The following is a 54,789-nucleotide window of genomic DNA, read 5'->3' as shown; positions in this document are numbered from 1 at the left end:
CTTGCATAGTTCTGTGGAACCTTTCACATATGCCATTAGTCTGTGGAGAACGAGCTTTGGTTCGAGAATGATCAATATTTTCTACCCCTAAATATAGCTGGTAAGCGTGATTTTCAGGTCTGCCACAATACTCTGTACCACGATCCGTCAAAACACGTAGCAATGATACTTTCTGTTCATCAAAGAACGGTACTACCCTATCATTAAGAAGATCTGCAGCTGTGATAGCAGTCCTTTCTGTGTAAAGCTTAGCAAAAGCAACTCTGGAATAGGTATCAACAAAGGTTTGCTGGTAAATTCGTCCAATACCTTTGATATTACCAACATAATAACTGTCTTGGCTACCTAAGTATCCTGGATGCTCTGTTTCAATTTCTCCATGGGCCTCTTTTTCTTCCTTAGCCTTTTCTAGAGCTGTTATCTGTTCTTCTGTTAAAATGATACCATCCTGAGCTACTTTTGCTTCTAATGCCTTTAACCTCTTTTTAAAATTTTCAAGATCGTTTCTTTGCCACACTGATCTTATTCCACTTGCAGAGATGAGAATTCCTCTCTTTTTCAGTTCGTTTGCTGCTCTTTCTTGTCCGTATGCTGGAAACTCTATTGCTATTTCAACTACTGCTTTTTCTATATCCTCCGACACTCTATTTGCATACAATGGCTTGCTTTTGCTTATCTCGTGTAAAGCCTCTTCTCCTCCTGTTTCATACAGTTCTTTGAAGCGGTAAATGTATCCCTTGAATATCCCATTACTTTACACGCCTGTGATACATTTCCTAATTGCTTTGCAAGTTCTAGCAATCCCAACTTTGGTTTTAGTATTTTTTCTTGTGTTGTATTCATATCTGACACTCCTTTAAAACTTGTCTATATTTTTATCTTACTTTGTTTGCTTGTCAGATCAAGTCTAGACTATTACAGATGATATCAAACAGTTACAGGCAGAAAAGACCTCATAGTTCCCTCAATTTATCCCTCTGCTTATTCCTTTAACTACTGATGTTCCATTTAAGAATGTATCAGGCTTTTTAGATAACTCTACTTTCCTTGAAACTTTCTGACCTAAAACTTTAGAAGGCTTTTCTACTTTCTGCTGTAGTATCATAATTTCTTCCTTAGCTAAAACTTCTTCTAAGTTACTCTTTAAATGATCTAGAAACTTATCAGTTTGTTTAAATTCTGGACATGCTTCTTTTCAAATGAATATAGGGTTTCTGCTATTTCAGAAAATCTTCTATTTGTTATTTTTCCATTTATTATTTTTTCAATTATAGCTGATTGCACTGCCATGGGATCAAAGTTTAGATTTGTCACTGATATTCCTGACTTAATAGCAGTTTTATTTAACACTTTCTCAAATCTATGTGTAATATTTAGTGCATAACCTCTTGCTTCTAATAAAGGTATAGATTGATCTACTGCAGGTATATATTGTTTACCCGTAAACTTTCTTACAAGCACATCAAGTAACATTATCGTACCATTTATATCCATTTTTGCATCTACTTGTGAGATTGGACTTTTAGTTGTAGTACTTGATTTGGAATCTAATAACCCACCTATAGAGCTTTTTACCCAACCAAATAAATCATTTATCCATGAAGATGGTCGTCTTGTACCACTACTCATTGTGTACTCACTTCTACGGTTTCTAATGTGCTGCCTATGTCTATGAGGTTGATCAGATAACATGACTTCTGTAAACACATCATCGTACACTTGATCCTTATACTCTCTTTTTACAATATCCAAGTATCTTGCAGCACTTATTTCCTTCTCATGATCTTTTAATACTATCTCTTTATCAGTAAATTTTATTGATAACGTTTTCATTTTAGGTGTTTTATAGAATTTACTAAGTGTAATACTGCAAAAATCATCTTTAGTAATAGTCGAATCAAAAGCATTAGTTATTATTAGATCATGACCATTACTACGAACAAACGTATTGTTTCCTCCTTTTCTAGGCGTGATAAGCTCAGCATCTTTCTCCACATCTTGATCGGTTACCACAATAATTTCTTTATCTTTGTTAAAGATCAAAGGTAGTGGTTTTAATTCTAATTCAGAACTTATTTTCATAGGCGCACTATCTGAGATAATATGAAGATTTTCATACCAATCCAAACCGTCTTTAATCTTACTGTTAGCACTTCTAATAAAAAACTTTGTCCCATTTCTGTTTCTAACTTAACTAGCAAATCATTTCCATCTTGAAAAATTCTTGGCAGATTAATATGTATTTTCAAATCATCTTGTATTATTTTTACCACGTTACGTAAATCTAATGTATCTGTGGAACTTCCTTCATCAAAATTATAGATGTTTACTTCTGGTATAGAAGAAATACTATGTTCATATCTTTTCTCACCTGAAGCTATAGTAATTACGTATATATTCTCACCACCATTTCCAATTAAGTGACTGTTATGGATTGGGTGATTGTGAAGTGCCTCAAATTTCCCACGGCCAACAAGTATAGATTCACCACCTGATTGCACAGCGATAGTCATATTGAGTTTATTCGCTATAGCTGGGTAACTTTCTATAATTTCATCAATAGTTTTATTAGTATTCTGTATTGCATACAAGTTTCTTTCCTTACCTACTTTTATTTCAGCACTGTCTTTTAATTGATAGATTATATTGTTCATTATGTTATATGAGATAGCTATACTAAAGCTGCCATCTACAACTTTTGGAAAAAATTGAACTTTATACTATTGTGATCTTTAATATCAATACTCTGAATATCAGCAAGCAAGTAGTCGAATATAAACCTATGGTTATTTTCGAAATTAGCAAGTAATTTAACAGATGCACTACCTTTTTGAAATGGTACAATATAGTTAAAGTTACCTTTGAGTGCTAGATTATTTACTTCAGTGTAATTTCTAACTATTACTTGTATATCATAGACACAGTTATTATCTTTTATTTCCAAATAATCAAGTTGATCTTCCTTACCACCATTACCATCCAAGAATTTAGTTTCACATGCACTAAATATATGATCTGCCTTAGCTTTTCTACCAAGCACTCTTTCTACTGAATTAATTTGAAATCCAGAATAACCATATCTATTGTACATAATAGTGCCAATATTTGTATTTAAATACACATTCACACTTACAGCTTCTTGAGCAAATTCAGTCAGATCTAAGGTATCAATTCCATCCTCTCCGTACAAAGACCCTTCTATCAGATCTCCCTGCAAAACAAAGATATCATTCTTATTTCCTCCATAGTATCTCTTAGATCCATCATTCACTATAAATATGTTTGGGCTATCCTTAAATCCTTTTGCATAATCTTCACCTTCTCCTAAATTAATTAGAGTATATCCTTCTGTTTTGTTATCAGATAAACCAATTGCATTTTTACATAAATATGAGCCATAACTTGGAGCAGGATGATAATCTCCTTTTGGTAAACAAAATAATTTTCCACCACTTGGATCATCCGGTCTTTCTTTACTCCATTTTATATCATTTCTTTTTCTGTCAGGCAGTACTGTACTGTCTAAATCTATCTCAAATTTAGTTGTGCACTCTTCAGTATAATAATGTCTAATCCCAAGTGATGTTGTGTGCAGCACTTTACGACAAGAACCCACAACTGATCGATCAGTAGGGAATACATAGCTTTGAATAGCACGATTCTTCCTTAAATACTCAAATCCTTGCTTAACTAATTGGTTATAAAGTTGTTTTTCTTCCATTAACTTTTCTACATATTGTTCAGGTCGCATACCTATAAATGCACGCAATCCTTCAATAAATTTTTCTCCTCTAGTTAAGTGAATAATTTCATCAATTTTATCAACTCTCTTTACTGCCATATAAATATCAGTGTAAATAAATACTGCAGTGCCAACTCCTGCTCCAATAGGTCCAGTAATAGATGAAACTCCTTCTAATACTTCAAAACCTTCAGCAACTTCAATCCCAATCTCTGCAGCGTCAACTCCCAGGTAAATGCTATCTCCTACTACGCCAACCAATGCTCCTTCTGTACCATTTTTAAATGCTTTTACCTGATTTACTAAATCATAAATAATAAAGGCAGAAGTACCTCGAGCAAGAAAAGGTGATGCAACTCTTAAAGACCTACCAAGTAATACCTTTTCTTCTGAGAGCAAATTTAATCCTTTACGAGATGCAACTTCAGCAACTTTAGCAAACCCTTGACCACCTGCTATAAAACCAACATTAATTGCTACACCCTGATAATCTCTGTTTAAAAAGTCAGCTAAAATATTTTTAGCCATCATTCCATGCATAGTTATGCTAGAGATTTTCTTTACTCTATTTAAATGATTCATGACCTTCTGATTACTGGTAAGCTTATTAATCAAATCACGAAACCTACCTGTAATTTGAACTTTATCTGCTAGCTCAATTAGCTGAGAATGCTTTTCCTCTGGTAGATCTTTAATTGTAATAGTTTAGACTTGATCTGACAAGCAAACAAAGTAAGATAAAAATATAGACAAGTTTTAAAGGAGTGTCAGATATGAATACAACACAAGAAAAAATACTAAAACCAAAGTTGGGATTGCTAGAACTTGCAAAGCAATTAGGAAATGTATCACAGGCGTGTAAAGTAATGGGATATTCAAGGGATACATTTACCGCTTCAAAGAACTGTATGAAACAGGAGGAGAAGAGGCTTTACACGAGATAAGCAAAAGCAAGCCATTGTATGCAAATAGAGTGTCGGAGGATATAGAAAAAGCAGTAGTTGAAATAGCAATAGAGTTTCCAGCATACGGACAAGAAAGAGCAGCAAACGAACTGAAAAAGAGAGGAATTCTCATCTCTGCAAGTGGAATAAGATCAGTGTGGCAAAGAAACGATCTTGAAAATTTTAAAAAGAGGTTAAAGGCATTAGAAGCAAAAGTAGCTCAGGATGGTATCATTTTAACAGAAGAACAGATAACAGCTCTAGAAAAGGCTAAGGAAGAAAAAGAGGCCCATGGAGAAATTGAAACAGAGCATCCAGGATACTTAGGTAGCCAAGACAGTTATTATGTTGGTAATATCAAAGGTATTGGACGAATTTACCAGCAAACCTTTGTTGATACCTATTCCAGAGTTGCTTTTGCTAAGCTTTACACAGAAAGGACTGCTATCACAGCTGCAGATCTTCTTAATGATAGGGTAGTACCGTTCTTTGATGAACAGAAAGTATCATTGCTACGTGTTTTGACGGATCGTGGTACAGAGTATTGTGGCAGACCTGAAAATCACGCTTACCAGCTATATTTAGGGGTAGAAAATATTGATCATTCTCGAACCAAAGCTCGTTCTCCACAGACTAATGGCATATGTGAAAGGTTCCACAGAACTATGCAAGATGAATGTTACAATATTATCTTTAGAAAGAAAATTTACACCTCTTTGGCAGAACTTCAGTTAGACGTAGACCATTGGGTGCATTCTTACAATAGATCTAGACCGCATTCAGGTAAATATTGCTATGGTAAGACTCCTATGCAAACCTTTTTTGATAGTATGCATATTGCTTATCAGAAAAATATTGATAGCATTAAACAGGATGCTGATTTTGGTTTTGACTTTGTTAATTCTTCTGTCAGTTAATTCATGCTTGTCAGATTAAGTCTAGACTATTACACTTTAATATAATTAACGAACTTTTCACTATCTATTTTAATTTTACTAAAATCTCTTTTCTCATCTTTTTCTGTGTTAAATTTATCTACATCTTCCCAAGAAAACTCACATTCCCCGATCTTTACTTCTCTTTTTCTTCTTCCTGAACTTGTACTTGGTAAACATTCTTCAACTTTACCTTTTTGATATATTGCAGACGCCCTTTCTAGTAACTCTTTTGCTTCTTCATAATCACCTAAAGCTTGATAAGTGACACTCAAGTTTACTAATACTTTAGCTACTCCAAAATGGTTTTCTCCGTGATGTTTCCTTTCAATTTTTAAACCCCTCTCTATCAACCTTTTCGCTTTTTGATGATCACCTAAAGCTACATAATTGATACTTAGATTTACTAATGTTCGAGCTACTTTTAAATGCTCTTCTCCATAATGCTTCTCTAAAATAGGTAGCACCCTTTCTAGCAACTCCTTTTCTCTTTTAGGATTATTCAAGTTAAAATACCCATCATCCATCAATATCAATAAATCCTCAAGGTAATCCTCTTCTATTTTTTCTTTATCTTGAGGGTTCTTTTTTAACCAATTATCTATATTCGATAAAAATGCCTCTAAGTGCGGTAATAATTCTCGTTTCTTTAAATAGTCTTCTAATTTATCACCATTATAAGGAAAACTTGCTCTGAGTAGCTCGAAAGTCTCTTTCATAACTTCTTCGCTTTTACCCTCTTCTTCTAACGCTATTCTTGTTACTTCTTGAACTAATTTATGGGCACTCAACACACTTTGCCTTTGCTCACCATTCACCATAGAATATTTTATAAGCAAACGAACAGCTGACCTTAATTCCTCCTCACTACTCCCTGTCAAACCTAAAAACACTTCTCTACTAATCTTGTCAGGTGCAAGATAAGATATAATATTCAGAATCCTTAAAGCTAATTCGCCATATCCTTTGTCACCTGCTATTTCATCGGTTGTAATTTTCCAAGTGGTGAAAGTTGTTTTTGCGTAATCATTATCAATTCCCCTGAATAATACAGAATCAAGCAAATCTTTCGTCTTCTCTTCATACTCCTCTAGATAATCATCTATGCTAAATTCTCTTGTAACCCTTTGATCTTCAATATACGCTATCGCTTGCTGTATAGCTAAAGGAAAGTGTTGTAATTTCTCTACCAAAGCTTTTATCTTTTCATTTTGAGATTCATCTTCTATACTAAAGCCCTTTTTTACAAATTCTATCGCTTCTTCTGACTTTAATTCGTTTAGATTAATAACTTCTATCCCCCTTTCCCACTCTCGATTACGAGAAGTAATTAAAATATAAGGTCCATTACCACCCGGTAATGAATCATGAATTGGTAAAAACTTATTCAAATAATTACTTTTCTCGGCATCATCAAAAATAAACAAGCTTTTACTATTACTGAAAAATTCATAAACCTCTTCTATGAGAGCTTTTATATCCTTTTCTTTTCCATTCTCATCTTTTATATCAATTCTTAGTTTATTCTTCGCTAATCGAGTAAATGATTCAACAAGAGCTATCTCACTTTCAGCATTGATCCATATAACGTTGTCATAACAATCTTTACTATATTCTTGAACATATTGTCTAGCTAACTCAGTTTTTCCTATTCCTCCTAAACCGCTAATTGAGGTTATTTGTGATATTACTGTTACTTTTTCTGAACTACGTTGTATCTTATTATGTAGGTCAATTAACTCTTCCCTTCTTCCAGCAAACAAAATTACTGGCTTTTTCACATTAAACCAAATTGGCTCTCTTACTTGCTCTCTTGCTACAACTGCATCATATATCTTATCAAGCTTTTTATCTATTTTCTCGAAACTTTTTTTCACTTTCTTTCCTTCCTTCTACAATAGAATCTGCTATCTTGTGACGTTGCCTACTGGCTTCCTGATATTGACTCATTAATTCATCAAAGACTCCCTTAATCTCATTTTGATTACTTTCTATGTAACCTGATAACTCATTAAAATTCTTACCTATATAATCCTCTAATTCATTGAAGTTTTTTTCAGCTTCCTGTTCCATTTCTCCTTTGAATTTGCTTAGTAACCTCTCTTCGACTAACTTCGGATCTTGCTTATTAAGCTCATCCAATAATTCATCTTTCCATTTTCCCTCATCTAACTTTAAAATATACCTATACTCCTCCCTAGAAGGATTTTCTTCAATGTATTCTCTAGCGAATTTTTTTATTTTACTTTCCAATTCCCATTTAAAAAGAAGACGATAGCCATATTTGCTAGTATCACTCTTTCCATCTATTCTCCTATAGTATTTATCAGCACTACCATCACTCTTTATTGTTACTAATCCCGCTTTATCAAATAGTTCTGCAGTATTCCATGAATTCGAGTTTTTACTTTCTAAAGTATGTCCTAGCTTAATATGAGGAACACCAGTGTAGGTTTGTTTATATCTTTTTGATTCTCCAAAAATAATACCCTCAGTAATTGAGGAAGCATAAAGCTCTTTTTCAGTATTTTTTCTATAGTAATCAACCACTCTACTCACAGCATCTTCTGCTAATTTTGTCATTGCTCTCTGCCAACTTCCTTCTGCTGTTACTTGTATAAATTGGCTCTCAAAACTTTGAAAAATCTCAATACCAGATTTTACTAACTCTTCCCTGACTTTGATTGGATCCTTTTTAAATATATACAATTGATCTATCAGCTTTTTAAGCTCTGCTCTATTATAACTACTACCAATGCTGGATATTGTTGCTCGAAGAATGTTAATTCCAATAAGAGGAATTACTTTTGATTCCGCTTCTCCTTGTTCTGTTCCACCTTTTCCTATATATATTATCATATTAACAAAATTAGCCCATTTACCTTGCTTTCCTCTTTGATTTTCTAGTCTCTCATAGTACTCTGATAAAGAGCGTTCATAAATAAAAACAAAATCTTCAACAAACTTTCTTAGCTTTTCATGCACTTCCTTCTCCTGTGCAGAAAGTCTTTCTACTTGATCAGAAGATTTTTTTAAATGTTCTTCTAGAGTCCTAATAATCTCTCCCTTATTTTGTTGCTTAGCAATATCTAGTGGAGTTTTACCTTGATTATTTTTAATATTTGGGTCTATACCAGACACATTCAAAAGAAGTTCAACAATGTCTTGATGATTTTTGCTTACAGCAACATGTAGTGGTGTATTACCACCATCATTGAGATCAATATCATTAATATTTTGTACTTGAGTAAGTAACCCTTCAATTTCACTAATCTTATTTAGCTGAGGATTATCCGTTCTATGCTCACGTATCGCCAGAAACAATTTAGCAATGTTAGTATCATCAGGATTATATTGACGTCTTATTCTATTTTTAAATTGAAAAGATTTACTGTTTTGTTGCTTATTCAGCTGCTCTTTCAACCGATCAATGATTTCTGAATTAATCTCTTTTTTTAGATTACTTACTCGATGTTGTGTCCTCAGCATACACACCCCCTATATTACCTAAAGCTTTTATATAGTAATTAGATACATCAGAAAAACAAAGGATTTTTGAATATTATGGTATTTTGTTGAAGTTTTTGAGCTTCCTTGTAGAAGGGCTTTGTTCTAATTTCGTTTTTGCTGTAAATCATCTCAATTTTTCTTTATTCTCCCAAATTTGGGAGAAAAACCCTGGACCATCCTTTCAAGAATATAATCTTAAGGTGAAAAATTTGAAAGAATGTGGAATATTATAGAAAAAGCAGTCACTCTGTATATATATCACATAGTGTGGATAACAAAATATCGATATCCAGTATTAGTTGGAGATATTGGTCAGAAAACTAAAGAAGTTGTACAAGAAGTATGTGGAAGCAGAAATTATCAGAGGTAGAGTTGCGTCAACATGTATACGTTTCTGTACCCCATACTTCAGTATTAGTAAGTTAGTGCAGTTAATAAAAGGAAAAAGTTCCAGCAAAACTTTCCAGAGCTGAGAAAAAGATACTGAGTTATGGTTAGTAGGCTACTTTGTAATGATAAAAAATCATATTAAAAATCACTCTAAAAAAGAAGATAAATTTGGTAAGTTGAAAGTTAGCATTCTACGCCCTCTTTCAATCTTTGGATTTTAATCCATAGTGGTTGAATTGAGATGTCATTAAGTACAAATTAAATTCTTTTATTTACTCACTTTACTCATTTTGTATAATATTCGAGAGAGCGAGTTCGAAAAGTACGCTTACCCCCACCAATATAGGTTTCAACATACCATAAAGCCAGCCTATTTATTCTATCGGGGTTTTATACTAATTCTCTAGTGATATTTGTTATTATGACTCCAATACATGCTAATTTAATTATAAATTAATCATTAAATGCTAGAACAGCTATAATTAAATTTATTAGATAATACTTATGAGTGGAAAAAAACATGTCTTTAAGATGGTACCTGGACAGCAATTTTCATGCGGATCTAGTGGATATGAAGTGTATTCTAACATTAAAAATCCTCAATCTATGAAAAAAGTCAAGCTTATATCGCTAAGCGAAGAAGACGATACGCTAGAATTATCTATAAAATTCTGTAGCGATTTTCTTGATAGATTAGGAATGTATTGCGTAGAAGAAAAACAAAACAGATATATTCGAGATGGTCAACCTGGTTATTCTAAGAACAGTAATTCATTTGCATATGACAATGATAGATTAGTTAAACTATCATTAAATTGGGGCATAGGAGATAAAACTGGTTATCATAATTTTGTAGGTGAAGAATTGAAGTACAAATATTTAACATGGGAGAAATCAGGTCTTGGTGACGATAAATATTATTTTTCAGATAAGGAAGGAAACATAATCGATTCACCTGACAACAAGATATTACAATACAGTATGCCACACCATGATACAGCAAAGTTGATAGAAGATATAACATCGTCTAAGATACCAAAGAGTGTACTAATATCAAGTGAGTTCGCCAAAACTTTTTTTAAGAACTTAACAGGAAATCAGTTAGAGACTCTTGCCGATATTCTTAATAATGAGAAATTACAGATTTTAGCAAAGAGCTTAACAAATAAACAACTACAGGTTTTAGCAGAGAACTTAACAGATGGACAATTTCTAGCTTTAGTGGATCATTTAACCAATCATCAATTACAAGCCCTTACTCACACATTGGATTCAAAAAAGTTAGGAATAATAGTCCCCTTATTAAATGAGAATCAGGTTGAGAACTTAGTAAAAGACTTTAACTCAGATCAAGTAAAACAAATTTTCCCTCACCTTAAAATGGATCAGTTCGAGATAGCGGTCAAGACAATGAAGGATGACCAGTTTGTAGAACTAATAAAAAATGCAGATGAGAAAATAATAAACACTATTTTGGACGACGCGTTGAAAAATAAACTTCCAATCTTAGTAAAAACTTTAGAAGAAGATACATTACATAATTTAATTAATAAGCTAGACCACGAGAAACTTGAAATAGTAGCTCGAGATTTAACTGATCCTAATAAGATTCAGATGGTTGTTAAGTCTTTAGTTGACAAACCAGAAAAACTTCAAGCTTTTGCTCATAATATGTCTCGTGAGCAGTTTAAAGAACTTTTGGATAACGTAGATGCAGAAGAGCTTAAAGACATCATTCACAAATTGCCTCACGAGAAAGTCATATCTGTGATTGGCGATCTTAGCAGTAAAGATCAGTCTAAAGCTATTATTGATGCATTATAAAGAGAAGTTTAATGAACAAAGTGAAACAATAAAAGGAATTTATGAGAAGTTAAAAGAATTTGAACTTCCACCTGCGTACAATGAAGCACTGGAGAGTCCATGTTCAATAACTCGTATTCTTCAAGACGCTAATGCTGAATTTGCAGCAACAGAAGGGTATGCTCAGTATGAATTTGGATACTTGTAAACTAATATTTAGGAGTTTAAAAAAATTGCACTATATGTGCAGCTAATACTAATTTTATGGAGGTAATTCATATGCAAACAGATCAAAATTTACGAAATAATATGCCTGATTTTAAATTAGAAGATAAAACGCAAGAACTTGCTCAACTTCAAACTTTCAAACTAAAATCCGGAAAAGAAAATTTTTCCAAAAAACAATTAGAAGGACCTGTAGGAGGCTTACACGTTGAAAAGATTATAGATGATTTGAAAGAAGCAATTAATACCAATATTATTAATAATTTAAATACAATAATAAAAGATGAATATAAACAAATTAAAGCACTAAATAAGACAGTTGGTAATGAAAATTCTGGTTTAGTAAAATCTCTCAATGATTTAAGAACAGATCTTACTCTTCCACCAGCTTCTCCATCACTCGATATTACTGGTGAAGAGAACGGATTGCTTTAATAAAAAAGGTAACAGCTTGCTAGCAGGCTGTTACTCTTTTCGCATGCTATTTAGATGTAGCTGAGTTAATTTTATAGGAGTTAGCATGAATAATAGTAAACAAGAAAGCGAAAATAACTTTGAAGCAATAAACCAAATGAGCGATTTCAACTTTAAAAAAATAGACGATATAGAAGTTGCAGTTAAGCCCACAAACTTTGAGGACGTTAAAAACAAGATTGCATCGATTTATTACGTCAATCAAGTTATGGATAGTTAGTCTGCGATTTAAACGAGAAGTTTGTTTCGGGCTTGCGTGTCTCAATTATGGACAACATAGCACAACTTCGAGGAGAGTCTCTTGATATGAGTAAAGCATTGGCTAATGGTTTATCTCATTTGAATAAGTTAATTCAGCAGGATGGATTTATTGATAATAATAAAGAATATAGAACATGGGCAGAAGAACTTGATCACCTAAGGGGCGAAGTTGAAGGATTAAAAGCAGCAATAATTGACCATAATAACGTAGAATGGGAAGCACCAGCTCACTCTGATATATTGTGGTAGTTAGGAAAGTAACAGCTTGCTAGCAGGCTGTTGCTTTCTTTCACATACCATTTCAATACAACTGAATTAGGAAATCTATTTTAGGACTTTCGGCTTATAGTTCTCATCATGTTTTGCAAACACCGTATCTGCAAGAAAAGTACTATTATCAAACATTTTACCTTGCACAACAACACCACTTTTTTCTGAAAACATTGGTGGAAGTATTCCCTGATATTTCACCACAACGCTTTTGTTAAAATCTGTCATCTGAAAAACTACTTCACTTTCGCTCCGTATCACGCTCTTTTCAACAACCATTCCACCAACACGGATTGGCTTTTGATTATTTGGCAAGACTATGGCTTCACTTACTGTATAGAAAAATGAGATATTTTCTTTGAGCGTTGTTAAAATAAAAAAAACTGCACAACTTAAAAAGCAGAAAATTCCTGAAGTTATAAGTAATCGCTTATGTTTCTTCTTCATTATTATCTTTCAGGCTTTCTAGAATTTTTTTACTTTTAGTATAGCAAGAAACGGTAAAAATCAAATTTCCACCAATCAGTATGAAACTAATAAGGTAAGCAAAAATTACATATGTATTCATAATGCACTGCCAATAAATAACTCACCTGCATCAAAATAAATTAAGCTTCCATCCTTTTGCTGCAACACCAATTTACCACTTTTATCTATATCAGCAAAAATTCCTTCATACAATTTGTCAGCTAACTTTACACTGATTTGCTCATTCATTTTGAATGCTTTTTTTAACCACATTTCTCTTATAGCATAAAACTCATCAAATAGCCATTGCTTTCTTAGCTTATTAAAATTTATTATTAATTCCTTTGATAGATCCATGTTAGACACAGATTCACCGTAATTGCTAATGCACGTTGTGCCTGGAAGTGGCGCATGATTGACATTAATTCCAATTCCTATAATGAGCCAATTTGAATTGGATTTTTTTTCAAGCAATATTCCGCTTATTTTCTTGCCATCGATTAGAATGTCATTCGGCCATTTATGTTGAAGATTGAGATCGTTTATGAATTGATCTCTTGTCATCCCAGTGCTTTGACACTGGGATCCAGAAGAAAAAGTATGGATTCCAGTGTCACGCACTGGAATGACACCGCAGTGGGTTTGATTATTCAAGAAATTTAACGATAATAAAGTATTTCCAACAGCAAGAGCAGTCACAAAAGTCAATTCTGTCAATTTGCTGACATCCGTTTCTTGGTTAATTATCAAGCTCGCATAGAGATTACCCTCTGGAGAAATCCAGCTTTTTCCAGTGTGTCCCCTACCTTCTGTTTGTTTATCAGCAATAATGACAGTTTCATTTGATATCCCTTTCTCAATTAAACCCAATGCTTCTTTATTAGTACTTGGAACTTCTTTGTAATGATGAATATGAAAGCCCTCAAATGTTTCAGGGATCATTTTCTTAATTCTATCAAAAATTATCCAGAAAAACTGTTGCCACGGCTAGCAGAACTTGATAATACAGGTGATTGCATACTGCTATATGAAGCCCTATTTTCATTTACGTCATAGGACATTGCTTCGGGACCGCTTTCCACATCTTCAATTATTGAGGTTGATGATTCATCTTGGTAAGCTAGTGGTTGTGTAATTGAATAATCCCAATTAGTACCTCAGAAATATAACTATCTGTCATGCTAGCTTGTGTTTCTCTCCACTTCGATTTCACCTCACTTAAACTCATCGGTAATATCACATTCGGATTTGGAAGTGATTTGGATCTACGTAAATTATTCTGTCTTGTTTTTTGAAATTCCTCAAATGCAGCCTTAAATTTCAAGAGCGAATTCGAATCATCTAATATAGCTCTAAGCGCTAGGGAAAGTTGCTGTGAAGTCTGAGATTGTTGGGGCAAATATACTGGAAGTGACATATTTTCTTGATAATTTTTGATGGAATTACTACCATCTCCCAAATTGTTGTGTGCATCCACAACAATTGACGGCAATTCAGGAAACGATTTGAGTTGATCCATGCTATTTAGAGGCGAGGTGGGTTCTGGATATGGTGGCAACGATTCCTCTGTTTGGTTAGCTTGCTGATCAGCACCATTAACCATAACGTCAGGTTGCGGTGTTTCTGTTTCTTCCACTGGATCATCAACTGGTGGTTGTTGTGGAATAGGAATAACCGACTTTTCAGGCTCTTGCGAGAGCAACGGTGGCGTAGGAGTAGGTGCATCTTTTTCTTGTACTAGACTTTGTCCTTTTTCTTCATTTTTACTTCCTGGTTCGCTACTAACCTTATTAGATTTACCCTTACTGCGTATGGCGAAAATAGTAAATGCTGCTAATGTAATTACTGAAACTAATGCAGCAACTACAGAAATGGCAAAAATTGCCAGAGGAGCTATAGAAATTACAATACCAAATTTAATTGCTAAAGCAACATAAGGAAAATATAAAACAGCTACAGTGCTCGATCCTCCTAGCAAGAGAGCGGCAATTGAAAATTTCAAAACAGTTTTTCTTTTACTCATTTTTCACCACAAAATATTAATTAATCACTAATTATAAACACTAAATTGTTAATTTGTCAATGAATTAATCAATGAGTAAAGATCTTCTGCGTACAAGAAAAGAACGAGATTGATCAGTGAAGCCACTGAAGTGATAATGAATAGACTCTTAGAATAAGCAACCTTATTACCACTAGCTTTATCAAAATACATAACTTTCATGATATTTAAATAATAGTAGCATGATATCACACTCGCTATTACAAGAATCAAAGACAGGCTGATAAAGCCAGAATTTATTAAATTTTTGAATATAAAAAATTTAGCGATAAAACCTGCAAGTGGAGGTATTCCCGACATCGAGAGTAATAGTATAGAAAGATGGAATGCTAAAATTGGTTGCTTTTTTCCTATACCAGATAAATTTGCAATATCACAATCATCATCGTCAATTTGTACTAGATATGAGAATAGCCCTATGCTTGTGATGATATATATCACCAAATACATTAAGGCACTATCTGTTCCTGCTTGTGTAAAAATAGAAAGTGAAGCAAATATAAAACCAATGTGACCAATTGAACTGTAAGCAAACAGCCTTTTTAAGTTTTGCTGACGCAAGGCCCCAAAAGCTGAGATAAGCACAGACAATGCTGAAACGTATAAGAAAATAGGCTGAACATAACTTTTTACATTTACTAACTCTTCATTCATCAATCGAATTAAAAATGTTACAAGTGCAGCTTTTGGGGCCGTAGAAAAAAACGCAGTTACTATGGTAGGTGCACCTTGATAGACATCTGGAGCCCACATATGAAAAGGAGCAATAGCAAGCTTGAAACACAAACCAATAAGGATAAAAACTAACCCAAAAACTATTCCATAAGTTATCTGATGGTTTTGCAAGAATGAACCGAGCTCAGAGAAATTGACTTGTCCTGTATATCCATAAAGCAGCGACATTCCATACAGCATAATGCAGGAAGATAGTGCACTAAGTGTAAAATATTTCACTCCTGCTTCACATGAATAAGCTGAATCTTTATTAAAGCTCGCAAGAACATACAAAGATATACTCATCAACTCAAAAGCTAAATAAAAAGAAATCAGACTATTTGCTGAAACCAAAGTTATCATGCCAAATAGCGCAAAAAGAATCAGTATTGAAAATTCATATTTATAGTCATATTTTGATAAATTCAGCATCAAAAGTATTAAAATTCCTGTGCTGAGAATTAACCCTTGGGCTGACCTGATGTATAAATTGAGTTTTAACAACGAATTAAAGAGAAAAATTTCATTGTTTTCTGCCGAAATAATTAAAATAATCAAAGTTACCACTGTGCAGCCAAGTGCTAATAAGTTGATAGTTCGGCGGTTAAATATAATTCCAAGCAGTAGCAACACTAACGAGGAGATAATAGAGAACATTTCCGGCAATATCTGTATATAATTCATAGCGCATTATATTTGACTAACAAATTTGCCATACATGGCTTCAAATAATTCAGTGCAAGGGTTGGGTAAAATCCAAGCAAAATAACAAACACTGCAAGCAGAATTAAGACAGAAAGTTCTATGCTATCCAAACGGTTATTTAATAATTTAGAATAGCTAACCCCCCATATTATTTGCTTACATAAATTCAGCATATAAACTGCGCTTAAAATAGTGCCAAGTGCGATAAATCCTGTAAAAAACCCTATGCTCTTAAACATCCCAACCATAGCCAAAAACTCACCTGCGAACCCAGATGTTCCAGGTAGCCCTATTGAAGCCATTGAAAATAAAATGAACATAAAACCAAATTTTGGCATTGTGTTTACTATGCCAAAATATTTTGCAATCTCCAAAGTCCCAGTTCGAGTATATAGCATTCCAACACATAAAAATAAAGCAGCAGAAATAAGGCCATGACTAATCATTTGAAATATACTACCCAGTACTCCTTCCTCACAAAATGAAAAGAGGCCAGCGGTAACGATCCCCATATGTGCTATTGAAGAATAAGCTATTAACTTCTTTATATCATCTTGAGCAAACGCAACTAGCGAAGCATATATCACCGCAATAATGCTCAGCACAACAACGAAATTTGAAAAATACAAACTTGCCTGAGGAAGCATTGGAATAGAAAACCTTAAAAATCCATATCCCCCCATTTTAATAAGCAAGCCAGCTAAAATCACAGACCCAGAAGTTGGTGATTGCACATGTGCATCAGGAAGCCAAGTGTGAAATGGAAACATCGGTACTTTTATTGCAAAAGAAATAAAAAATGCAATCCACAGCAATGACTGCACTTCAAGATCAAGGCTTGGCACTAATGTAGCTAATTTTTGTATACTAAACGTTCCAAAAACACTATAGATGTATACCAACCCAAGTAGAAATAATAATGAGCCAGTTAATGTATAAAGAAATAACTTAAACGTCGCATATATCCTTTGCTTCCCTCCCCAAATGCCAATAATAAAGAACATTGGTATTAAGACAGCTTCAAAAAACACATAAAAGCTTATAGCATTCAGTGAAACGAAAAAACCGACTACAAAACTCTCAAGCAGTAGAAATAATGCCATATAGGCTTTTAGGGTCGTATAACTCATTTTGCAATTATAGAGCATACAAATAACAAATAAAAAGGTCGTAAGTAGAAGGAAAAGCAACGATATTCCATCCACCCCTATTCCAATATCTCTTACTGGATAGCTGACAAACTGAAAGTCCGTATTGTTATAATCAAATTCTATACAAGCTACAATGCTAAGCAAAAATGGAAGTACAGCAAAAAATAGGGCAAGGAATCTTAAGTGTATAGATTGATGATTAATCCTGATCGAGGATAAAATCAACGCTCCTATCAGTGGAAGCAAGAATATACTAAGTAACAACACCTTCTATTTAATTCCAATAATATATAAAGCACCGATTATTAAAGTAACAAACATAATAAATGCATAATCAAATATATAACCAGTTTGTAACTTTATAGAACTTTTTGAACATTCATTAACCAACCTTACAACACCATTTGGTCCAAATGAATCAATAGCCTTAACATCAAACTTCCATAGAAGCCTAGATATAAACCTTATCGGTGCAATTATAACAAACTCATACACCTCATCAAAGTACCATTTATTCTGCAAAAACTTAAGTAAAAATTTACTCTTAATTTGCCTAATTACTTGATATTGGTAAATTAGGTACGCAAGTGCTATTCCACTTAGGCTTGCTAAGGTTGGCAGTAGTTTTATAAAGAAATTATGAACTCCATGCTCATCAATCATCACTAAACTTGATTTCCAAAACGCATTACTAGTTATGTTCAAAATATTTGCTCCCCATATTCCAGAAAATACTGATCCAAAAGCGAGTATCAGTAATGGTATAAGCATAATCTTTGGTGCCTCATGTATATTAATTTTACTTTGTTTTTGGCTGTGGAACACAAGAAGCAATAACCTCCAAGAGTAAAACGCTGTGAAGAATGCAACAACTAAGCTTATTACAAAAGCAAAGCTATCCGTGCTATAAGCATGTTCAATTATCAAATCCTTTGAGTAAAAACCTGCAAATGGAAATATTCCAGAAAGCGCAAGAGATCCAATCCACATGAGAGTATAAGTGCAAGGGATTTTCTTCCAGCAATTTCCCATTTTCTGAATGTTTTGCTCATGATGCATTGCATGAATCACATTGCCAGCACCAAGAAATAGTAGAGCTTTAAAAAAAGCGTGTGTCATTAAATGAAAAATAGCAACATTGTAAGCAGAAAGCCCACATGCCATGAACATATAACCAAGTTGACTGCAGGTTGAATAAGCAATTATTTTTTTTATATCGTTCTGAGTAATCGCAACCGTAGCTGCAAAGAAAGCAGTAAGTGCCCCAACAATAACTATTAATTCTCGTGCCACATTTGATAGCTCAAATAATGGAGAACATTTTGCTACTAAAAATATACCTGCTGTTACCATCGTTGCTGCGTGAATGAGTGCAGAAACAGGGGTTGGCCCTTCCATTGCATCTGGCAACCAAACATGTAAACCAAGCTGTGCAGATTTACCCATACAGCCAATAAAAAGTAATATGCATATTATATGAGTTACTTTGAATTCACAGCAGAATGCTCTAATGTTCTGCGTGCCAAGAAGATCAGTTGTATCAAAAACTTCAGTAAAATTCAAAGAGTGAAATGTATAATAAATAAGAAAGATTCCAATCAATAGTGCAAAGTCTCCTACCCTATTCACAACAAATGCTTTAATTGCTGCATTATTTGCAGAATATTTTTGGAACCAAAATCCTATGAGTAAATAAGAACACAGGCCAACCCCTTCCCAGCCAAAAAAAAGCTGCACGAAATTATCGCTTACAACCAGCACAATCATGCAAAACGTAAATAGCGATAGGTAAGAAAAAAACCTCGACTTCCCTTTGTCATGCTCCATATAACCGATAGAATAGAGGTGGACTACTAGTGAAACGGTGGTAATGACAGTAAGCATTAAGGATGAGAGAGCATCCACACTAATTGCCCAATTTACTTTTAATACACTTAATGAAAATAGAGGAAATAAACTCAAGTGATAATTTTCAGAGAAGGTGAGAAAAACATACCAAGATAAAACTGCAGATATTCCAATCCCTGCCGTTGTAACTAACTGACTTTTTCTAAAAAATGCTCCAAACAATGAACCAAAAAGTGGCAGAAATACTATTAATTTCAGTATATCCATCATACTTTCATTCTTTCATTAAATTTGCTTGTTCAACGTCTATATTGCCACGGCTTCTATAATATACAACCAATATTGCAAGCCCAACTCCTGACTCTGCTGCCGCAACAGTCAACACAAACATCACAAAAATTTGCCCAGCTATATCATTCATAAAGGCAGAAAAAGCAACTAGATTGATATTAATTGCCAGCAATAATATTTCTATTGATAACAGTATATTGATTATGCTCTTACGGTTAATGAAAATACCACACACGCCAATAGTGAACAAAACAGCAGCAATTATCAAAAAGTGATTTAATCCTATTTCCATTCCACTCCTTTTCCAAATTTAGCCTTAATCAATTTTACAGATGAAGATTGTGTCAATTGCTTTAACACGTTCTGTTTTCTAACTCCTTTTTTCTTTTCCTGCAAAGTAAGAGCAATTGCACCAACAATTGCAACAAGCAGCAGAATACCAGAAAGATGAAAAGCGTACATGTAGTCAGTGTAGAGCAAATTACCGATAGCTTTCACGTTATTGTTATTATAGTTTATAACATTGCTTATATTCGGTTCTGAACTGCGAATTACAAAGCTGATGATTAGAAAAAACACAACACATAATATAGCACCAAGAGTGAAATGCTTTGCAAAACCCTGATGCAATCTTATGTAGTCAATATCGAGCATCATGACTACAAAGAGGAATAACACTGCAACTGCACCGATGTATACTATCAGCATCATCATAGCGATGAATTCAGCTCCAAGGAGAATAAAAAGAACTGCAGAATTAACGAAGGTGAAAATTAAAAATAATACTGCATGCACAGGATTCCTTACACTAATTACGCATACAGCAGATAAAATGCTAAGAATTGCAAAAAAATAAAAGAAAAAAGGCATTAACGTACTACTTTCAACGCTACTTACCTAATTAAAGCACTATTACAATAAAGTCAATATCATATTAAATATTTGAAACTCTACCCTTACTTAACCATTGAGGGGTAAGCACTTCTCTCAAGGCGGTCAATGTATCTATTTCTGGCTTTTTTTCCTTCTTTTTACTGACTTCTTCATAAATTTTTGCAATACCAAGTATTAATGCACTAATTACAGGGACTGCTATAAAGACTCCTCCAAGAACTGGATTACCTGTAGCACATAACATCACTCCAATTGCTATAAAACTGACAACAGCAACACCTAAAGCGCTATACATACCTGCATTATCATAAGGGTTTTGCAGTTCGTGAGAGGTTGTTTGTAATTGGCCACTATTCATATCTATTTTAGTGCCAGCTGAAGGAACAGCTAATCCTTCTGTTCCTTCACGCTTTAGTGGTTTACAGCCTCCTGGTGTAGGTTGGGTGCCTTGTAAATCATTCTCAGTATCGCCTGGAAAAGATTCCTTAGACTGCAAACTTACTTCTGCAAGTGCTGTTGTTTTAAGATTTTGATCTTGTGTTATGTTGATAGGAGGGCTTAGCTCTTTATATTGCTTTAATGATGGTTCCATGAGATCTTCAATGTTACCCAATATTTGTTAAAATTTCCATGGTTAATCTTTAGCAATTCTTTTACACAATGTATCAGCTTCCATTCATGAATAGATTTTCCTAGTTTACTAGGTTTATCCCAAATATCACCTACAATAACATTATTGACTCTAATAAGCAGACTTACATGGATATCATGATTAAAGTTATTTTTTGAATGAATAATTAAATTCCTTAATTCTTTTAGCTTATTATCGTAAGCCTCTTCGTCATATTGTTTAGCTGTATTTTTATCTGAAGTAGCATAAAGAGATTGAGGGTTTTTTTTACGCAATCTTTTAGTTCTTGTTTTTTCTCGTATTTAATTTTAATGCCTTTTATAAATTCGTTGGTTTCTTCAGTCATTTTTATTTGCACCTTTTCAGCAAAATATCTGACCAATACAATATGACTTTTCATCCTATTTGACGCTCTAGATTTATCCTCATCAACATACGATTTTAACTCCTTTATAATCTCTTCAGGATTATTAAAATGCTTAGTTAGGTATTTGATAAATTTGAGGTCTGTTTCCGTATCACTTTTTAACCTCTTTTTATTTTTATCCTCTAATTCTTCGAGTTCTTTTTCTAACTCACTGATCTCTTTTTCTAACTCCTCTATAGCCTTGTGAAACTCCAGAGATATCAAGTGATCGATCCAGCCATACCAGTCATATTCAGATTTATCTTCTGATAGCTCATTGTGGTCTGCAAAACGCACTTTTCTTTGTTGTAATTGTTCTTGACCATTTAAATTAGCAAACATATTTATTATCTATTTACTATTATTAGTATATATTTCAATATTACCTAAAATTTTAACATTTGTCAATCCAGGTACCTACTGTTTGAAATAAACTGGAAGCAAGCAACAAAAACTTTACAGAGCGCAAGTAGTAAGATTAACTTACTGCAGCTATAATTTATAGGGCTACAATGAACGATTATCTCTCGCTGCTAAATCCAGAACAACAATCAGCTGTAACTAACATAGATGGACCAGTTTTAATACTGGCAGGAGCCGGAACGGGAAAAACAAGAACGATCACTTCAAGAATAGCGCACATAATTCGAAATGGCTACGCTTACTCCGATGAGATCTTAGCAGTTACATTCACGAACAAAGCAGCAAATGAAATGATATCAAGAGTGCTTGAACTTACGGGCACAAATATACCATGGCTTGGCACCTTCCACGCAATTGCAGCAAAAATTTTACGTTATCATGCTGAAATTGTTGGCTTAAATTCCAATTTCACAATCATTGGTGTGGATGATCAATTACAGGTAATAAAAAATATTATTAATGAAATCAGCCCTGATTACCTATCAGAAAAATGTAAGACCATTATGAATATTATTCAGCAATGGAAAGAGAAGTGTTTATTGCCGTCTGAAGTGGAAGATGTTCAATCATTTAGGCAAGTATACGTGACTGCACTCAAAGTCTATCACCAATATCAGGAAAGGTTGAAATTTCTTAACTCTGTTGATTTTGGTGACTTATTGTTATATAACATACAACTTTTTAATCAAAAGACCGAGGTTCTGTCCTACTACCAAAACAAGTTTAAATATATTATGGTAGATGAATATCAAGATACAAATGCAATACAATATCTTTGGCTAAAATACCTTGCAAAAGAGCACTCAAATATTTGTTGTGTAGGAGATGACGATCAATCGATATACAGTTGGCGTGGTGCAGAAGTTGAAAATATTTTGAAATTTTCCGATGATTTTAAAAATGCAAAAACCGTTAAACTGGAGTGTAACTACAGGTCAACATCCCACATACTTGCAACTGCATCATATGTTATCAATCACAATAAGACTCGCTTAGAAAAAAAGTTGTGGACAACAAACATTGAAGGGGAAAAGGTAAATCTAATAAAATTATGGGACGGGAAAGCTGAAGCAAGTTTCATAAGCGAACAGATATTAAAGCTCAATAAATACAGATTTAGTGACATTGCAGTGCTCGTAAGAGCGACTTTTCAAACTAGAGTGCTCGAAGAGTATTTTATAAAATATTCAATTCCCTGTAGGATTATAAGTGGCGTAAAATTCTACGAACGTCAAGAAGTAAGGGATATAATTGCATATTTGAGGCTTGTTACAAATAATAATGATGATCTCGCTTTTGAAAGGATCGTAAATCGTCCAAAAAGAAGCATAGGAGCTACAACTCTAAAGAAAATATACACGACTGCTCAGGATAACAAAATTTCTTTTTTTCAGGTAGCAAAAATATTGGTTAATAGTGATCAAGTAACCGAAAGAATTAAACTCTCACTAAATGATTTTTTAAATAAAATTAAAGCTTGGGAAGAAATAGTAAGCGTAAAACCACTGCATGAATTTGTTAAAATCGTAGCAAATCAATCAGGATATATGGAAATGCTTGAGAATGAAGGAGTGACGGGTTTAGCGCGAATAGAAAATGTTAAAGAGCTCATTTCATCTTTGAAGAATTTTGACAGCACTATAACCTTCTTGGAGCATATTAGTTTGGTGATGGAAGTGGATAATATGAATAGCGATGACACTGTATATGTTATGACTCTTCATGCGGCTAAAGGGCTTGAATTCCCGTGCGTGTTTTTACCTGGTTGGGAAGAAGGATTATTTCCTCATCAAAGATCTTTTGAAGATAAAAGTGGTAAAGCTTTAGAAGAAGAGAGAAGACTTGCATATGTTGGCATAACTAGAGCAAAAGAAAGGTTGATCATTTCATGTGCAGATAGGAGGGAAATTAATAATCAGTGGCAACCAATGCGCACTTCTCGATTTATTAAAGAATTGCCAAGAGAAAATGTTGAGGTGATCAAGAATAGTGCCTACTGTTGAAGCTATAACTGCAGCTCTTACGACAAACACATCTGAATTACTTCAATTATATATTTCTCCTGGCAAAAATTCTCTGATGGTCTTAAATAAAATTTTCAGTGAATGATTATCAGACATGTTGTGTTCTGCTGATTTTATTAAGTGTACTTCAACGTCTGTTGACTTAATTTTTTCAGCTAAATTCAATGAAGTTTGATAAGGAACATCTTTATCATTAATGCTATGCAATAAGCGCACAGGACAGTTTATATCTATTGCTTCTCTGTTTAAAAGAAGGTTCTTTCTACCGTCTTCGATCAGATTTTTAGTTATTTTGTATGCACAATGCTCCGAAGTAAAATCTATTACACCTTTAGAGCTTAGCTCTTCTTTTTGCTTGTCTGACAATTGCTTGAATATTAAATCTTCAGTGAAGTCAGGAGCAGATGATATGCCGATTAATGCTGCAATTTTTTCTGGAAATTGAAGAGCAGTGAGCAGCATCAGCCATCCTCCCATACTTGAACCTATAATTATTTGTTTATTGCTAGTTAATTCACTTATCACTTTAGCACAATTTTTTTGCCAATCACTTATTGTATAATCAGCAAAATCACCGCTTGAATTACCATGGCCAAAATAATCAAAGAGCACAAGTGCTATATCATTTTCTTGGCAAAATTTGTAAACGGCAGTTGCTTTAGTTCCATCCATATTGGATGCAAAACCACTAAAAAAAACTATAGAAGCCTTCTTTCCTTGTAGCTTTCGATATGCTATATGGCCATTACTTCCATCGAGTAATTTACAATAATTCATACTACTTTGGCAAGGCAACCGGACTATCGCTCATCGAACGCAAATAGCTGACTAGATCTGCAATCTCTTGTGGATTGAAAATGCCTGCAAATGCCATACGTGTACCTTTTATGTAGGCTTTTGGATTTTTTAAAAAAGCAAATAACTCCTCATACTCCCATTTCCCACCTTTTTCAAGTAGTGCTTTTGAGTAATTGAATGAGCTGCCAAGATGGGCCTTTTTATTTCCAACCACGTTCCATAAGTTTGGCCCCACTTTATTCATTCCACCCTTCTCAAAACTATGACAAGCTATACATTTTTTTGCTGCTGACTTGCCTTTTTCAAAGCTAGCATTCTGCATGAGCTCTCCAATATCAAGTGCCACTTGTTCAATCTTTTGTTGAGGCTCATTGCTGGCTGCTACTATTGTTTGGTGTTCAATTTTATAATCCTCTGGGTTGTAGAGCATATCAACTACATTACTAACTATCATAATTATTAATCCAGAAAGTAAAATCGATGCTGCAATCTTATTAAGCTCCATAGTTAATTCTTATCAAGTAATGTTACTTAAATTATGCAAATATTTTCGCAAACAGTAAACAATTAGCTTTATTTCACCAAAGATAGAAATTTCTATTACTTAGCTAAGTTAGGAGACTGCAATTCTATTTCTATCGGAGTAACTTGTGGTTCAATTACATAATGATCTGGAATAACATATTAAAATAGATTTCCTGCAAACTTGTCTGCAATGATTGAAACTGGAACTACTTCTATAATGTTCGTTTGCTTGACCTAAGATTCAGGAGCATTTAAACTGAATTTTTAAAGTACTAGAAATGATAGGAAATCTAAGAGGAATAGTTGATGAGGTGTGTAGCGATCACATAATCCTGAATGTGAATGATGTTGGCTACATAGTATATCTTTCAGCCAAAACTTTAAGTGCTTGTTCGATTGGAAGTAGAGTAAAATTACTTATCGACACTTATGCAAATAGCAGAGAAAACGTTACTCAGCTATATGGCTTTATAAGTAAAGAAGAACAGCAGTGTCTGCGTTTATTAGTTAAAGTGAGCGGTGTCAGCTATAAAACCGCAATGTCAATTTTGAGCAAATTAACTCCAGAGCAACTGTTTTTGGCAATTATAAATGAGGATAAACTAGCACTTAAGGTGAGTGGACTTGGCCTGAAACTCATAAATCGAATTATTACTGAGCTGAATGGCAAAGTAAGTAAATTAGAGATAAATAACAATCATTTTCACTCAATTAGTGAAGATGCTCTTTCAGCTTTGATCAATCTTGGATATGAAAGAACAAAAGCTTATGATACAATAAAAAAAATAGAAGATGAATCACCAAACTTGGACACTAAAGATATTATTCGTATGGCGCTTAAAACAATATGAAGTCAATATCATGTAGTAAGGAATACTCTGAAGATGTACGTAATTTAAATATCCGGCCTGAGCAACTTGATGATTTTGTCGGGCAAAAAGACTTAATACAAAATTTAAAAGTGTTTATAAATGCTGCACAGACGAGAGCTGAAGCTTTGGATCACGTATTGCTCTATGGTCCTCCAGGGCTTGGTAAAACAACTTTAGCACAAATTGTCTCTAAGGAGTTAAGGGTTAGCTTTCGTGCAACTTCTGGTCCATTGCTTAGTAAAGCTGGGGACTTAGCTGCAGTGCTCACTACTTTAAATGCAAAAGATGTTCTATTTATCGATGAGATCCATAGATTAAATCGTAGCATTGAGGAAGTTTTATATACTGCTATGGAAGATTTTTGCCTAGATATACTAGTAGGTGAGGGCCCATCTACCAGAACTTTAAGAATAGATTTACCACCATTTACACTGATTGGGGCAACAACACGGCTTGGACTGCTTTCTGCACCGCTGAGGGATCGTTTTGGTATTCCCCTGCATCTTGAGTTTTATTCTTTTGAGGAACTGGTTGATATTATAAAAAGAGGTGCAAGAGTTCTTTGTGCTGAAATCGAAAAGGATGCTGTGCAGGAAATTGCCTGCCGCGCCCGTGGTACTCCAAGAATTGCTTTGAGATTACTCAGAAGAATAAGAGATTTTGTTGAAGTAAAAGATGATAAAAAAATTACCTGTGAAATTGCCGGTTCTGCACTATCAAAATTGGGTATAGATAAAATGGGACTAAATAAATTAGATATGGATTATCTGAGATTTTTGTTTAACACCTCAGGACCTGTTGGAATTGACACCATATCTATTGCACTATCTGAAGATGTTGGCAATATTGAAGAAACAGTAGAACCTTATTTAATCAAGGTCAGTTTCGTAAAGCGCACACCAAGAGGACGTGTTTTAACTGATCAAGCAAGGGAATATCTCAGCATTAATTCAGTGGTATGCTAGTATTACACTAAACATTATAATATTCTCTTATTATATGATTTGCGGGTGTTTTAGAGGCAAATAAGAAAGTCTTCTGTTATAGTGAATATGTTCTTGAAAAATTACGTAATATATGCTAGGATATATATAGTATGAATGTAAAATATCAATAATTTATTGATATTTTTTAAGATTAATACTTATTAAATACTTCATATTGTAAGATTGAGTTATTGTATTTTATAGACTTAAGATAAAATGGTAAAAAGCTTTCTAAGCAATTATAGAAACAGTAATTCAATTAATGGAGAAAAAGCAATGAAAAATTTTTTAATCAATAACAACGAAGAGGACGGTAGCTCAATCTACATTAATCGAATCAGAGAGCAAGATCTCTCTGCAGAGCAGAAGCTCAATGAATTAAAAGGATTCATGGAGGAGCTTGCTAGGAAAGCTGAGCTCAAGAGAATAGAGCTTGAGCGTCAGGCTGCGAGTTGCATTGATGAAACATTATCTCAAGTAGAGCTACAGATACAAGATAATGAGGGTTACTTTACTGATAATAATCAAGGGGTATTCGCAAATTTCCTTGAATCCCTCTTTAATCTTTTTGAAGTAAATGTAGATCCGAAAGTCTACAAAATGTTCAAGGAGAAGAAAGAGAAAAATCTACTTCTTTCGATAATTAAGTTTTTGCGTGATAAGCTTAAGGAATTAGTTAAAAAGATCTTCAAAAAAGATTTAGATTTAAGTTGGGATAAAAGGCTAGACAAAGAGATAAAAGAATTGCAGGAGAAATTACTCAGTGGTGGGTCATCTCCGGAAGAGGAAATAGCAATACTCGAACGTTTGCAAGCGTTGCAAAATTTAAAATTGAAGCTTCAAACTTTTCTCGTGGGCTCAGTCATTGCAATGTTTGCAGAAATTTTTGCAGTTGATTTAGCAGCAGTAGTAGAGCAAGATGTAACTGAGGAAAAAGGAGACAAAAAAGCAGAAAAAACAGAATCAAAAGAAGTTCGTCAAGAAATAGAAACAAAAGTGAATGAAATCACACCAATTTCCCTATTTAATTTTTCATCTCAAGTTCCAATGCCAATCACTCTGAATAAGCAAGAACGTGCTATTTTACCAAAGCCTATAGAAAAATTAGTAGACACTCTACCTAAACCTGTTATAAGTCACAAAAATAGTGAAGTACAAAAACTGGAAAAAATGAATAAAGAAAAGAAAGAAGCAAAAGAAGAGAAAACTGAAAAACCAAAATTAGCTGTCTGTCCACCCGCTCCAGAGCGACACAGGAGAGTGAAAAGGAACAACACAGAAAAGAAGGATTTAGGGAAGAAACGCAAAGGAGAAGAGTCTTCTCCTAAGAGTCAGCAAAAAGCTGCTAATGCTGCTGTGGAACTGCCAGGAGGATTAACTGATGGTGTAAGAGTTGAAAATCATGCTTCTTCAGTCAAAGAGAGAGGTGTGTAAAGGTTCTCTCTCTTTTTTTCATTCCAGACTGGTTTTTTATCTGGATTCCAGCATCAAGTGCTGGAATGACATGGCGGAATGTCATCTAAGTAGCTCTCTCTTGTCATTTCAGTAGCCCCTTTGATGTCATCCCAGTCTGGGATCCAGAGAACTTAGTTTAAAAGAGTTGTTATTTCAGTTTAGGATCCATTTTCTCTTCTAGATTCCAGACTGGAATGACACAGTCTTGAATGGAAGCCAGTGCCAACGATGCGCCATATTGCAATGTTCGTACAGTTGTGTACTCAGACACTGTCATCCAGACACAATTTCATCATATAAATCTTTCCATTCTTGATTTGTTTTTTCAATTAAGTTTATTTTCCATTTTCTCTGCCAGCTTTTTAGGAGTTTTTCTCTACTAATTGCTAAGTTTATCTCTTGAAATTCTTCAAAATAGACTAGTTTACAAACATTGTACTTTGACGTGAAACCAGAGATGGCTTTGCTTTTGTGTTCCCAAATTCGTTTAGTCAAATTTGATGTTATACCTGTATATAGGGTTCCATTGCGTTCACTTGCAAGTATATAAATATAATAACTTTTCATATATAATAAATAAATTTACTAGATTCCAGTGTCAAGCACTGGAATGACATTAAAGGAGCTACTTGATGACACCAAAGAGGCTATTCTTTGATACCAAAGAGGCTACTTGAATGACAAGAGAGGAAGTGCTGGAATGACATTGTCTTGAGTGCATAATGCACCAAAGGTTGTGTACCAAAAGGTGTCATACCAATTTTAAAAGGCTGTCATGCAAGTGGCCCCTCCGTTGTCATCCCAGTGCGTGACACTGGGATCCAGAAAACTTAATTTAAAAAGTTGTTATTCCAGTACTTCTTCTCTTGTCATCCCAGTCTGGAATCCAGGAGTATAAAAATGGTGAATAAAATTTATGTTAAAAAACTGCTTGTGCTAGTAGTTGATTCTTAATATACTCATTACATAATAATTTAATTTAGAGGTTGATATGTATGGCAATAATGATCCAAATAAAAAAGTACCTGATTCAGGGAGAGTAAAGATTGATCTGAGCAAAATAGATCCAAAGAAAATAGATGATTTTAGAGACATAATTAGACGTGAAGAGGAAAGAAAGAAAAATCAATCTAGTGGTCAGGGCAACAGTAAATAATTATATTAGTTTAGGGGGGTGGCGTTATGCCTAATAAAAGTAAAATAAATCGAGAATTAGTAAAAGCGTTTAATAGTGTTCTTCTTTCTGATGAGACTGTTATTACTAATCTCACTGTAGAAAAAGGTCATATTGTTTTCTCATTTGATAAAGATATGAATATTGGTCAGCGCAAAGACTACTTGAAAAATATGAGAGAGAGTATAGTAGGAAAGTTTTGTGGAGATAATGAAGATGAGGATAAAAAAGTTTTTGTCGAAGAGGCTGCTAATGATCTTTTTTATACAGACTCTTTTCCTTTTAACTTTAAGCGAGGAAAATGGATTACAGATAGTAGCAGACATAGGTTTTCAGTGCCAATTGAAAAAGAGGTAGTTTGTAATCTAAAATATTTGCTAGCTAATGAACTTATACGGTTTACAATAGCACGTATTATGGACGTTCATCCTAAAGGTCCAGATTATGTGAATGAAAATGTACACGATGTGAGTTTTGAAAGAAAATCTTATTTATACTGTAAGGGCTTTGATGATCGAGAATTAAAAGAATCTTTTGTAAAATCATTCTCATCGAGAATGGAAAGTTATGAAAAGAGTCCTAAAAGATTTAAGGGTTTTTTAGAAGAGGAGGGGAATGATGTATATTTAAAGAAAGGCGTTTTTGATGATCTTAAGTTCGTCAAAGACATAGTAAGCCATGAAATATACTTGACATGTCGTTGTTTTAATACTCCAAAAGGCGAGATTGGAGTTACTGACATGCTGAAATTTGCAGTGGTTGATTTGCTTCGTAAAGCAAACATACCAGTTGATCGTATTGTGCGTGACTCTTACTTGAACAGTGACGAAGATTTAATTTTAATTCCTATTGTAAGTTATAATAATGAGGAGGGATATTTAACAAGAGAAGAAGTGAATCACGTTAATAATATGTTTGGTATGGATATATTAAATAGCTTTGAAGGTCGGACTTCACAGAAATCGCTATTGGGCAGTAAAGGAGTGTATGGAATAGATTTTGCTAACCCAGACATTGCTTACTGTGTGATGGATAAGATCATAGAGAGCTCTGTAATCAATAAGGATTATAAACTGTCCATTGATCCTGCACGTGTGCCAGCTATGAAACCACAAACTCTTGCCCCTTCTAAAGAAAAAGTAGGGACGGATGGACCAAGTGCAGATACAAGTGCAGATAGTGGTTTTTGTGATTCACCTAAGAATTCAGTTATAGGTAAATCAATTACTGGAAACTCAAGAAAATTACTTGGCCTCAATTACTATGATGAAGATGCACAAAGAATTAAAGATGATAATTCGGCTAAAGGTAGTGGCTTTGGCCCTTCTTCAGCACGATCTTCAGCACGATCTTCTTTTAATAAGCCCAAAACAACATTTAACCAACCTTCTATATCACAGCCTGACCAATGTTCTGCAAAAAAGCAGACATCAACTAGTAAAAAACAATTTGCTGTATTTTATAGCTAAAGAAAATTAGCTATTCAAAGATGAATTGTGAATGAAAGTTTATTTGCCAAGGTATAGCTGCCTTGGTCTACAAATCTTGGTTTCTTTATCGTTTACCATTTCATACCACTGGGCAACCCAACCAGTGGTTCTTGCAAGTGCAAAAATGGGTGTAAACATACTTGAAGGGATACCGATAGCATTCATTATTATACCTGAGTAAAAATCAACATTTGGATACAACTTACGTGTAATAAAATACTCATCCTTTAAAGCTATTTCTTCAAGTTTTTTTGCAATTTCAAGTAATTCATTGTTTTGCTCTAGTTTGCTTAAAATCTCATGACAAGCATCCTTTAATATAAGCGCGCGCGGATCATAGTTTTTATAAACGCGATGTCCAAATCCCATTAGCTTAAATGGATCTTTATCATCTTTAGCTTTCTCAATGAATCTATCTACATCTCCACTTTGCTCTATCTCTTTTAGCATATTTATAACTGCCTCATTAGCTCCACCGTGTGCTGGACCCCAAAGTGTAGCAACTCCTGTAGACAGGCTTGCAAATAGATTAGAACCAGCTGACCCTACCAATCTGACAGCTGCTGTAGAAGCATTCTGTTCATGATCAGCATGAAGAGTAAATATTTTATCCAGAGCTTTTACAAAAAGGGTATTATTAACAGCACTGCCAAATATCATATTTAAGAAATTCTCACTATAACTTAATTTATTATTAGCATTTATGAATTCCTGATTGTTGATATGTCTGTAAATCATTGCAACAATTGCAGGAACTTTTGCTATTGCAGAAATTCCAAAATCTAAATCTTCACCATTGACATTGTTGCCATGCATTTCATGGTAAGACGCTGACAAATTTGCAAAACATGCAACTAAAATCGACATAGGGTGAGCAGTTTTTGGAAATGCTTTGATTACATTTGTAACTTGCTCTGATACTTTGGATGATTCTTGTATTTTGAGAAGAAATTTTTTGTGTTGCTCTGAACTGGGTAATTCACCATAGAGCAATAAATAAATCACAGCAGTAAAATTATTATTCTCTGCCAAATCAGCTATATTATGTCCCCTATATTTAAGAACTCCTTCATCTCCATCAATGAATGTAATTGTAGAAGAGCATGAAGCTGTAGAAACAAACCCTGGATCGTAAGTGAATAATCCTGTCTTCTTATATAAATCCTTGATATTTAACACGCCAGGACCTACTGTTCCATTTAATACGGGCAGATCAATTTTTGACCCATTACTTAGTTCCAATAATGCTTTTTTATCCATCACTTAAGCTACTTAATTTTATACAGAACATACAAACTGAGAGTATATATTAATACAGCTAACTTTACATTAACCGTATTAAGCGGTCATCAATGCTTTTACTTTTGCATTTAAGCGACTTATTTTACGCGCAGCGGTATTCCTATGAATGACACCTTTATTTACACATTTGTGTAAATTGGATTCAGCATTCCGAAATGCCAAGACAACATTCTCTTTATCACCAGACTTGATTATATCAACTAATCTTCTAATAGCAGTACGAGTTTTGCTTTTTCGCATCTTATTTACTAAAGTACGCTTTGCTATTACCTTCATCATTTTTTTAGCACTCTTATGATTTGCCATATATTAATACCTGTACTTTTCTTTTAATTATAAAGTTTTTTTGTTAATTTGCAATATCAGTTTTTTCTGCAATTAATCTACTACTTCTTTCTTCAATGATTTTTTCTAAACTTTGCAAGAATTCATTTTTGTTTAACCCAGGATATATGGGAGGTAATATTTCTATTACCGCCTTTCCGGGATTCTTTCTCAGAGAAAGTATGCTTTTTGGCCAAAACAAACCAGTGTTTAAAGCAATCGGTAACACAGGAACAGATAATACGCTATATAAAGCAGCAATACCCGATTGATATTTTATATTTTGGTTTATAGTTGTTCTTGTACCTTCAGGAAATATTATTATGCCTCTATTTTCTTTTATACACACTTTTGCTAATTTCATGATATGACGCACAGAACTAATACCATCTGAGCGGTTAATAAAAATCATTTTTAATGCCATGAGATGCAAACCAATGAATGGAATCCATTTCAATTCACGTTTTAAAATAAAAACTGCTTTTCTAAAGAGTAGTATAAAAATAAATGTTTCAAATGGAGATTGGTGTTTAGATGCAATTATAAAAGGTTGCTTAGGAATGTTTTCCATTCCCCTCACTTCATATTTAATGCCACATAATAAACGCAACATGAATAATACAACTCTCACCGAGCAAACAAGGAAAATGGTTATTACACACTCAGGAAAGAAAATTACAGGGAGAGTAATTAAAGTATAGAATACTTCCCATAATATAAGGAGTAAATTAAATAATAAACTTGCAATCACAAACGCACGTAAACTTATTTGAATTTAACTTTACTACAAAACTAAAAGCAATAAGTTTAATTATTGATCATCTGAGTAATAGGATGAGAATCAGCTAATTTGTCCTTTAACTTTTCGTTAGCAATATGAGTATATATTTGTGTTGTAGAAAGATTAGTATGGCCAAGAATTTTTTGTATCAGCACAGTATTTGCTCCGCTATTCAGTAGATGGGTAGCAAGAGAATGCCTAATCACATGTGGAGAGATTTTATTTTCATCAATATCGCACTTTCTTGCTAATTCCTTTATTAATTGACCAACTCTTTGCCTTGTAATTGGTTTATTAGGTTTATCACCTGGGAATAGCCAATCAGATTTTTTGTTGTTAGGGAGCAGATTGTCACGAATTGATAAATAATCTTTAAGGCTTTGCAATGCTTGTTGATTAAAAAAGATTTGCCTTTCTCTGCCACTTTTTCCCTTTATTATTATGTAGCCTTCCTTACCATTACTGTTTACTAAATGTGATACTTCACATAACTTCATATTGATTAGTTCAGAAACACGCATCCCGGAAGAGTAAAGAATATCTAAAATTGCACATAGCCTTTTACTGCTTATCTCTTTATTCGATCCGCTTGCTGATTTTTTTACTGTTTCCATGAGCAAAAATATTTCTTGAACACTTAAATACTTAGGCAAAGGACGGGAAACCTTTGGATTTCTTAATTCATTATCATTAGCCGGTGCTGGATTAAAATCTATTATTCCATCATTAAATAGGCACTTATAGAAATTTTTGATAGCAGATATTTTTCTTGATATAGAGCTAGTTTTATATTTCTTTTGTGTACGTAAAAAGTTTACATAATCTTTAATATTAGCTTTACTTGCACCAACTAAGGTAGTGCCTCCTTCTAATAAAAATTTTTCAAGTTGGTGTAAATCTGAACGATAACTTTCCAAAGTATTTTGTGTAGAGGATTTTTCGGAAACCAAAGTATCTATGTAATACGTTATGTAAAGATCCTCTTTTTTATTTTGTGGTTGTTTATTTTTCATTATCAGCTCCTATATTTATTTCTTTGACTATAATTTGATTAAAAGTATTTTTTGTATTTTTTATAAGAAAATATGAGATAAATAAAACATTTATCAATAAAGTAAGTACTACAAACCTTTGTTTTAACCTTTTTTTTAAATTTGATCTTATTTTTACCATATTTCAATTATAACATCAAATCTATAAAAACATACTGTAAAGTAAGTTTTACTATCATATAAAATATCCCTTAGCTATGTCTGTTTATGCTTATTACATCATAGCATTTATTATAATTTTAACATAAAGAGATAGTGATTTCAACTTCATTATTGTATGGGTATTAATAAATCTTTAATATATATAACAAATGTCTTGAGCAGAAGGAATCACTTGGGACTTTTTTTTAATAAAGTGTTAATAAAAGGAATGGTTACATTTGATCCTATGGATTCACTATCTATTTTTTCTATAATTTTATTAATGCTGTGGAAAGAACGTTCTATTCTTGCTAGAATATAATTAATCACTTTTAAATCAATTTTTAACTGTTTATCTGAAAATCGTTTTATTAGCATAATTCTTAATAATTCCTCGCTTGCAGGCAAAATTTTTACGCTGGTAGTTGACAATATTCGGGAGCTTAAATCTCTTAGTTTGAAGTTAAGCTTTTTTGGTGAAATTGAAGAAGTGATTAGCAGTCTCTTATCATTTTCTTTCATATAATTATAGCAATGTAACAACATTTCCTCATCTTTAATGTTTTGTACATCCTCTAAAATAAACGCATCGCTATACCTCATTTCGCTTACAAAATTATTCACATTGATAAAAATTGCATTGTTTATTGATTGCCAAATATGAGCAAGGTGAGTTTTTCCAGAGCTGTTAGGTCCAAAAAGAATCAGGCATTTCCAAGATAAATCGTTAACTATTGAGTTATATACATGCTTATTTTCGTCTAAGGTGATATAGTTTTGCCAGCAATAATCAACTTGATTATTGCTAAATAAATTTAATTGCACGTAAAGCCTCTTACATTACTACTTTTTGATAATAATTTTTGCATAAAAATTTACTTGCATCTCTCAAATGTATCAGAGGTCCTTTTTCTTTTTATTGTGAACTAATTAGCCATTTTTATAAAGCTCACTTTCAAAATATTTATTGACTGCATATTCTACTAATACACTGAACATTCCTATTATTGGAATAAAAAATAATATACCTATAAACCCAAAATATGAGGTGCATATGACAACTCCTAAAATAATGATAGTTGGATGTATATGAACTTTTTTTCCTATTAATAAAGGCACTAATATGCTTGAGTCTATTAATTGACCAACACTAAATAATAGCAAGACAGCAGTACTTTCAAACCATCCACTAAATTGAGTAATGGCGCTCAAAAATCCGATAATAGTGTATAATAATGGCCCTATATAGGGTATAAATGTTAATGTTCCTGATAAAATTCCAATAGCTACAGAATGCTTCAGCCCAATTATGCTAAGGCCCACGGAGTAAAAGATCATCATGACTATACATACGTTTAACTGTCCCTTTAGGTAATTAGATATAATGAAATCTACTTTGGAAAAATAACCTGCAGCTTTTTCTCTGTAAAGAATGGGAATTAGTTTATTAGCCTTTTCTACAATTGCAGGCCAATCACGTAATACATAAAAAAACACCACAAGCGTAATAGCTATTAATGATACCATGTAAATCAAATTAAAGCTTGAATTTAGCACTTGAATTATAAGATTACTGCCCATGCTAAGAGCATTTATAAAATAAGATATATAATCACTGTAAATTTTCTACTAGATTTTTAGACAAGTGATCAAATAAACTATCTTCAGTTTTTATATTAAGAAATTCTAGCACAGAAGGAATCACTTTAAGCTTTAATGAAGGTATCTTATTCACTAAGAAATTTAATATTAAAGTAATTTGAAAATATATAATAGGTAAAACAAATGTGATAACTAATATAAAAGCTATCAATAAGGTAAGTATTATAAAAACTACAGAACATGAACGTGGTATTCTATATTTTTCAAACTTGGTTACTAGCGGGTTAAATAGATGTGCAACAAAAACAGATATTAGACACGGAACAATCATAGGACGCATCAAAAATAATGCCCCTATTATGAAAAGCAGTACACAACAAATAGTTATATGACGTTTTTGCATGTGTTTAGAATAGTTAATTTACCGAAAAATATACAGTTTTTTGTAAGTACTATCTATTCATTATTTTATTAGGCATGAGATCAGCCAAATTTTCACTCAATTGCCAACTAGATAAAACTCCGTTATGCGGGTTATCTGTAAAGCCTCTCAGATTAACGATCTTAATCGAATTTCTATTTAACAATAGATCACTACTGCCTTTGCCAATTGTACAGGATATGGTATTAAGGTGTCTCTTTCATGATTAATGACTACTATTGGTATATTATCATTTATTCTTATTTATAAATGGAATCATGAGTATTGATATAGACAAAAAAGTGCAAATCAAAGCTGCTAATATTGCTGAATTCGCCGTCCTAGACGTCATTGGGTTGGTAAATAATATCAGAGCGGGTGATAATATGGATATTCCTAAAAATAAGAAACTAGCTATTGCGTAAGTTATATAGTTTTGAAATGCAATTGGGTATTTATGTGCATGAGTGTAGAAATTAGACCTATGGAGATCTATCTTGTATATACCTGGACGCATTTTATAATTATCACCTATTCCATGAAAAAATATAAGATGTATCTCATTTTCTTTGTTACACTTAGCAACGTGCATTATTTTCCTCTAGCATATATTACACCTAGTAAAAGAATATTCTTTTTTGAGAATTGGATCAACTTTTTTAAAATGCTAGATAACTTGTATTAACACCGAAAATGGTAAGCATGCACACTAACAGACTTGAGAAATACAAGATAGCAGCATTAATAGTTGCAGCAGGAGTAGGCAGTAGATGCAATGCCAAAATCCCTAAACAGTATATAAAATTGGCAGGTAAGTCTGTTTTATTTCACACAATTAGGAAATTCTTAGCTAATCAGTACATAAGTTACATAAGAGTGGTAGTGAATGAAAGTCAAAAAGATTTCTATAAAGAAGTTACGTCATCAACTATAGATACTAAATTGCTGAGTCCAGTATGTGGGGGAAAAAGCAGGCAGAGTTCAGTTAAACTTGGACTGGAGAGTTTGCAAAAGATCAATCCAGATTTTGTTATTATACATGACGCTTGTAGGCCTTTTGTATCAAATATTCTAATAAACAACTTGATTGAATCTATGATTAATGGTCAATATACAGGAGTAGTTCCAGCAATAGAAGTCGAGGATACTATATCGTTGGTGAGTAATAATTTCATTGAATCTACGATTTCAAGAGAAAAACTTAGAGCCATGCAAACTCCTCAAATTTTTAATTTCAGAGAATTATTATCGTGCCATCAATCAGTCAAAGAATTTACTGATGATTCATCACTAATGGTGGAGCATAAAAAACATGTTGCGATTATTGAAGGTGAGAAAAAGAATTTTAAGTTAACTACAAAAGAGGATATCAATGTGGCAAAACTTCTCTTTGGAGAGCCAAAATTCCGTGTCGGAACCGGTTATGATATACATAAATTTGTTAAAATTCAAAATGATGCTAAGAGCTTTATAAAAATTTGCGGTGTGGAAATTGAGCATAATATGGCAATAGAGGCACATTCCGATGGTGATGTTGCAATACATGCAATCGTTGATGCAATACTCGGAGCACTAGGATGTGGCGATATAGGAGAACATTTTCCTCCTAATTCCTCTAAATGGAAGGATTGCAATTCATCTCATTTTCTTGACTTTGCTGCTAAAAAAGCACAGGAAAAAGGATATAGCGTGTCTAATTTAGATATTACTATAGTTTGTGAAGAGCCTAAAATATCGCCTTACAAAGCGGGAATGAAGGAATTCATATCAAAAATATTAGAAATTAATGGTGAATTCGTAAATATCAAAGCAACCACAGCGGAAAAATTAGGTTCTATTGGAAGAAATGAGGGAATAGCAACGTATGCTTCTGTGCTATTGCGTGCAAATTTTTATTGAAGGTAGAAACGAAATAACTTACTTGACAAACTCCACCATTTCACTTCCATTGCAAGGAAAGTGGGAAGGTTTGTCAAGAAATTTCTATGAGCTACTTTCGACATTAATAGCTGATTCAAGTCTTCTATTCAAAATTTTCAATATAAAATCCAATTCATTTGAGTTGTTATAACGTATCATGACTTTACCCTTAGAATTACTGTCATTAATTTTGATCTTTAAACCAAGCTGAGAAGATATAGCTCCTTCTAATGCTGCCATATCTTGATTTTTAGTACAATTATGCTCTTTTCGGTCGTTATTTTGTTGTAAGTCTTTTATCAATTTTTCAGTTTGTCTAACGCTCAGGCCCTGAGAAACTATTCTTTCTGCAATACTTTCCGCATTTTCAACATTAATCAATGCTCTTGCATGACCCATAGACAATTTTTTCTCGTTGATCATTGTTTTTACTCCATTAGGGAGTGACAGCATTCGTATCATATTGGTTATGTGACTGCGGCTTTTACCTAAAGTTAAGGCTAATTCTTCGTGTGTATAGGAGAATTCATCTATTAGTTTTCTGTACGCCTCACCTTCTTCTATTGGATTAATATCTTGCCTCTGTATGTTTTCAATTATCGATACTTCTAAGCATTCCTTGTCATTTAAATCTTTTATGATAACCGGCACACTATTAAGATTTATGACCTTACTTGCTCGCCAACGACGTTCCCCTGCTACTATTTCATAACCTTCATTATTTGGATCTTTGCGCACCACAACAGGTTGTATTATACCATTTTTCTCTATCGAACCTGCAAGTTCTTTTAATGACTCCTCATCAAAATATTTTCTCGGCTGAAATTTGCTCGGGTGTAGTAATGAAATAGGTAACCGATCTTCTTTATTACCATAATTATCGCCTATGAGGCCAGCAAGACCTCTACCTAAGCGCCTATTGTCCTTCACGCTGCACCCTCACTTATCAGCTTTTTCTCTTTACAGATGCTCATGTGTTTCTTTAAAATTTCTTTTGCCAAACTTATATATGCTTGTGCACCAGGACACTTAAGATCATATACAATAGCAGGTTTTCCATGAGAAGGCGCTTCTGATAACCGTACATTACGTGGAATAATGGTCACATACAAGGGGATAATAGTTTTATATACTTTATCATTTAAATATTGGCAAATATCATTTTTAATCTGCTCACTAAGTTTGTTGCGTCTGTCATACATTGTGAGCAATATTCCTTCTATTAACAGGAAAGGGTTTAGGTTATTTCTTTTTATCAGCTCTACAGTCTTAACTAAATGGCTCAATCCTTCCAGAGCGAAAAATTCACACTGAAGAGGAACAATAATCGAGTCAGCAGCGGTCAGAGCATTGATAGTAAGCAGACCAAGTGATGGAGGACAATCGATAATTATGTACTCATAATTATTACGTACTTTCTCTAGCGTATCTTTTAGTACGAATTTTCCCTGCTCAAGTTGTGATAGCTCAATTTCTGCAGCTGATAAGTCAACCACTGATGAAATCAGCGATAGATTTGGAATTTCCTTTATATTGAAAATTGCCGATTCCACCAATTCACTTTCGCTGCTCAGCAGTATTTTATATATATTTTTTTCTTCCCTGCTACGATAAGAAATCCCAAGTCCTGTACTAGCATTTCCTTGAGGGTCAAGATCTACCAGTAAAGTACTTTTTCCCACAGCAGCAAAGGCTGTTGATAAATTTATACTAGTTGTAGTTTTACCAACTCCACCCTTTTGATTTACTATTGCAATGATCTTGCTCACGCCTTTTATCTTATGTATAAAATAACTCTATTGTATATATGCAAGAAATTTTTGCATTAGAAAAATTTTTTTGTTGCCAATCATGCTCAAAGTAAACTGCCTTTTTTTGTCTTGCGTAACACACTTTGAACCTTATTTCCTAACTCATTCAGAGTAAATGGTTTGGGTAAAAAATGGAAGTCTTCTATATTGATTTCATCGCTCTTTAAAAAAGCATCCTCTGTATACCCAGAAATAAAAATAACTTTGATGTTTGGCCTATGTATCAATGTTTCTTTAACTATTTCTGGACCACTCACCTCTGGCATGATTACATCAGTGATTATTAGATCTATGTGTTGATTTTTTTTTCTAATGATCTCTAGTGCCTCGCTGCCTATACTCGCTTCTATTACATTAAATCCTTTTCTTGTAAGAGCCTTAGCAGTAAATTCCCTTACTGAATCTTCATCTTCAATTAATAAAATTATACCATTACCTTTAATCTCTACCGGTTTCTCTATTTCTTTACTATCTTCCTCTTCATCATTTTCATCTGATATGTAAACTATGGGCAAAAATATGCTAAATTTAGTTCCATGATTCACTTTGCTAGCAACATAGATGTATCCTTCGGTTTGTTTAATAATGCCATATACAGTAGAGAGGCCAAGACCTGTACCAGAAGTAATATCTTTGGTAGAAAAAAATGGATCAAATGCCTTTTCAATTATATCACTCGTCATTCCACATCCAGTATCAATCACTTCAATCACAACATAATTCCCATGTTCAATCGTTTCCTTATCTGGAGAAAACATATCCTGAGGTGTAGAATTTAATGAATCAACCTTTTGATTAAAGGTTCGTATAGTTAACTCTCCCCCCTTTTCCATAGCAGCACCAGCATTAACTGCTAAGTTAAGCATAACTTGCTCTAATTGTCCTTGGTCAGCCCTAACAGCACCCAAATCGCTACCATAATAAATATTAAATTTTATATTTTCACCTATTAATCTTTTGATCATTTCATAAAGATTAGCTATCGTACCATTTACATTAATAATCTTTGGCTGCAAAGTCTGTCTTCTTGAAAAAGCAAGCAGTTGTCTTACTAAATTTGACCCACGTTTTGCATTTTGCTGTATCTGTATTATATCTCCAAAAGATGGATCGCTAGCTGAGTGCTGGAGTAAAAGCAAATCACAAAATCCTATTATTCCGGTTAATATATTATTGAAATCATGTGCAATACCACCTGCTAATTGCCCTATAGCTTGCACCTTTTGATAATGCTCAAGTTTTATCTCTAGTTTTTTACGTTCAGTATTATCAATAAAATAACAAAGTATGAACATCACTTTATTATGAAGAAACTTATTAAAATATATTTTCATGTTATTACTGCCATTGAGCTGCACATCAAAGGACGCATTATTTATCCTATTACTTGAAAAATATTCACGCACTTTCATATGATAACCATCTGATATCAATGCAAAGATAGAACCATTATTTGACCCCGCAAGTTTTACTAATGCTATATTTTTCTTTATAAAATTGCCATTTATGTCGCATTGTGCAATAGCAATTGACGAATTTGTAAAACAAGGGTGTAGTTGATAATCAACAATATTTGATTCAGTTGGTGTTATAAAGCCGTGTATATAGCTATGATTGTATTTATCACAAAATATAGCAGTACTCATATAAGCCTTAAATGGAGTACCGCTTATAGTAAAAAACATAATTTCATTTTTGGTTATTGTATCGTCATACTTAGATTGAGATATAAAATCATTGATTGAGCTACCTTTTTCCAATTTTTTTAGTTCAAACATGTCTAAAAATCTTTTATTTACAGATAAGATACCTCCTTTTGTATTTGCAACGTAAGTTGCTATATTGTGTTTCTCTATCAACTCTTCATATACCTGCTCTTTGTTTACCTGTGTTGCCTTCAGTACAAAATACCCATTCGGTCTTGCTATTGGGGCTAATGATAAATTTAAAGTCTTATTACTATTTATAGCAATTTGTGGATTATCCGGTATTGGTTCAGAGAGCAAAAGAAAGTTAGATATTCTACTCTTCTTGCTTAAGGAAATGAATACTTTTACAGAAGTGTTATTTCTTAACGCATGATAGAGTGATTTTCTGTCTTTTTCTGACACATCTCCTGCTTCAAGAATTTTATCTAGCGTAACATCATCGTTTATGTGATCTTTAAACCTTTCGTAGAACCTCGCATCAGCATAAATAATACCCTCATCTTTATGTAAAATGAGACAAAACTCTGTATTATGATTCAGCGCATTTGCAAATATTGCATTTTGAAACTCTATGATATTAAGTAGATACTTGTAACGTTTTATATTATATGCCACAAAGAGAGTCATTAGAATGCTAATTAATAAATTAATCTCTATATTAACATGCTGACTATATACATTAGAAAAATAGAGTACTGATATTGCTATTGGAGGTAAGAACATAATGACTGCCATCACAATAATTGACATCCCATAATTTCTTAGTATGAAGTCAACTCTGTTCTCTTTTTTGTTATCTATGTATCTTTTACTCATTATTATTGCTTGGCATCCTTGCGCATATAAAAATATTCTACTATACTGATTTAATTATTATAGATTTATTAACATCCTTGATGGGTAGTTACTATCCCAATCTAATTAATTCCTGTAAATATAGAGTACAATAATATTAATAAGCCAACAGAAGGCATTATGGAAAAACAAAAGACACAAGCATTTGAATGGTTCTGCGCACTGAGAAACAAGATCACCGAATCTTTCTTATCAATTGAGTTACAGTCATTCATAGAACCAAAAATCGAAAAAAGAAAGTGGAACCGACCAGGTGGAGGAAGTGGTGAATCTACAATTATCTTTGGTAATATTTTTGAAAAAGTTGGGGTAAACGTTTCAAGAGTATACGGAAAGCTCGCAGACTCAGCCATTAATGAAATTCCTGGTGCAAGTGAAAGCAATGGAGAGTTTTGGGCAAGCGGTATATCTTTAGTGTCTCACATGCAATCTCCCCTTATCCCTGCAGCACATATGAACACAAGGCTGATATATACCTCAAAACAATGGTTTGGTGGAGGAGTGGACTTTACTCCAATTTATAAAGATGAGGGAGATTGCAAGTATATTCACGAATCAATTAAAGCAACTTGCGATGAGTTCAACATCGAATATTATCCGAAATTTAAAAAGCAATGTGATGATTACTTTTTTTTACAACATAGAAAAGAGCCACGTGGTATTGGTGGAATTTTTTATGACAATCTAACTTCTGGCAACTGGAAAAATGATTTTGAGTTCACAAAAGCAGTAGGTGAAGCCTTTTTAGAAATTTACTTACACATCATACACAAACATATGCAAAAATCTTGGACAAAAGAACAACGAGAAGAACAATTGATAAAACGTGGCAGATATGTGGAGTTCAATCTTCTTTATGATCGTGGTACAAGGTTTGGTTTAATGACTAATGGTAACCCCGATGCAATTATGATGTCGATGCCGCCTCTTGTCAAGTGGGTGTGAAAAGCGGTTATTAATATAAAATAAATCGTTATAGTTTAAAATTGTACCACAATGGTGAGCTTTTATATAGAGGGGTACAATCATGGGTATAGTAGATAGTTTTTTAATTAAATCCGCTAGAAATAGCAATATAAGAGGCGTGAGGCTAGCTTTAAGTCTTCATAATATAGTAAACAGCTTTGAAAAACTCTTTTCTAGAATTAATCCTTTTAGGAACAAGGGGTCATTTGACTTGAATAATGATCAAACTTTAAATCGAGCTTTAGAGTATGCAGTAACAAATCTTGATCATAATGTAATGACGTTACTTATTAGTGCTGGAGCAAATATTAATGAAATAAATAATAGTATAGGAAATGTAATCCTTCAATACAAAATAGCATCAGAAGCTATGCAGTACGGAGATAAGGACAGTCTCAAAGATCGTAAAGAAAAATGTTGTTTAGTGCTTGGTGAGCTAATAAAAAAAGAAAGAAAAGAAATATTGGAGATTTTGAAACAAACGGAAAGTTGTGACAAGCTTAAAGAGGAAGTAGAGCTAAAATTTAAGGCCAACTCACCTAAAAAACCTCCTAGAATTTTTGAGCATGATGATATTTTACTTTTAAAAGAGCCCATTTATGATGAGGTATATGACGCTAAGGTTAGTAACTCATTAGAAGAGTTGAGCGTATCGGAAGAATCCATTTATGCTGAAGTATATGATTTGCATAAAAGATCTACTGAAAATTTATCATTGAAAGATAGTGGTTATTCTAGTATATCGGGAGAACCTATTTATGAAGATGTAGATGATTTCTCAGAGCAAAAAAAGCCCACTAGCTTAAATCATAAAGAGCAACCAGAGCCTATTTATGCTAAAGTAGATTTATCGAAAAAGAGATCAGAAAGACAAGCAAAACATATAAAAGATAATTCTGGGACTTATCATGGATTAGTGCAGGATAAAGTGAATAATTTGCAAGTAAAACTAAATGAGCAAAGTGCTAATAAGCCAGCGAGTCAGCAAATCAAGACCAAGGCTGGCTTTAACGTAAAAGAAATAAGGCAAAATTTTGAGCGTAGAGATTCTGGATACGATTCTGGCTATGATTCAGATACAAAAGTTGAACAAAAATTAGATTTAGGATCTAAAGCTCCTAAATCTGAGATAGGTTCAGTAAGCATTGAACATGGGGTAATAGGAGGCTGTCGATATAAAATCACTGATATATCACTCTAACTGTGTGATTCAAAATAATTGAATTGACTTTATATGTATAATCGATATAACTCAGTTAGATTCAAGTCGACTCTTTCGTCTAGTGGTTAGGACACCACCCTTTCACGGTGGTAACACGGGTTCAAATCCCGTAAGAGTCACTCAAACAGAATGCAAATAACTAAAGTTTTGAATGAAAAAAATTAGGCTTTATGTTGAAGAAGCTTTATCACAAAATGTAAGTTTGGCTCTTCATCCACGACAAAGTCACTATATTTACAATGTAATGCGGCTTAAGAAGCATGATAACATCTATCTTTTTAATGGAAAGGATGGAGAATGGTTAGGAGAAGTAGTGAATATATCAAGTAAATCGACAAAAATTATAATAAAAGAACGCACTAAACAACAACAACATGAAAAAAATCTATATTTGTATTGTGCTCTGGTAAAAAGCGGCGCCTTAAGCAACATAGTAAGACAAGCAACTGAAATGGGAGTAACCTGCATTCAATTTATTTCAACAGAACGTACAGTAGTAAAAAACATTAACCTAAGTAGAGCGAAATTACAGGCAATTGAAGCTGCGGAACAATCCGGTAGGACAAGTATACCACAGATTTTTCTTCCTATTAATTTTTGTGAATTATCCGATTCCCAGAATAAAAATTTTGTTTTGTGTGATGAAACAGGTGAAGGACAACCTCCTAATAAAGTTCTAAAAGGCAAGAAAAACGTTGCTATTATTGTTGGCCCCGAAGGTGGTTTTTCATCTTACGAACTTGATTCTGCCAATAAATTTTGTCAGAAACTGAGTCTAGGAAAAAGAATTTTGAGAGTTGATACTGCTGTAGTTGCTGCATTAACCTTCACCAATTGGTATAGCTAGATTTTTTAATATGGCTAGTGCAACTTGACACTCTATATAAAGAAATCTGCATTATATTTTTCCTAAAAGAAATAAATGAAACTTGCATTTTTCCGAACTATCGATACTCTTAGTAAAGAAGTCGGGGCGTAGCGCAGCCTGGTAGCGCATTTGGTTTGGGACCAAAGGGTCGGGAGTTCAAATCTCTCCGCCCCGAGATTAGAAAAATTACAAGAGCACTGTAACCTAAAAGCAATTTTTATCAGCAAGTAAATGATTGACAGCAGAATGAAGCTTTTTTCATATAAATCACTGCATATCATATTCTATCGCTCAAGTTTATAAAATAATTGACAATGTTAATTTTCTAATTTATAAATGGATTTTGAAGTGATTATCGAAGGAGGTATAGAGTTTGATTGAAGTATCAGTCCATTATGGTGATGTAGATAGAGCTCTTCCAGTGTTGAGAAAAATAATTCAAAAGGAAGGAAGAGGGCTCAAAATGAAAAAAAAATATCACGAAAAGAAATCAGAGAAAACAGCTAAAAAAAAAGCTGAAGCAAGGAAAAAGAGGTATCAGCAAGAATGCAGAAGACAGCGTTATGGTTGGTAGTTTTTACTAAGGTTAATAATTAGTTATCTTATGAATATTCATGAATATCAAGCAAAGGAAATTTTACACAAGTTTAATGTCCCGGTACCAAAGGGTTTTGTTGCTACATCTGCAGAAGGAGTAGAAACTCAAATAAATCAACTAAAATCTGACGTGTTTGTGGTTAAAGCTCAGATTCATGCAGGTGGTAGGGGTAAGGCTGGTGGCGTAAAGCTAGCAAAGTCAACTAAAGAAGCTCAACAACTTGTAAAGGACATGCTTGGCATAACTTTAGTTACTCATCAAACAGGGCCTAGTGGACAGCAGGTAAGAAGAGTATACATTGAGGAAGGTTCAAGCATTAAAAAAGAGTACTATTTGAGTCTAGTAGTTGATCCAAAGCTCAGTAGGTTAGTATTTATATTTTCCTCAGAAGGTGGAATGGATATTGAAGAAGTGGCAAAAAATTCTCCTACAAAAATTGTGAAATTTGATATTGACCCTGCTACTGGTTTTACAAATCTTGATAACAGTAAACTTGCCAATAATTTTAATTTGAATTCAGAACAAATAGAAAGAATAACAAATATTGCAAAAAATATATATGATGCGTTTATTACAACTGATGCAAGCCAAATAGAAATTAACCCACTAGTTGAAACAAATTCCGGGGATTTTGTTGCACTTGATGCTAAAATTAATTTTGATGACAACGCTTTATATCGTCATCCAGAAATCGTGCAGCTTCGTGATTATGATGAAGAAGTTAAAGAAGAGATAGAAGCTTCAAAACATGGACTTAGTTACATCAAAATGGATGGCAATATTGGTTGCATGGTGAACGGTGCAGGTCTTGCTATGGCAACAATGGATATAATAAAGTACTATGGAGCAGAGCCTGCTAACTTTCTAGATGTTGGTGGTGGAGCAAGTAAGGAAACTGTCACTGAAGCATTTAAAATTATATTATCTGATAGTAATGTACAAGGAATTTTGGTTAATATATTTGGCGGTATAATGCGTTGTGATATCATTGCAAATGGAATAGTTGAAGCTGCAAAAGAAATAGATATTAAGGTCCCTTTAGTGGTTAGATTATCAGGCACTAACTTTAAAGAAGGAAAAAGAATTTTAGAAGAGTCAGGGCTAAATATTATTGCTGCAGACGAACTTGACGAGGCTGCACAGAAAATAGTACAAGAGGTGAAGTAGAGTATGTCTGTTTTAGTAAATAAAGATACAAGATTAATATGCCAGGGCTTTACTGGTGCACAAGGTACATTTCATTCAGAACAAGCAATTAGCTATGGAACCAAAATGGTTGGCGGTGTAACTCCTAGCAAGGGTGGAAGCACTCACCTTAATTTACCAGTTTTTAATACTGTAGCAGAAGCTAAAGAAAAAACTGATGTGAATGCTACTGTGATATATGTACCTGCTAAATTTGCAGCTGATGCAATACTTGAGGCAATAGATGCAGAGATAGAATTAATAGTTTGCATCACAGAGGGCATTCCTATACTTGACATGGTAAAGGTAAAGCACGCTCTCGCTGGTTCAAACAGTCGATTGATTGGCCCAAACTGTCCAGGGGTTATTACACCCGAAGAATGCAAAATAGGAATTATGCCAGGACATATTCACGGACGTGGACATATAGGAATTATGTCTCGTTCTGGAACTTTAACTTATGAAGCGGTAGCACAAACAACCGCTGTTGGTCTTGGTCAGTCAACATGTATAGGAATTGGAGGGGATCCTGTTCATGGTATGACGTTTGTTGACTGTATGGAGCTCTTTTTAAAAGATGACGATACTCATGGTATTGTAGTTATTGGTGAAATAGGTGGAAACGAAGAAGAGGATGTATCACATTTTGTGAAAACAGAAAAAACTAAAAAGCCAATCGTTGGTTTTGTAGCAGGTCAAACAGCACCTCCAGGAAGACGTATGGGGCACGCTGGGGCTATTATCTCCTCTAGTGGCGGAAGTGCTGGTGCAAAATTAGAGGTTATGCGCAGTGCTGGGATTGCGATTGCAGAAACCCCTGCTGTGATTGGTAAAAAGGTGTTAGAAGTAATGAGTGTCAGTGCCTAGCCTAGGTCATAAAAACCCTATATCCCCAGTCATCAGTATATTTTTTGACCACTCAATCAGTAACTGACCTCCTGGTAAATGCACTGAAGTTTGTTTAGTAGCCAAACACTTACGAAGTATAGATGCAACAAATGCTGCACAAGCCGCACTACCACATGAAGCAGTAATACCTGTTCCTCTTTCCCAAACTCTTAAGTTTATTTCTCCAGATTTTTCTATTTGTGCAATACTAACATTTGTTTTCTGAGGAAATAATTCGTGATTTTCTAGCTTTGGTCCTAAATTCTGCAATGGTATTTCGCTTATGTTATCAACAAAAAAAACTATATGAGGGTTACCAATATTTACTGCAACTGGCTCTTTCAGCATTTCAAGCTCTATAGGTAGATAAAGGGGATCGCATTCACAAGAAAGAGGAATTTCATTCCATTTAAGCAGTGGTTTACCCAGATTGACCTTTATTGATTTATCACCTACTTTAAAACATTCTAAGATACGATTATTTATCAGCTCAATAGTGATATATTCAGTACCTTTTTCTAACATTATCAAATATCCAACACAGCGTGCTGCGTTTCCACACATTTCAGCTCGACTACCGTCAGCATTGTAGATATGCATAAAGCAGTTTGCAGCATTAGACATTGTTATAATTATCACTTGATCACAACTGCCTTGATCAGCAATTTGTCTATAATTCCAGTCTAAATTATTTGCTGAACGTGAGTCTATGATAACAAAACTATTGCCAGTACCGTGCATCTTTACAAACGGGATCTTGTCTGTTAGGTTACTTACCATTATAGCAAAATTATATAAGTGAAAATTTTTCTTCTAATTACAGCTGTTTTGTATTCTATAGTTTTCTGTAATGTGAGTGCTAAGTCAATACCGGAGAACGGCAAAATGCTCTTTTGGCAAACTGGAGTTAGAAAGGGAGCAAATGTTTTCAATAGAAAAGTTGATAGTGACTTAATCAAAGCAGCAAAGGAATACAAAATTGGTTTTATTCGTCTTGCTCCTGACAAATTTGAAACTACGCAATGTGACTTCCTCTTGGGCAATGCAGACAATTATCCGGGCCTGATTTCCAAAGATCTGAAAGTTCTGAAAGATGTTTTAGATGCTTTTCATCAACAAAAAATACCAGTAGTATTAACGATGCTTAGCTTACCTGGATCTCGGTGGAGGCAAAACAATAACGATAGAGATGATTTGCGTTTATGGAAAAATCAAGATTTTCAAAAGCAAGCAGCAAAATTTTGGCAAGATCTTGCAAGAGAACTTAAGGACCATCCTGCCATTGTTGGATATAATATCTTAAATGAACCACATCCAGAAAGGCTTTATATGTAATAGTTTAGACTTGATCTGACAAGCAAACAAAGTAAGATAAAAATATAGACAAGTTTTAAAGGAGTGTCAGATATGAATACAACACAAGAAAAAATACTAAAACCAAAGTTGGGATTGCTAGAACTTGCAAAGCAATTAGGAAATGTATCACAGGCGTGTAAAGTAATGGGATATTCAAGGGATACATTTACCGCTTCAAAGAACTGTATGAAACAGGAGGAGAAGAGGCTTTACACGAGATAAGCAAAAGCAAGCCATTGTATGCAAATAGAGTGTCGGAGGATATAGAAAAAGCAGTAGTTGAAATAGCAATAGAGTTTCCAGCATACGGACAAGAAAGAGCAGCAAACGAACTGAAAAAGAGAGGAATTCTCATCTCTGCAAGTGGAATAAGATCAGTGTGGCAAAGAAACGATCTTGAAAATTTTAAAAAGAGGTTAAAGGCATTAGAAGCAAAAGTAGCTCAGGATGGTATCATTTTAACAGAAGAACAGATAACAGCTCTAGAAAAGGCTAAGGAAGAAAAAGAGGCCCATGGAGAAATTGAAACAGAGCATCCAGGATACTTAGGTAGCCAAGACAGTTATTATGTTGGTAATATCAAAGGTATTGGACGAATTTACCAGCAAACCTTTGTTGATACCTATTCCAGAGTTGCTTTTGCTAAGCTTTACACAGAAAGGACTGCTATCACAGCTGCAGATCTTCTTAATGATAGGGTAGTACCGTTCTTTGATGAACAGAAAGTATCATTGCTACGTGTTTTGACGGATCGTGGTACAGAGTATTGTGGCAGACCTGAAAATCACGCTTACCAGCTATATTTAGGGGTAGAAAATATTGATCATTCTCGAACCAAAGCTCGTTCTCCACAGACTAATGGCATATGTGAAAGGTTCCACAGAACTATGCAAGATGAATGTTACAATATTATCTTTAGAAAGAAAATTTACACCTCTTTGGCAGAACTTCAGTTAGACGTAGACCATTGGGTGCATTCTTACAATAGATCTAGACCGCATTCAGGTAAATATTGCTATGGTAAGACTCCTATGCAAACCTTTTTTGATAGTATGCATATTGCTTATCAGAAAAATATTGATAGCATTAAACAGGATGCTGATTTTGGTTTTGACTTTGTTAATTCTTCTGTCAGTTAATTCATGCTTGTCAGATTAAGTCTAGACTATTACACTTTATAATACTAACAATTCTGCCATTCATAATGTAGAACAAAGTCGAATTCAGAAAGATTTATTTAGGTTTTATAGCAGCATGGTATATAGCATCCGCCGAATTGACCTAAAAATCCCCATCATACTGGACAGCGCCGGACAGATAAAACCTGTCAAACCAAAAAGAAACTTCCTAGCTAAGTGTATGGCAAATTTTATGTATAATTTTGTAGAGAAGAGCTTTTTGCAGTTATAGCCGAGCTGTGCAATGGTGCCTTAAGTGCCCGTAGGACAGCGTGGCTTTGGAGGAACGGTCGAACCACTGATGGAGCCTTTTGGGCTACCTCGATTAGAAGAATGTATAACTCAACCGTCCCAAGCTTAAGCACTTCTCAATTATGGATTATTATATAATGGAGATTAAAAATGGCAAAGTTCAAAAGTAAATTAGAGATCTAATGCAGCAGGAATCGATGTTGGCTCGGCTGTACATTATGTATGTGTACCCGAAGGAAGCGATGAACAACGTATACAAAAATTTAGCTGCTTTACGGAAGATCTCTACAACATAGCAAAATGGTTGAAAAAATGTAAAGTTAATACAGTAGCCATGGAGTCAACAGGAGTGTACTGGATTCCTTTGTTTCAAGTACTTGAATCACACGGATTTGAAGTAAAACTGGTAAACGCAAAACATGTTAAAAATGTACCTGGGAGAAAATCAGATGTGCAAATGGATTCAACAACTACACAGTTACGGGTTACTCCAAGGGTCATTTAGGCCAGATGATCAAATGTGTGTATTGCGTAGTTATGTTCGGCAACGTAAAAATTTAATTGAAAATGCTTCTACACATACTTTGCGTATGCAAAAAGCGCTAACACAAATGAATATTCAACTACATAAAGTTATAAGCGATACAACTGGTGTAACTGGAATGCAAATTATTAAAGCAATAATAGATGGTGAGAATAATCCTGAAAAATTGGCTGAACTAAGAGATGGACGAATAAAAAGTGATAAATCTGTTATTGCAAAAGCATTAGCAGGAAACTATAGAAAAGAACACCTATTTACATTAAAGCAAGAATTTGAGCTATATAATATTTATCAGGAAAAAGTAGCAGAATGTGACAGGAGCATTTAAGAATATTATAAAACATTTGAGACAAAGTCTGATGAGAGTAAAAAGTTAGGTGAAGAGAAAAATAAGCACAGAAAAAGTAAACCAAACTTTGCTTTGCATGAAGAATTATATCGAGTAACTGGTATAGATTTTACCAAAATTCCTGGATTGGATATACTAACTGTACAAACTATCATTTCGGAAGTTGGTATTAACTATAATAAATGGCGATCAGAAAAGCATTTTACTTCGTGGTTGGGGCTAAGCCCTGCTAATAAAATTACAGGGGAAAAAGTGTTTAGCACAAGAACACGTAAAGTCATTAATCGTGCCGCGAATGCATTTCGAATGGCTGCTCACTGTGTATCAAGAAGCAATAGCGGAATAGGTGCATATTGTAGAAGGTTAAAAAAACGACTAGGTGCACCAAAAGCGATTACTGCTACGGCAAGGAAATTAGCATGTATCTTTTATAGTATGTTGAAGTATGGACAAGAATATGTAGAAAGAGGAATAGATTATTATGAAACACGTTACAAAGAGAAAGTTGTAAAAAATTTAATCAAAAAGGCACAGGAATTCGGTTGTAATAGTCTAGACTTAATCTGACAAGCATGAATTAACTGACAGAAGAATTAACAAAGTCAAAACCAAAATCAGCATCCTGTTTAATGCTATCAATATTTTTCTGATAAGCAATATGCATACTATCAAAAAAGGTTTGCATAGGAGTCTTACCATAGCAATATTTACCTGAATGCGGTCTAGATCTATTGTAAGAATGCACCCAATGGTCTACGTCTAACTGAAGTTCTGCCAAAGAGGTGTAAATTTTCTTTCTAAAGATAATATTGTAACATTCATCTTGCATAGTTCTGTGGAACCTTTCACATATGCCATTAGTCTGTGGAGAACGAGCTTTGGTTCGAGAATGATCAATATTTTCTACCCCTAAATATAGCTGGTAAGCGTGATTTTCAGGTCTGCCACAATACTCTGTACCACGATCCGTCAAAACACGTAGCAATGATACTTTGGAACCAGTTTACATAAAACTACTTGCCACCTGCAAATTGCAATATCTGTACAGCTGTGGAACTTTTCAAAGCGTTTTTTCTATTGAAGATAAAAGTATCTTTTATATATGATATATAGCAAAATATTAGGGTGCTTATGGTTCCAACTATAGCAATTTTAAGTGGTGGATTTTCTTGCGAAAGAGAAATATCGCTTATGAGCGGAAAAGCAGTAAAGAAGGCGCTTGATAGCCTTTCATATAATGCAATAGAAATAGATGTTGATAGCAACATTGCTCAAAAGCTTAAAAAAACTAATCCCGCTCTTGCTTTTATTGCTCTACATGGACCTTATGGTGAAGATGGCTGTATTCAAGGTTTACTGGAGATTTTAGGTATAAAATATACACACTCAGAAGTTATGGCTTCAGCTGTTGCTATGAATAAAGTGATGTCAAAGCATATATTCCATTCTCTTAATATCGACACTCCAAGAGGTTATGTAATTAGTCGAGAAGATGTGCTAAAAAATAATATTAAAGTTGATTATCCGTACGTCTTAAAACCGATTAACGAAGGCTCAAGCATTGGAGTACACATGATTTTCTCACATGAGGATTACTTAGAGCTGAAAAATAACAGTTCTACTATAATGGAAAAGATGATCATAGAAGAATACATACCGGGTATAGAGTTACATACTGCTGTGTTGCTGAATGAAGCAATTGGCACTATGGAAATACGACCAAAAAATAAATTCTATGATTATGAAGCAAAGTATACAGATGGATTTGCAGAACATATATTTCCTGCTAAAATTCCTGACAACATATATAGAATGACCTTGGAACACGCACTAAAAGTTCATCAATTTTTAGGATGCAAAACTGTTTCCCGCTCAGACTTCCGTTATAATCCCCAAAATAACACTTTAAAAATGCTTGAGATTAATACACATCCTGGCTTTACTGAATTATCGTTAGTACCAGAAATTGCAAAATTGACAAAAGGAATTGATTT

The 54,789-nt window shown here is 33.8% G+C and carries 50 protein-coding genes, 2 tRNA genes and 7 pseudogenes; 27 read left to right on the top strand and 32 right to left on the bottom strand.

Features of this window, described 5'->3' with window-relative positions:
- From OUY_RS04275 to OUY_RS06510, 5 genes and pseudogenes are all read right to left on the bottom strand, one after another.
- Positions 1-843: pseudogene (locus OUY_RS04275) on the bottom strand (IS481 family transposase); the annotation flags it as partial.
- A 121-nt stretch (positions 844-964) separates the two neighbouring features.
- Complete coding sequence (locus OUY_RS06525) at positions 965-1,105, bottom strand: hypothetical protein (protein WP_246038719.1); 141 nt, start codon at positions 1,103-1,105, stop codon at positions 965-967.
- A 47-nt stretch (positions 1,106-1,152) separates the two neighbouring features.
- Entirely contained in the window at positions 1,153-2,127 is a 975-nt protein-coding gene (locus OUY_RS06520; protein WP_246038717.1) for a latrotoxin-related protein, read from the bottom strand.
- A complete protein-coding gene (locus OUY_RS06515; protein ID WP_246038716.1) occupies positions 2,079-2,654 on the bottom strand; it encodes a hypothetical protein in 576 nt (191 codons plus the stop codon). Before OUY_RS06515 ends, OUY_RS06520 begins: the two co-directional genes overlap by 49 nt.
- Before the next feature lie 35 nt (positions 2,655-2,689).
- Positions 2,690-4,324 (bottom strand): hypothetical protein, encoded by a 1,635-nt coding sequence (locus tag OUY_RS06510; RefSeq protein ID WP_246038714.1) that lies wholly within the window; start codon positions 4,322-4,324, stop codon positions 2,690-2,692.
- Positions 4,325-4,515: 191 nt separating this feature from the next.
- Between OUY_RS06510 and OUY_RS04265 the strand changes: the two are divergent.
- Positions 4,516-5,603 (top strand): annotated as a pseudogene (locus OUY_RS04265) (IS481 family transposase).
- A 29-nt stretch (positions 5,604-5,632) separates the two neighbouring features.
- Here the strand turns inward: OUY_RS04265 and OUY_RS06505 are convergent.
- Positions 5,633-7,498, bottom strand: coding sequence for a tetratricopeptide repeat protein (locus tag OUY_RS06505; RefSeq protein WP_246038713.1), 1,866 nt, complete (start codon positions 7,496-7,498; stop codon positions 5,633-5,635).
- Positions 7,470-9,110 (bottom strand): ankyrin repeat domain-containing protein, encoded by a 1,641-nt coding sequence (locus OUY_RS06500; protein ID WP_246038711.1) that lies wholly within the window; start codon positions 9,108-9,110, stop codon positions 7,470-7,472. Before OUY_RS06500 ends, OUY_RS06505 begins: the two co-directional genes overlap by 29 nt.
- Before the next feature lie 240 nt (positions 9,111-9,350).
- On the opposite strand from OUY_RS06500, the pseudogene tnpA reads away from it, so the two are divergent.
- From tnpA to OUY_RS06490, 6 genes and pseudogenes are all read left to right on the top strand, one after another.
- Positions 9,351-9,742, top strand: a pseudogene (gene tnpA / locus OUY_RS04255) (IS200/IS605 family transposase).
- Positions 9,743-10,025: 283 nt separating this feature from the next.
- On the top strand, positions 10,026-11,345 hold the full coding sequence (locus OUY_RS04250) for a magnesium transporter (RefSeq protein ID WP_139686776.1): 1,320 nt from the start codon (positions 10,026-10,028) through the stop codon (positions 11,343-11,345).
- Positions 11,332-11,532, top strand: coding sequence for a hypothetical protein (locus OUY_RS04245; protein WP_139686775.1), 201 nt, complete (start codon positions 11,332-11,334; stop codon positions 11,530-11,532). Before OUY_RS04250 ends, OUY_RS04245 begins: the two co-directional genes overlap by 14 nt.
- 71 nt (positions 11,533-11,603) lie before the next feature.
- Positions 11,604-11,984 carry a hypothetical protein gene (locus OUY_RS04240; protein ID WP_139686774.1) on the top strand — a complete coding sequence of 127 codons (381 nt, stop codon included), beginning with the start codon at positions 11,604-11,606 and terminating at the stop codon, positions 11,982-11,984.
- An 85-nt stretch (positions 11,985-12,069) separates the two neighbouring features.
- Positions 12,070-12,243, top strand: coding sequence for a hypothetical protein (locus tag OUY_RS06495; RefSeq protein ID WP_246038709.1), 174 nt, complete (start codon positions 12,070-12,072; stop codon positions 12,241-12,243).
- Positions 12,244-12,290: 47 nt separating this feature from the next.
- Entirely contained in the window at positions 12,291-12,533 is a 243-nt protein-coding gene (locus tag OUY_RS06490) for a hypothetical protein (RefSeq protein WP_246038707.1), read from the top strand.
- Positions 12,534-12,608: 75 nt separating this feature from the next.
- Here the strand turns inward: OUY_RS06490 and ccmE are convergent, their stop codons facing one another.
- The 11 genes from ccmE to OUY_RS04185 all read right to left on the bottom strand — a co-directional run bounded on the left by ccmE (position 12,609) and on the right by OUY_RS04185 (position 22,066).
- Complete coding sequence (gene ccmE / locus OUY_RS04230) at positions 12,609-13,001, bottom strand: cytochrome c maturation protein CcmE (RefSeq protein ID WP_010404099.1); 393 nt, start codon at positions 12,999-13,001, stop codon at positions 12,609-12,611.
- The gene (locus OUY_RS05930; RefSeq protein ID WP_007302385.1) at positions 12,985-13,122 is read right to left on the bottom strand and encodes a CcmD-like small membrane protein; all 138 of its coding nucleotides are present in this window, start codon (positions 13,120-13,122) and stop codon (positions 12,985-12,987) included. Before OUY_RS05930 ends, ccmE begins: the two co-directional genes overlap by 17 nt.
- Positions 13,119-13,964, bottom strand: a complete 846-nt coding sequence (locus tag OUY_RS04225) for a biotin--[acetyl-CoA-carboxylase] ligase (RefSeq protein WP_139686773.1) — start codon at positions 13,962-13,964, stop codon at positions 13,119-13,121. The genes OUY_RS05930 and OUY_RS04225 overlap by 4 nt, the downstream gene beginning before the upstream one ends.
- A 178-nt stretch (positions 13,965-14,142) precedes the next feature.
- Entirely contained in the window at positions 14,143-15,045 is a 903-nt protein-coding gene (locus OUY_RS04220) for a hypothetical protein (protein WP_139686772.1), read from the bottom strand.
- Positions 15,046-15,093: 48 nt separating this feature from the next.
- On the bottom strand, positions 15,094-16,482 hold the full coding sequence (locus OUY_RS04215; protein ID WP_139686771.1) for an NADH-quinone oxidoreductase subunit N: 1,389 nt from the start codon (positions 16,480-16,482) through the stop codon (positions 15,094-15,096).
- The gene (locus OUY_RS04210) at positions 16,479-17,921 is read right to left on the bottom strand and encodes a complex I subunit 4 family protein (RefSeq protein ID WP_139686770.1); all 1,443 of its coding nucleotides are present in this window, start codon (positions 17,919-17,921) and stop codon (positions 16,479-16,481) included. Before OUY_RS04210 ends, OUY_RS04215 begins: the two co-directional genes overlap by 4 nt.
- 3 nt (positions 17,922-17,924) lie before the next feature.
- On the bottom strand, positions 17,925-19,772 hold the full coding sequence (gene nuoL, locus OUY_RS04205) for an NADH-quinone oxidoreductase subunit L (RefSeq protein ID WP_139686769.1): 1,848 nt from the start codon (positions 19,770-19,772) through the stop codon (positions 17,925-17,927).
- A gap of 4 nt (positions 19,773-19,776) precedes the next feature.
- Positions 19,777-20,085 (bottom strand): NADH-quinone oxidoreductase subunit NuoK, encoded by a 309-nt coding sequence (nuoK, locus tag OUY_RS04200; RefSeq protein WP_139686768.1) that lies wholly within the window; start codon positions 20,083-20,085, stop codon positions 19,777-19,779.
- On the bottom strand, positions 20,076-20,663 hold the full coding sequence (locus tag OUY_RS04195) for an NADH-quinone oxidoreductase subunit J (RefSeq protein ID WP_029237644.1): 588 nt from the start codon (positions 20,661-20,663) through the stop codon (positions 20,076-20,078). Before OUY_RS04195 ends, nuoK begins: the two co-directional genes overlap by 10 nt.
- A gap of 64 nt (positions 20,664-20,727) precedes the next feature.
- Complete coding sequence (locus tag OUY_RS04190; protein WP_139686767.1) at positions 20,728-21,279, bottom strand: hypothetical protein; 552 nt, start codon at positions 21,277-21,279, stop codon at positions 20,728-20,730.
- A 223-nt stretch (positions 21,280-21,502) separates the two neighbouring features.
- Positions 21,503-22,066 carry a hypothetical protein gene (locus OUY_RS04185; protein WP_139686766.1) on the bottom strand — a complete coding sequence of 188 codons (564 nt, stop codon included), beginning with the start codon at positions 22,064-22,066 and terminating at the stop codon, positions 21,503-21,505.
- A gap of 170 nt (positions 22,067-22,236) precedes the next feature.
- Between OUY_RS04185 and OUY_RS04180 the strand changes: the two genes are divergently transcribed.
- The gene (locus OUY_RS04180) at positions 22,237-24,150 is read left to right on the top strand and encodes an ATP-dependent helicase (protein ID WP_139686765.1); all 1,914 of its coding nucleotides are present in this window, start codon (positions 22,237-22,239) and stop codon (positions 24,148-24,150) included.
- A gap of 42 nt (positions 24,151-24,192) precedes the next feature.
- On the opposite strand, the gene OUY_RS04175 is transcribed toward OUY_RS04180, so the two are convergent.
- Positions 24,193-24,948, bottom strand: a complete 756-nt coding sequence (locus OUY_RS04175) for an alpha/beta hydrolase (protein WP_010404057.1) — start codon at positions 24,946-24,948, stop codon at positions 24,193-24,195.
- Between the two features lies 1 nt (position 24,949).
- Positions 24,950-25,474 carry a c-type cytochrome gene (locus tag OUY_RS04170; RefSeq protein ID WP_139686764.1) on the bottom strand — a complete coding sequence of 175 codons (525 nt, stop codon included), beginning with the start codon at positions 25,472-25,474 and terminating at the stop codon, positions 24,950-24,952.
- 298 nt (positions 25,475-25,772) lie between these two features.
- On the opposite strand from OUY_RS04170, the gene ruvA reads away from it, so the two are divergent.
- The 3 genes from ruvA (at position 25,773) to OUY_RS04155 (ending at position 28,786) form a co-directional block, all read left to right on the top strand.
- Entirely contained in the window at positions 25,773-26,345 is a 573-nt protein-coding gene (ruvA, locus tag OUY_RS04165; RefSeq protein WP_007302375.1) for a Holliday junction branch migration protein RuvA, read from the top strand.
- Positions 26,342-27,331 carry a Holliday junction branch migration DNA helicase RuvB gene (ruvB, locus tag OUY_RS04160; protein ID WP_007302374.1) on the top strand — a complete coding sequence of 330 codons (990 nt, stop codon included), beginning with the start codon at positions 26,342-26,344 and terminating at the stop codon, positions 27,329-27,331. The genes ruvA and ruvB overlap by 4 nt, the downstream gene beginning before the upstream one ends.
- A gap of 237 nt (positions 27,332-27,568) precedes the next feature.
- The gene (locus tag OUY_RS04155) at positions 27,569-28,786 is read left to right on the top strand and encodes a hypothetical protein (RefSeq protein WP_139686763.1); all 1,218 of its coding nucleotides are present in this window, start codon (positions 27,569-27,571) and stop codon (positions 28,784-28,786) included.
- Between the two features lie 294 nt (positions 28,787-29,080).
- Here OUY_RS04155 and OUY_RS04150 read toward each other — a convergent pair whose 3' ends face one another.
- Positions 29,081-29,374, bottom strand: a complete 294-nt coding sequence (locus tag OUY_RS04150) for a GIY-YIG nuclease family protein (protein ID WP_139686762.1) — start codon at positions 29,372-29,374, stop codon at positions 29,081-29,083.
- Between the two features lie 424 nt (positions 29,375-29,798).
- Between OUY_RS04150 and OUY_RS05925 the strand changes: the two genes are divergently transcribed.
- Both OUY_RS05925 and OUY_RS04145 read left to right on the top strand, forming a co-directional pair.
- On the top strand, positions 29,799-29,963 hold the full coding sequence (locus OUY_RS05925; RefSeq protein WP_167481349.1) for a hypothetical protein: 165 nt from the start codon (positions 29,799-29,801) through the stop codon (positions 29,961-29,963).
- A gap of 26 nt (positions 29,964-29,989) precedes the next feature.
- Complete coding sequence (locus OUY_RS04145) at positions 29,990-31,450, top strand: hypothetical protein (protein ID WP_139686761.1); 1,461 nt, start codon at positions 29,990-29,992, stop codon at positions 31,448-31,450.
- A 39-nt stretch (positions 31,451-31,489) separates the two neighbouring features.
- Here the strand turns inward: OUY_RS04145 and OUY_RS04140 are convergent, their stop codons facing one another.
- The 6 genes and pseudogenes from OUY_RS04140 to OUY_RS06760 form a co-directional block, all read right to left on the bottom strand.
- On the bottom strand, positions 31,490-32,731 hold the full coding sequence (locus OUY_RS04140) for a citrate synthase (RefSeq protein ID WP_139686760.1): 1,242 nt from the start codon (positions 32,729-32,731) through the stop codon (positions 31,490-31,492).
- 78 nt (positions 32,732-32,809) lie between these two features.
- A complete protein-coding gene (rpsT, locus tag OUY_RS04135) occupies positions 32,810-33,079 on the bottom strand; it encodes a 30S ribosomal protein S20 (RefSeq protein WP_007302369.1) in 270 nt (89 codons plus the stop codon).
- Between the two features lie 43 nt (positions 33,080-33,122).
- Positions 33,123-33,848 carry a lysophospholipid acyltransferase family protein gene (locus OUY_RS04130; RefSeq protein ID WP_029237643.1) on the bottom strand — a complete coding sequence of 242 codons (726 nt, stop codon included), beginning with the start codon at positions 33,846-33,848 and terminating at the stop codon, positions 33,123-33,125.
- Positions 33,849-33,904: 56 nt separating this feature from the next.
- Positions 33,905-34,891, bottom strand: coding sequence for a site-specific tyrosine recombinase (locus OUY_RS04125; protein WP_139686759.1), 987 nt, complete (start codon positions 34,889-34,891; stop codon positions 33,905-33,907).
- A gap of 369 nt (positions 34,892-35,260) precedes the next feature.
- The gene (locus tag OUY_RS04120) at positions 35,261-35,896 is read right to left on the bottom strand and encodes a DnaA ATPase domain-containing protein (protein WP_064085999.1); all 636 of its coding nucleotides are present in this window, start codon (positions 35,894-35,896) and stop codon (positions 35,261-35,263) included.
- Between the two features lie 105 nt (positions 35,897-36,001).
- Positions 36,002-37,076 (bottom strand): annotated as a pseudogene (locus OUY_RS06760) (AI-2E family transporter).
- A gap of 296 nt (positions 37,077-37,372) precedes the next feature.
- Here OUY_RS06760 and OUY_RS05995 point away from each other — a divergent pair.
- Both OUY_RS05995 and ispD read left to right on the top strand, forming a co-directional pair.
- Positions 37,373-37,519: a hypothetical protein gene (locus tag OUY_RS05995; protein WP_010404009.1), complete on the top strand. Its 147-nt coding sequence runs from the start codon at positions 37,373-37,375 to the stop codon at positions 37,517-37,519.
- Positions 37,520-37,787: 268 nt separating this feature from the next.
- The gene (gene ispD / locus OUY_RS04105) at positions 37,788-38,993 is read left to right on the top strand and encodes a 2-C-methyl-D-erythritol 4-phosphate cytidylyltransferase (RefSeq protein WP_139686758.1); all 1,206 of its coding nucleotides are present in this window, start codon (positions 37,788-37,790) and stop codon (positions 38,991-38,993) included.
- 84 nt (positions 38,994-39,077) lie between these two features.
- Here the strand turns inward: ispD and OUY_RS04100 are convergent, their stop codons facing one another.
- The 3 genes from OUY_RS04100 to OUY_RS04090 form a co-directional block, all read right to left on the bottom strand.
- The gene (locus OUY_RS04100; RefSeq protein ID WP_139686757.1) at positions 39,078-39,944 is read right to left on the bottom strand and encodes a ParB/RepB/Spo0J family partition protein; all 867 of its coding nucleotides are present in this window, start codon (positions 39,942-39,944) and stop codon (positions 39,078-39,080) included.
- Positions 39,941-40,783 carry a ParA family protein gene (locus OUY_RS04095; protein ID WP_010404000.1) on the bottom strand — a complete coding sequence of 281 codons (843 nt, stop codon included), beginning with the start codon at positions 40,781-40,783 and terminating at the stop codon, positions 39,941-39,943. Before OUY_RS04095 ends, OUY_RS04100 begins: the two co-directional genes overlap by 4 nt.
- Positions 40,784-40,869: 86 nt before the next feature.
- The gene (locus tag OUY_RS04090) at positions 40,870-43,350 is read right to left on the bottom strand and encodes a response regulator (protein WP_139686756.1); all 2,481 of its coding nucleotides are present in this window, start codon (positions 43,348-43,350) and stop codon (positions 40,870-40,872) included.
- Positions 43,351-43,509: 159 nt separating this feature from the next.
- On the opposite strand from OUY_RS04090, the gene hemF reads away from it, so the two are divergent.
- The 8 genes from hemF (at position 43,510) to sucD (ending at position 49,095) form a co-directional block, all read left to right on the top strand.
- Positions 43,510-44,334, top strand: a complete 825-nt coding sequence (gene hemF / locus OUY_RS04085; protein ID WP_139686755.1) for an oxygen-dependent coproporphyrinogen oxidase — start codon at positions 43,510-43,512, stop codon at positions 44,332-44,334.
- A gap of 82 nt (positions 44,335-44,416) precedes the next feature.
- A complete protein-coding gene (locus OUY_RS04075) occupies positions 44,417-45,556 on the top strand; it encodes a hypothetical protein (protein ID WP_179949529.1) in 1,140 nt (379 codons plus the stop codon).
- A 68-nt stretch (positions 45,557-45,624) separates the two neighbouring features.
- Positions 45,625-45,696, top strand: a tRNA-Glu gene (locus tag OUY_RS04070).
- A gap of 32 nt (positions 45,697-45,728) precedes the next feature.
- Positions 45,729-46,424 carry a 16S rRNA (uracil(1498)-N(3))-methyltransferase gene (locus OUY_RS04065; protein ID WP_015588133.1) on the top strand — a complete coding sequence of 232 codons (696 nt, stop codon included), beginning with the start codon at positions 45,729-45,731 and terminating at the stop codon, positions 46,422-46,424.
- A 122-nt stretch (positions 46,425-46,546) separates the two neighbouring features.
- Positions 46,547-46,620, top strand: a tRNA-Pro gene (locus OUY_RS04060).
- 198 nt (positions 46,621-46,818) lie between these two features.
- Positions 46,819-47,019: a 30S ribosomal protein S21 gene (gene rpsU, locus OUY_RS04055; RefSeq protein ID WP_007302350.1), complete on the top strand. Its 201-nt coding sequence runs from the start codon at positions 46,819-46,821 to the stop codon at positions 47,017-47,019.
- A gap of 30 nt (positions 47,020-47,049) precedes the next feature.
- Entirely contained in the window at positions 47,050-48,210 is a 1,161-nt protein-coding gene (gene sucC, locus OUY_RS04050; RefSeq protein WP_139686754.1) for an ADP-forming succinate--CoA ligase subunit beta, read from the top strand.
- Between the two features lie 3 nt (positions 48,211-48,213).
- Positions 48,214-49,095: a succinate--CoA ligase subunit alpha gene (gene sucD, locus OUY_RS04045; protein WP_139686753.1), complete on the top strand. Its 882-nt coding sequence runs from the start codon at positions 48,214-48,216 to the stop codon at positions 49,093-49,095.
- 6 nt (positions 49,096-49,101) lie between these two features.
- On the opposite strand, the gene dapF is transcribed toward sucD, so the two are convergent.
- A complete protein-coding gene (dapF, locus tag OUY_RS04040; RefSeq protein WP_139686752.1) occupies positions 49,102-49,896 on the bottom strand; it encodes a diaminopimelate epimerase in 795 nt (264 codons plus the stop codon).
- A gap of 72 nt (positions 49,897-49,968) precedes the next feature.
- Here dapF and OUY_RS04035 point away from each other — a divergent pair, with 72 nt between their 5' ends.
- From OUY_RS04035 to OUY_RS04025, 3 genes and pseudogenes are all read left to right on the top strand, one after another.
- Positions 49,969-50,451, top strand: coding sequence for a cellulase family glycosylhydrolase (locus OUY_RS04035; protein ID WP_246038703.1), 483 nt, complete (start codon positions 49,969-49,971; stop codon positions 50,449-50,451).
- Between the two features lie 72 nt (positions 50,452-50,523).
- Positions 50,524-51,611 (top strand): annotated as a pseudogene (locus OUY_RS04030) (IS481 family transposase).
- A 441-nt stretch (positions 51,612-52,052) separates the two neighbouring features.
- Positions 52,053-53,362: pseudogene (locus OUY_RS04025) on the top strand (IS110 family RNA-guided transposase).
- Between the two features lie 10 nt (positions 53,363-53,372).
- On the opposite strand, the pseudogene OUY_RS04020 reads toward OUY_RS04025, so the two are convergent.
- A pseudogene (locus OUY_RS04020) lies at positions 53,373-53,786 on the bottom strand (integrase core domain-containing protein); the annotation flags it as partial.
- 134 nt (positions 53,787-53,920) lie between these two features.
- Between OUY_RS04020 and OUY_RS04015 the strand changes: the two are divergent.
- Positions 53,921-54,789, top strand: an 869-nt coding sequence (locus OUY_RS04015; RefSeq protein WP_139686751.1) for a D-alanine--D-alanine ligase, incomplete at its 3' end; no start/stop codon positions are given.

The sequence above is a fragment of the Wolbachia endosymbiont of Leptopilina clavipes genome (assembly GCF_006334525.1).
Lineage (GTDB): Bacteria > Pseudomonadota > Alphaproteobacteria > Rickettsiales > Anaplasmataceae > Wolbachia.
The sequence above is the reverse complement of the archived record's forward strand: the minus strand, read 5'-3'. Positions and strand labels throughout refer to the sequence as shown.

Coding starts and splice junctions, on each gene's coding strand:
- OUY_RS06525 (WP_246038719.1), bottom strand. CDS start 1,105: ATGATACTACAGCAGAAAGTAGAAAAGCCTTCTAAAGTTTTAGGTCAG.
- OUY_RS06515 (WP_246038716.1), bottom strand. CDS start 2,654: ATGAACAATATAATCTATCAATTAAAAGACAGTGCTGAAATAAAAGTA.
- OUY_RS06510 (WP_246038714.1), bottom strand. CDS start 4,324: ATGAATCATTTAAATAGAGTAAAGAAAATCTCTAGCATAACTATGCAT.
- OUY_RS06500 (WP_246038711.1), bottom strand. CDS start 9,110: ATGCTGAGGACACAACATCGAGTAAGTAATCTAAAAAAAGAGATTAAT.
- OUY_RS04250 (WP_139686776.1), top strand. CDS start 10,026: ATGAGTGGAAAAAAACATGTCTTTAAGATGGTACCTGGACAGCAATTT.
- OUY_RS04240 (WP_139686774.1), top strand. CDS start 11,604: ATGCAAACAGATCAAAATTTACGAAATAATATGCCTGATTTTAAATTA.
- OUY_RS06495 (WP_246038709.1), top strand. CDS start 12,070: ATGAATAATAGTAAACAAGAAAGCGAAAATAACTTTGAAGCAATAAAC.
- OUY_RS06490 (WP_246038707.1), top strand. CDS start 12,291: ATGGACAACATAGCACAACTTCGAGGAGAGTCTCTTGATATGAGTAAA.
- ccmE (WP_010404099.1), bottom strand. CDS start 13,001: ATGAAGAAGAAACATAAGCGATTACTTATAACTTCAGGAATTTTCTGC.
- OUY_RS05930 (WP_007302385.1), bottom strand. CDS start 13,122: ATGAATACATATGTAATTTTTGCTTACCTTATTAGTTTCATACTGATT.
- OUY_RS04225 (WP_139686773.1), bottom strand. CDS start 13,964: ATGATCCCTGAAACATTTGAGGGCTTTCATATTCATCATTACAAAGAA.
- OUY_RS04220 (WP_139686772.1), bottom strand. CDS start 15,045: ATGAGTAAAAGAAAAACTGTTTTGAAATTTTCAATTGCCGCTCTCTTG.
- OUY_RS04215 (WP_139686771.1), bottom strand. CDS start 16,482: ATGAATTATATACAGATATTGCCGGAAATGTTCTCTATTATCTCCTCG.
- nuoL (WP_139686769.1), bottom strand. CDS start 19,772: ATGATGGATATACTGAAATTAATAGTATTTCTGCCACTTTTTGGTTCA.
- nuoK (WP_139686768.1), bottom strand. CDS start 20,085: ATGGAAATAGGATTAAATCACTTTTTGATAATTGCTGCTGTTTTGTTC.
- OUY_RS04195 (WP_029237644.1), bottom strand. CDS start 20,663: ATGCCTTTTTTCTTTTATTTTTTTGCAATTCTTAGCATTTTATCTGCT.
- OUY_RS04190 (WP_139686767.1), bottom strand. CDS start 21,279: ATGGAACCATCATTAAAGCAATATAAAGAGCTAAGCCCTCCTATCAAC.
- OUY_RS04185 (WP_139686766.1), bottom strand. CDS start 22,066: ATGTTTGCTAATTTAAATGGTCAAGAACAATTACAACAAAGAAAAGTG.
- OUY_RS04180 (WP_139686765.1), top strand. CDS start 22,237: ATGAACGATTATCTCTCGCTGCTAAATCCAGAACAACAATCAGCTGTA.
- OUY_RS04175 (WP_010404057.1), bottom strand. CDS start 24,948: ATGAATTATTGTAAATTACTCGATGGAAGTAATGGCCATATAGCATAT.
- OUY_RS04170 (WP_139686764.1), bottom strand. CDS start 25,474: ATGGAGCTTAATAAGATTGCAGCATCGATTTTACTTTCTGGATTAATA.
- ruvA (WP_007302375.1), top strand. CDS start 25,773: ATGATAGGAAATCTAAGAGGAATAGTTGATGAGGTGTGTAGCGATCAC.
- ruvB (WP_007302374.1), top strand. CDS start 26,342: ATGAAGTCAATATCATGTAGTAAGGAATACTCTGAAGATGTACGTAAT.
- OUY_RS04155 (WP_139686763.1), top strand. CDS start 27,569: ATGGTAAAAAGCTTTCTAAGCAATTATAGAAACAGTAATTCAATTAAT.
- OUY_RS04150 (WP_139686762.1), bottom strand. CDS start 29,374: ATGAAAAGTTATTATATTTATATACTTGCAAGTGAACGCAATGGAACC.
- OUY_RS05925 (WP_167481349.1), top strand. CDS start 29,799: ATGTATGGCAATAATGATCCAAATAAAAAAGTACCTGATTCAGGGAGA.
- OUY_RS04145 (WP_139686761.1), top strand. CDS start 29,990: ATGCCTAATAAAAGTAAAATAAATCGAGAATTAGTAAAAGCGTTTAAT.
- OUY_RS04140 (WP_139686760.1), bottom strand. CDS start 32,731: ATGGATAAAAAAGCATTATTGGAACTAAGTAATGGGTCAAAAATTGAT.
- rpsT (WP_007302369.1), bottom strand. CDS start 33,079: ATGGCAAATCATAAGAGTGCTAAAAAAATGATGAAGGTAATAGCAAAG.
- OUY_RS04125 (WP_139686759.1), bottom strand. CDS start 34,891: ATGAAAAATAAACAACCACAAAATAAAAAAGAGGATCTTTACATAACG.
- OUY_RS05995 (WP_010404009.1), top strand. CDS start 37,373: ATGAGTATTGATATAGACAAAAAAGTGCAAATCAAAGCTGCTAATATT.
- ispD (WP_139686758.1), top strand. CDS start 37,788: ATGGTAAGCATGCACACTAACAGACTTGAGAAATACAAGATAGCAGCA.
- OUY_RS04090 (WP_139686756.1), bottom strand. CDS start 43,350: ATGAGTAAAAGATACATAGATAACAAAAAAGAGAACAGAGTTGACTTC.
- hemF (WP_139686755.1), top strand. CDS start 43,510: ATGGAAAAACAAAAGACACAAGCATTTGAATGGTTCTGCGCACTGAGA.
- OUY_RS04075 (WP_179949529.1), top strand. CDS start 44,417: ATGGGTATAGTAGATAGTTTTTTAATTAAATCCGCTAGAAATAGCAAT.
- OUY_RS04065 (WP_015588133.1), top strand. CDS start 45,729: ATGAAAAAAATTAGGCTTTATGTTGAAGAAGCTTTATCACAAAATGTA.
- sucC (WP_139686754.1), top strand. CDS start 47,050: ATGAATATTCATGAATATCAAGCAAAGGAAATTTTACACAAGTTTAAT.
- sucD (WP_139686753.1), top strand. CDS start 48,214: ATGTCTGTTTTAGTAAATAAAGATACAAGATTAATATGCCAGGGCTTT.
- dapF (WP_139686752.1), bottom strand. CDS start 49,896: ATGGTAAGTAACCTAACAGACAAGATCCCGTTTGTAAAGATGCACGGT.